55 protein-coding genes (1 of these 55 running past the window's edge) are annotated in these 57,671 nt (G+C 56.1%); 24 read left to right on the top strand and 31 right to left on the bottom strand.

From position 1 onward, the window contains the following. The 3 genes in view from flgK to BLU89_RS17460 are tightly spaced (at most 2 nt apart) and all read left to right on the top strand, a layout consistent with a single transcriptional unit that may run on beyond the window. Positions 1–1,390, top strand: partial view of a flagellar hook-associated protein FlgK gene (flgK, locus tag BLU89_RS17470; RefSeq protein ID WP_074738418.1) — the 3' portion only. It extends 62 nt beyond the left edge of the window; the window shows 1,390 of its 1,452 coding nt (coding positions 63–1,452); the start codon falls outside the window, past its left edge; its stop codon occupies positions 1,388–1,390. A gap of 2 nt (positions 1,391–1,392) precedes the next feature. After that, the gene (locus BLU89_RS17465; RefSeq protein ID WP_074738416.1) at positions 1,393–2,400 is read left to right on the top strand and encodes a flagellin; all 1,008 of its coding nucleotides are present in this window, start codon (positions 1,393–1,395) and stop codon (positions 2,398–2,400) included. After that, on the top strand, positions 2,397–3,491 hold the full coding sequence (locus BLU89_RS17460; protein ID WP_074738414.1) for a flagellar basal body P-ring protein FlgI: 1,095 nt from the start codon (positions 2,397–2,399) through the stop codon (positions 3,489–3,491). Before BLU89_RS17465 ends, BLU89_RS17460 begins: the two co-directional genes overlap by 4 nt. Before the next feature lie 46 nt (positions 3,492–3,537). On the opposite strand, the gene BLU89_RS17455 is transcribed toward BLU89_RS17460, so the two are convergent. From BLU89_RS17455 to BLU89_RS17375, 14 genes are all read right to left on the bottom strand, one after another. After that, positions 3,538–4,182 carry a DUF1523 family protein gene (locus BLU89_RS17455; protein WP_074738412.1) on the bottom strand — a complete coding sequence of 215 codons (645 nt, stop codon included), beginning with the start codon at positions 4,180–4,182 and terminating at the stop codon, positions 3,538–3,540. 10 nt (positions 4,183–4,192) lie between these two features. Continuing rightward, positions 4,193–4,459, bottom strand: coding sequence for a hypothetical protein (locus BLU89_RS17450; RefSeq protein ID WP_074738410.1), 267 nt, complete (start codon positions 4,457–4,459; stop codon positions 4,193–4,195). Position 4,460: 1 nt separating this feature from the next. Beyond that, on the bottom strand, positions 4,461–5,798 hold the full coding sequence (locus BLU89_RS17445; protein WP_074738408.1) for a DUF6638 family protein: 1,338 nt from the start codon (positions 5,796–5,798) through the stop codon (positions 4,461–4,463). After that, on the bottom strand, positions 5,795–6,142 hold the full coding sequence (locus BLU89_RS17440) for a hypothetical protein (RefSeq protein WP_074738406.1): 348 nt from the start codon (positions 6,140–6,142) through the stop codon (positions 5,795–5,797). The genes BLU89_RS17445 and BLU89_RS17440 overlap by 4 nt, the downstream gene beginning before the upstream one ends. Then, positions 6,139–8,085, bottom strand: a complete 1,947-nt coding sequence (locus BLU89_RS17435) for an AAA family ATPase (RefSeq protein ID WP_074738404.1) — start codon at positions 8,083–8,085, stop codon at positions 6,139–6,141. Before BLU89_RS17435 ends, BLU89_RS17440 begins: the two co-directional genes overlap by 4 nt. A gap of 327 nt (positions 8,086–8,412) precedes the next feature. Further along, positions 8,413–9,531 (bottom strand): hypothetical protein, encoded by a 1,119-nt coding sequence (locus BLU89_RS17425; protein WP_074738400.1) that lies wholly within the window; start codon positions 9,529–9,531, stop codon positions 8,413–8,415. Positions 9,532–10,034: 503 nt separating this feature from the next. Beyond that, positions 10,035–11,114: a coiled-coil domain-containing protein gene (locus BLU89_RS17410; protein ID WP_074738394.1), complete on the bottom strand. Its 1,080-nt coding sequence runs from the start codon at positions 11,112–11,114 to the stop codon at positions 10,035–10,037. 202 nt (positions 11,115–11,316) lie between these two features. After that, positions 11,317–11,748: a hypothetical protein gene (locus BLU89_RS17405; RefSeq protein WP_143030603.1), complete on the bottom strand. Its 432-nt coding sequence runs from the start codon at positions 11,746–11,748 to the stop codon at positions 11,317–11,319. Between the two features lie 219 nt (positions 11,749–11,967). Then, positions 11,968–12,435: an Hsp20 family protein gene (locus BLU89_RS17400; RefSeq protein ID WP_074738390.1), complete on the bottom strand. Its 468-nt coding sequence runs from the start codon at positions 12,433–12,435 to the stop codon at positions 11,968–11,970. 123 nt (positions 12,436–12,558) lie between these two features. Beyond that, positions 12,559–13,377, bottom strand: coding sequence for a trypsin-like serine peptidase (locus BLU89_RS17395; protein WP_074738388.1), 819 nt, complete (start codon positions 13,375–13,377; stop codon positions 12,559–12,561). Then, entirely contained in the window at positions 13,374–14,159 is a 786-nt protein-coding gene (locus tag BLU89_RS17390) for a trypsin-like serine peptidase (protein WP_074738386.1), read from the bottom strand. Before BLU89_RS17390 ends, BLU89_RS17395 begins: the two co-directional genes overlap by 4 nt. Positions 14,160–14,275: 116 nt before the next feature. After that, the gene (glcF, locus tag BLU89_RS17385) at positions 14,276–15,589 is read right to left on the bottom strand and encodes a glycolate oxidase subunit GlcF (protein WP_074738384.1); all 1,314 of its coding nucleotides are present in this window, start codon (positions 15,587–15,589) and stop codon (positions 14,276–14,278) included. Between the two features lie 3 nt (positions 15,590–15,592). Then, complete coding sequence (locus BLU89_RS17380; RefSeq protein ID WP_074738382.1) at positions 15,593–16,687, bottom strand: FAD-binding protein; 1,095 nt, start codon at positions 16,685–16,687, stop codon at positions 15,593–15,595. 49 nt (positions 16,688–16,736) lie between these two features. After that, positions 16,737–18,176 (bottom strand): FAD-linked oxidase C-terminal domain-containing protein, encoded by a 1,440-nt coding sequence (locus BLU89_RS17375; protein WP_074738380.1) that lies wholly within the window; start codon positions 18,174–18,176, stop codon positions 16,737–16,739. Positions 18,177–18,311: 135 nt separating this feature from the next. Between BLU89_RS17375 and BLU89_RS17370 the strand changes: the two genes are divergently transcribed. Then, entirely contained in the window at positions 18,312–18,659 is a 348-nt protein-coding gene (locus tag BLU89_RS17370; RefSeq protein ID WP_074738378.1) for a hypothetical protein, read from the top strand. Between the two features lie 3 nt (positions 18,660–18,662). Here BLU89_RS17370 and BLU89_RS17365 read toward each other — a convergent pair whose 3' ends face one another. From BLU89_RS17365 to BLU89_RS17350, 4 genes are all read right to left on the bottom strand, one after another. Beyond that, the gene (locus BLU89_RS17365) at positions 18,663–19,148 is read right to left on the bottom strand and encodes a flavodoxin family protein (protein WP_074738375.1); all 486 of its coding nucleotides are present in this window, start codon (positions 19,146–19,148) and stop codon (positions 18,663–18,665) included. Position 19,149: 1 nt separating this feature from the next. Continuing rightward, positions 19,150–19,620, bottom strand: coding sequence for a 23S rRNA (pseudouridine(1915)-N(3))-methyltransferase RlmH (rlmH, locus tag BLU89_RS17360; RefSeq protein ID WP_074738373.1), 471 nt, complete (start codon positions 19,618–19,620; stop codon positions 19,150–19,152). A 44-nt stretch (positions 19,621–19,664) separates the two neighbouring features. Then, positions 19,665–20,024: a ribosome silencing factor gene (gene rsfS / locus BLU89_RS17355; RefSeq protein WP_074738371.1), complete on the bottom strand. Its 360-nt coding sequence runs from the start codon at positions 20,022–20,024 to the stop codon at positions 19,665–19,667. A gap of 164 nt (positions 20,025–20,188) precedes the next feature. Further along, complete coding sequence (locus tag BLU89_RS17350) at positions 20,189–21,550, bottom strand: mechanosensitive ion channel family protein (RefSeq protein ID WP_245709782.1); 1,362 nt, start codon at positions 21,548–21,550, stop codon at positions 20,189–20,191. A gap of 103 nt (positions 21,551–21,653) precedes the next feature. Between BLU89_RS17350 and BLU89_RS17345 the strand changes: the two genes are divergently transcribed. The 6 genes from BLU89_RS17345 (at position 21,654) to BLU89_RS17320 (ending at position 26,608) form a co-directional block, all read left to right on the top strand. Beyond that, positions 21,654–21,749: an isopropylmalate isomerase gene (locus BLU89_RS17345; RefSeq protein ID WP_245709781.1), complete on the top strand. Its 96-nt coding sequence runs from the start codon at positions 21,654–21,656 to the stop codon at positions 21,747–21,749. A gap of 43 nt (positions 21,750–21,792) precedes the next feature. Then, positions 21,793–23,196, top strand: coding sequence for a 3-isopropylmalate dehydratase large subunit (leuC, locus tag BLU89_RS17340; protein WP_074738365.1), 1,404 nt, complete (start codon positions 21,793–21,795; stop codon positions 23,194–23,196). 38 nt (positions 23,197–23,234) lie between these two features. Further along, on the top strand, positions 23,235–23,780 hold the full coding sequence (locus BLU89_RS17335; RefSeq protein WP_074738363.1) for an HdeD family acid-resistance protein: 546 nt from the start codon (positions 23,235–23,237) through the stop codon (positions 23,778–23,780). A gap of 42 nt (positions 23,781–23,822) precedes the next feature. Continuing rightward, positions 23,823–24,428, top strand: a complete 606-nt coding sequence (gene leuD, locus BLU89_RS17330; RefSeq protein ID WP_074738362.1) for a 3-isopropylmalate dehydratase small subunit — start codon at positions 23,823–23,825, stop codon at positions 24,426–24,428. A 330-nt stretch (positions 24,429–24,758) separates the two neighbouring features. Next, positions 24,759–25,589, top strand: a complete 831-nt coding sequence (locus BLU89_RS17325) for a hypothetical protein (protein ID WP_074738533.1) — start codon at positions 24,759–24,761, stop codon at positions 25,587–25,589. Further along, positions 25,586–26,608, top strand: a complete 1,023-nt coding sequence (locus tag BLU89_RS17320; RefSeq protein ID WP_074738360.1) for an endonuclease/exonuclease/phosphatase family protein — start codon at positions 25,586–25,588, stop codon at positions 26,606–26,608. Before BLU89_RS17325 ends, BLU89_RS17320 begins: the two co-directional genes overlap by 4 nt. 22 nt (positions 26,609–26,630) lie before the next feature. Here BLU89_RS17320 and BLU89_RS17315 read toward each other — a convergent pair whose 3' ends face one another. Next, complete coding sequence (locus BLU89_RS17315) at positions 26,631–27,536, bottom strand: sugar nucleotide-binding protein (RefSeq protein WP_074738358.1); 906 nt, start codon at positions 27,534–27,536, stop codon at positions 26,631–26,633. 82 nt (positions 27,537–27,618) lie between these two features. Here BLU89_RS17315 and BLU89_RS17310 point away from each other — a divergent pair, with 82 nt between their 5' ends. After that, on the top strand, positions 27,619–28,512 hold the full coding sequence (locus BLU89_RS17310; RefSeq protein WP_074738356.1) for a LysR family transcriptional regulator: 894 nt from the start codon (positions 27,619–27,621) through the stop codon (positions 28,510–28,512). A 494-nt stretch (positions 28,513–29,006) separates the two neighbouring features. Further along, positions 29,007–30,110, top strand: coding sequence for a 3-isopropylmalate dehydrogenase (gene leuB / locus BLU89_RS17305; protein ID WP_074738354.1), 1,104 nt, complete (start codon positions 29,007–29,009; stop codon positions 30,108–30,110). A 57-nt stretch (positions 30,111–30,167) separates the two neighbouring features. Here leuB and BLU89_RS17300 read toward each other — a convergent pair whose 3' ends face one another. Continuing rightward, complete coding sequence (locus BLU89_RS17300; RefSeq protein ID WP_074738352.1) at positions 30,168–32,354, bottom strand: transglycosylase domain-containing protein; 2,187 nt, start codon at positions 32,352–32,354, stop codon at positions 30,168–30,170. A gap of 257 nt (positions 32,355–32,611) precedes the next feature. Here BLU89_RS17300 and BLU89_RS17295 point away from each other — a divergent pair, with 257 nt between their 5' ends. Both BLU89_RS17295 and BLU89_RS17290 read left to right on the top strand, forming a co-directional pair. Beyond that, positions 32,612–32,950 carry a P-II family nitrogen regulator gene (locus BLU89_RS17295; protein ID WP_074738531.1) on the top strand — a complete coding sequence of 113 codons (339 nt, stop codon included), beginning with the start codon at positions 32,612–32,614 and terminating at the stop codon, positions 32,948–32,950. Between the two features lie 32 nt (positions 32,951–32,982). After that, positions 32,983–34,305 (top strand): ammonium transporter, encoded by a 1,323-nt coding sequence (locus BLU89_RS17290; RefSeq protein WP_074738350.1) that lies wholly within the window; start codon positions 32,983–32,985, stop codon positions 34,303–34,305. Positions 34,306–34,376: 71 nt separating this feature from the next. On the opposite strand, the gene BLU89_RS17285 is transcribed toward BLU89_RS17290, so the two are convergent. The 4 genes from BLU89_RS17285 to BLU89_RS17270 form a co-directional block, all read right to left on the bottom strand. Next, on the bottom strand, positions 34,377–35,561 hold the full coding sequence (locus tag BLU89_RS17285; RefSeq protein ID WP_074738348.1) for an amino acid aminotransferase: 1,185 nt from the start codon (positions 35,559–35,561) through the stop codon (positions 34,377–34,379). After that, positions 35,561–36,415, bottom strand: coding sequence for a 3-mercaptopyruvate sulfurtransferase (gene sseA / locus BLU89_RS17280; RefSeq protein WP_074738346.1), 855 nt, complete (start codon positions 36,413–36,415; stop codon positions 35,561–35,563). The genes BLU89_RS17285 and sseA overlap by 1 nt, the downstream gene beginning before the upstream one ends. Before the next feature lie 69 nt (positions 36,416–36,484). Beyond that, the gene (locus BLU89_RS17275; protein WP_074738344.1) at positions 36,485–36,757 is read right to left on the bottom strand and encodes a CBU_0592 family membrane protein; all 273 of its coding nucleotides are present in this window, start codon (positions 36,755–36,757) and stop codon (positions 36,485–36,487) included. A 24-nt stretch (positions 36,758–36,781) separates the two neighbouring features. Then, entirely contained in the window at positions 36,782–37,336 is a 555-nt protein-coding gene (locus BLU89_RS17270; protein WP_074738529.1) for a helix-turn-helix domain-containing protein, read from the bottom strand. 106 nt (positions 37,337–37,442) lie between these two features. On the opposite strand from BLU89_RS17270, the gene ilvD reads away from it, so the two are divergent. Continuing rightward, positions 37,443–39,275, top strand: coding sequence for a dihydroxy-acid dehydratase (gene ilvD / locus BLU89_RS17265; RefSeq protein ID WP_074738342.1), 1,833 nt, complete (start codon positions 37,443–37,445; stop codon positions 39,273–39,275). A gap of 164 nt (positions 39,276–39,439) precedes the next feature. Here the strand turns inward: ilvD and BLU89_RS17260 are convergent, their stop codons facing one another. After that, on the bottom strand, positions 39,440–40,258 hold the full coding sequence (locus tag BLU89_RS17260) for a sulfotransferase family protein (RefSeq protein WP_074738340.1): 819 nt from the start codon (positions 40,256–40,258) through the stop codon (positions 39,440–39,442). A 143-nt stretch (positions 40,259–40,401) separates the two neighbouring features. Between BLU89_RS17260 and BLU89_RS17255 the strand changes: the two genes are divergently transcribed. After that, positions 40,402–41,979 (top strand): DUF5928 domain-containing protein, encoded by a 1,578-nt coding sequence (locus tag BLU89_RS17255; RefSeq protein ID WP_074738338.1) that lies wholly within the window; start codon positions 40,402–40,404, stop codon positions 41,977–41,979. Positions 41,980–42,015: 36 nt separating this feature from the next. On the opposite strand, the gene amaB is transcribed toward BLU89_RS17255, so the two are convergent. The 5 genes from amaB to BLU89_RS17230 all read right to left on the bottom strand — a co-directional run bounded on the left by amaB (position 42,016) and on the right by BLU89_RS17230 (position 46,362). Then, positions 42,016–43,527, bottom strand: coding sequence for an L-piperidine-6-carboxylate dehydrogenase (gene amaB / locus BLU89_RS17250; protein ID WP_074738336.1), 1,512 nt, complete (start codon positions 43,525–43,527; stop codon positions 42,016–42,018). Positions 43,528–43,530: 3 nt separating this feature from the next. Continuing rightward, entirely contained in the window at positions 43,531–44,637 is a 1,107-nt protein-coding gene (locus BLU89_RS17245) for a saccharopine dehydrogenase family protein (protein ID WP_074738334.1), read from the bottom strand. A 180-nt stretch (positions 44,638–44,817) separates the two neighbouring features. Next, positions 44,818–45,108: a hypothetical protein gene (locus tag BLU89_RS17240; protein ID WP_074738332.1), complete on the bottom strand. Its 291-nt coding sequence runs from the start codon at positions 45,106–45,108 to the stop codon at positions 44,818–44,820. A 65-nt stretch (positions 45,109–45,173) separates the two neighbouring features. Then, positions 45,174–45,851, bottom strand: coding sequence for an imm11 family protein (locus BLU89_RS17235; protein ID WP_074738330.1), 678 nt, complete (start codon positions 45,849–45,851; stop codon positions 45,174–45,176). A gap of 85 nt (positions 45,852–45,936) precedes the next feature. Next, complete coding sequence (locus tag BLU89_RS17230) at positions 45,937–46,362, bottom strand: toxin-activating lysine-acyltransferase (protein WP_281241188.1); 426 nt, start codon at positions 46,360–46,362, stop codon at positions 45,937–45,939. Positions 46,363–46,868: 506 nt separating this feature from the next. On the opposite strand from BLU89_RS17230, the gene BLU89_RS17225 reads away from it, so the two are divergent. From BLU89_RS17225 to BLU89_RS17205, 4 genes are all read left to right on the top strand, one after another. Further along, entirely contained in the window at positions 46,869–48,791 is a 1,923-nt protein-coding gene (locus BLU89_RS17225; RefSeq protein ID WP_074738328.1) for a DUF3604 domain-containing protein, read from the top strand. 159 nt (positions 48,792–48,950) lie between these two features. Then, positions 48,951–49,781, top strand: coding sequence for a peptidyl-prolyl cis-trans isomerase (locus tag BLU89_RS17220; protein ID WP_074738326.1), 831 nt, complete (start codon positions 48,951–48,953; stop codon positions 49,779–49,781). After that, the gene (locus tag BLU89_RS17215) at positions 49,778–50,767 is read left to right on the top strand and encodes a HupE/UreJ family protein (RefSeq protein ID WP_074738324.1); all 990 of its coding nucleotides are present in this window, start codon (positions 49,778–49,780) and stop codon (positions 50,765–50,767) included. The genes BLU89_RS17220 and BLU89_RS17215 overlap by 4 nt, the downstream gene beginning before the upstream one ends. Positions 50,768–52,066: 1,299 nt before the next feature. Continuing rightward, entirely contained in the window at positions 52,067–52,255 is a 189-nt protein-coding gene (locus BLU89_RS17205; protein ID WP_074738322.1) for a hypothetical protein, read from the top strand. 267 nt (positions 52,256–52,522) lie between these two features. On the opposite strand, the gene BLU89_RS21355 is transcribed toward BLU89_RS17205, so the two are convergent. Then, a complete protein-coding gene (locus BLU89_RS21355) occupies positions 52,523–53,086 on the bottom strand; it encodes a hypothetical protein (RefSeq protein WP_143030602.1) in 564 nt (187 codons plus the stop codon). Between the two features lie 31 nt (positions 53,087–53,117). Here BLU89_RS21355 and BLU89_RS21350 point away from each other — a divergent pair, with 31 nt between their 5' ends. From BLU89_RS21350 to BLU89_RS17185, 4 genes are all read left to right on the top strand, one after another. Next, entirely contained in the window at positions 53,118–53,696 is a 579-nt protein-coding gene (locus BLU89_RS21350) for a hypothetical protein (RefSeq protein WP_143030601.1), read from the top strand. A gap of 108 nt (positions 53,697–53,804) precedes the next feature. Next, complete coding sequence (locus tag BLU89_RS21590; protein WP_176797720.1) at positions 53,805–54,416, top strand: PepSY domain-containing protein; 612 nt, start codon at positions 53,805–53,807, stop codon at positions 54,414–54,416. A 38-nt stretch (positions 54,417–54,454) separates the two neighbouring features. Beyond that, a complete protein-coding gene (locus BLU89_RS17190) occupies positions 54,455–55,114 on the top strand; it encodes a response regulator transcription factor (RefSeq protein WP_074738318.1) in 660 nt (219 codons plus the stop codon). Next, positions 55,114–56,442: a sensor histidine kinase gene (locus BLU89_RS17185; RefSeq protein ID WP_074738316.1), complete on the top strand. Its 1,329-nt coding sequence runs from the start codon at positions 55,114–55,116 to the stop codon at positions 56,440–56,442. Before BLU89_RS17190 ends, BLU89_RS17185 begins: the two co-directional genes overlap by 1 nt. Positions 56,443–57,671 lie beyond the last annotated feature (1,229 nt).

Here is a 57,671-nt window from a genome sequence, read left to right as displayed (position 1 = left end):
AGCGGTAGTATCGGGAAACATCGCGAATGCGCTGACCCCTGGCTATGCCCGCAGATCGCTAGAACTGGCGACCAGCCCGGTTTCTGGTAATGGCGTCCGTGTCGTCGGCATTACACGGCATCAAGATCCGGTGCTGATCGCAAACCGCAGAGCAACCGATGCAGATCTGGCTGCAGCCAAAACCTTGGCGCAGTTTCATTCAGGCTTTGAAAAGCTGGTCGGAACGGCCAATGATGCCACTTCGATCTCTGCCAGGCTGGCCCAGTTTGAAAGCCGCCTGATTACCGCAGCCAGCCTGCCAGGTTCCGCCCAGCGGCTGGATCAGGTGCTCCACGCAGGCAGCGAGTTGAGCACCGCGCTCAATAACGCCTCCGAGGGGGTGCGACAAATGCGTTCCGACGCAGATCGCACGATAGGAAAGCAGGTCGATACGCTGAACCAAACCCTGAAAGATATCGAAAAACTGAACGCCCGTATTCCCGCAATCCGCAATTCGGGTGGGGATATCGGCGCGCTTCTCGACCAACGGCAGATATTGATCGATCAGGTCAATGAACTGGTGCCGGTCAACGCGATTGCACGCGATAATGATCAGGTCTCGCTCTATTCCGATGGTGGACTGATCTTGCTGGAGGGAACCGCCGCCGCGTTCTCATTCACGACCACCGGCGATACCATGCCGCATATGACAGTGGACAACGGCCTGCTGTCCGGGCTCGAACTCAACGGCCACACCGTCCGGGTCAGCGGAGACTTTGCCCAGATCAGAAGCGGCGCGCTGATGGCACAGTTCGCGAACCGCGATGAACTGGCCGTCGAGGCGCAGGCCGATCTGGATGCGGTCGCCCGCGACCTGATCGAGCGGTTTGAGACTGCGGGGTTGGACCCGACAACCGCCGCCACTGATCCAGGTTTGTTCACCGATGACGGCAACCGCTTTGATCCCGCCGCGCAAACCGGCCTCGCGTCACGCATTGCGCTGAACGCTGTGGTTGATCCGGATACGGGTGGTGAAAGCTGGAAATTGCGTGCAGGCCTCGGCGCTCTGACGCCCGGCGCTCCGGGTGATGCGAGCCAATTGCAGGCTTTCAGCGCGGTTCTGACCGCTTCCCGCCCCACTCCCGCAATTAGGTTCGGAACAGGGTCCATGCGCGCGGCCGAGATCGCCGAAGCGTTGTCGTCAAAGGCCGGAGCAAACGCACATGCTGCGGACCAACGCAGCAGTTTTGCCGCGAATGCTCAGTTGGAGATGCAAAAAATCGTCGCTGAACACGGCGTTGACAGCGACACTGAACTGCAACGCCTGATGCAGATCGAGCAGGCCTACGCCGCAAATGCCCGCATCGTCGCCGTCGTCGACGAGCTGATGGACACTCTGCTGAGGTTATGAACATGACATTGAATTCAATAGGTGATCTGGCGCGCGGCCTGACCTTGCGGTCACGCAGCACCGAGATCAAGTCACAGATCGAGACCCTGTCCTACGAGATGTCCACAGGCCAAGTGCAGGATATCTCAGGCCGTTTAGGGGGCGATTACTCGCATCTGCTGGATCTGGATCGCAGTATCGAGCGGTTGGACGCCTTTTCCATCGCCACCGCGGAGGCGCGCCTGTTCACCGACGCAATGCAGCTAAGCCTGACAACCTTCGGCGATTCAGTGGCTGAATTGTCGGCGTCGCTGCTGTCGTTTGAGACCGCCAATCAGACCGTGACGCACGAACAGGCCTCGGTTCAGGCACGAAATGAGCTCGATACAATGATATCGGCACTCAACACCCGGACAGGCGGGCGGAGCCTGTATTCTGGCACCTCAACCGATATCTCGCCGCTTGCGTCTGCAGAAACTCTGCTAAGCGCGCTGCAGGCTGAGTTGACCGGCCTGACCACTGCGACTGATATTAGACAGGCCGCAGAGGATTGGTTCAACGACCCCACTGGTTTTGATGCGGTCATATATCACGGCAATGCAACGGCCCTGGCGCCGATGCAGGTTTCCGAGAATGAACGGATCAATCTTCCAATCACCGCAACTGATCCCACGCTGAAGGCCGCAATGCGCGATGCCGCCGTTGCGGCGCTCGCGTCGGATGATGCGCTGAACTGGGCGCCGGTGTTGCGGACCGCATTGTTCACAGAACTCGGTGTCGACCTGGCGAATGCACAGGACGCAACGGTCAATCTGCGGGCCGAGGTCGGCGCAGCTGAGGCGCGCGTTGAGCACGCTGCCACGCGCAATGCCGCCGCAAAAACGAGTGCCGAGCACGCCCGCAATGAATTGATAGCCGCAGATCCATACGAGACCGCAGCGCGGCTGCAAACCATCCAGTTTCAGCTGGAGAGCCTGTATTCCGTGACCGTTCGCAATGCCAACCTATCGCTGGTGAATTTCCTGAGATGAAGATACTCGCGTTCCTTCTGATTATCTTACCCTGCATCGCCAATGCAGGTGCTATTCGCCTAAAAGATCTGGTGGATTTCGACGGTGTGCGCGGCAACGATCTGGTCGGCTATGGCCTTGTGGTCGGTTTGAATGGTACTGGCGACGGCCTCCGCAACTCTCCCTTCACCGAAGAGATCATGTCCAACATACTTGAGCGGTTGGGAGTAAACGTGAATGGCGAAGATTTTCGCCCCAAGAACGTGGCCGCTGTGTTGGTCACCGCCAGCCTGCCACCCTTTGCACGTGTCGGTGGACAAATTGATGTGACGGTGTCTGCCATCGGCGATTCCAAGGGTCTGCTGGGGGGGACACTGATTATGACTCCGCTGAATGCGGCGGATGGTCAGATCTATGCCGTGGCGCAAGGTACGGTGCTTGCCGGTGGTACAGCAGTCGGAGGTGACGCGGCATCAGTCACGCGAGGGGTCCCGACATCAGGCGTCATCCCAGCCGGGGCACGGGTCGAACGTGAGATTGATTTTGAACTCTCGACATTGACACTGCTCAGACTGGCGTTGCGCGAGCCCGATTTCACCACTGCGGGGCGTATCGAAGCGGCGATCAACACTGAATTCAATCGCGCCGTTGCAATCATGCGCGATTCCGGCACGGTCGAGCTGAATATCGCCGCAACCCGAACGGCGTCTACCGCCCATGCCATCGGCCGGATTGAAAACATTCTGGTCGAACCCGAAAGCAAGGCCCGCGTCGTTGTGGATCAAAGGTCCGGCACTATCGTCATGGGTAAGGATGTCAGAATTTCGCGCGTGGCGGTATCGCAGGGCAATTTAACTCTTACGGTCGAGGAAGCCCCTATTGCAGTTCAACCCAATCCGTTTGCCCGGGGCGAAACTGTGGTTGTTCCGCGCACATTCGCTGGAATCGAGGAAGAAGAAGGAACCGGGCTAGCAGAAATCCCCGAAGCAACCACTCTTTCCGAGGTGGTCGCCGGATTGAACGCCTTGGGCGTATCGCCACGCGACATGATCGATATCCTGAAAACCATCAAGGCCGCCGGAGCGCTTCACGCAGAGTTCATCGTCAGATGAGCGGTCAAGCGAATGCGCTTTGCTACGAACTACGCCGATATCTGACTTACTTGGATTTCCAACTATCCAGCCAGCGGCGTAAACCCTTGCGTTTTTCATCAATCGCGTCACCTGCAGCGTAAAGTCCATCTTCCATGTTCTCCAGAACAGGATCGATTTTCTTTTGCCGGAATCGACGCCACCTAACCCAGATTGCCCACACAAAGGCTGCAAACAGCGTCAGGAAGATGATGTTGAACCAGGGTATGATGCGAACATCAGGCCCTTCGACATGCCGGATGAAAATCGCATTGGGAAAGATCGACATGAACTCGTTGCGCCAACCGTAATGTGTTACGACCACCCAATCGGGATTTTCTTTGGTCGACTTTGCATCGTTGGCCTCGGTGTAAAGGTTCGCAGTGTCGAATTTGAAGTAGGGCGGCCAGCCCCAACCGGTGTCTTCGTTGCGATAGACAATGGGCTTACCGTTGGTGCGCACAGCTTGAATGAACTGCACATCTCGGTTTGATAGACTGGTGGATTGGTCCTCCGGCTCGGACCAGAAAATCCGCGTCCAATCGTTAAGATCCTGACGTTCTTCGTAGGTGTTGACGATCCGCACAACATCGTGCTGCGGCAGGGAATATTGCAGGATCACGGCAATCGTGCCCCAGAAGATGATAATGAATGCCCATTTCACATAGGCCATGCCGTAACCCTCACATGTAATTCACGATATAGATCAGCGCGCCAATCGCCACCCATGGCACGATATAGACACCCAGGATCAGTTTGCGCCGGAACGAGTTGTCATACACATGCAACCCGCGTTCAACAAAGGCTTCTTTGTTGCCCTTTTTGCCTTTCTCGTCCCACCACGTCTCAAGCTTGCGTCGACGCATCCCACGCGAATAGTAGGACAGCGCAAAATAGGCGACCGTCTGGGCGACCAGCAGGATCAGAAACAGGCGCATAGCTCCGAACATCCTAATTCCTCCCGACCACACCCCATGGGCCAACGCGCGAGATCACCGCATCACTGACCCGGTCCTCCCCGCTCATATCCGGCTCATGCCCGAACAACGCAGCGCGCGAACCGGCCTTGTCCACCTGATACTCGCGCGCGAGGAAGTCGGCAACATAGGCTTTCTTGCTTTCAGGCCATTTGGCGTAGGTGCTGTAGAACAGCTCCTTGTGACAGATGAACAGCTGACGTGGGTCCAGCGGGGCCAGCTCGGCCAGCAGCATGTTCACCAGATCGCGGTTTGGCGTGTTCGCCGCACGCAGCGTATAGAAATACGCCGCATGGTCCGAGGTGATGCGGGGCCAGCGCCCACCATCCGTCGCCCAGCGCAACAGTTGTGCAAGCCCATGATAGGCCTCGGGCAGGCGGTCCGAGTGGTTTCGCGCAAGCCGCCGCATGTCGCTGCGGTCCAGTCCTGTCAGATCTACATCTGCATCTGCGGCGGCGGCAACGGTCAGAAAATCCATCTTCTGCTGCAGGATCGCGGCGGCATCCACGCCGCGTGCTTTGACGATGGGTTCAACCAGATCGTTATAGTCGAGGAATTTGGCAATCTGGTTCCGCTGTGACGGTTCAAAGGCGTATTTGATCGGCAGGTTGTCAGGCTTATCGCCCATGCAGATTGCCGCCGGGTGATCCAGATCAGGAAACAGATACAGCCCCCCGAAATGTGCCGTCCAGAAATTGCGCTGCTCGAACGCGGTATGGCGCAGGTGCACGGGGTTGCGGGTGACGTCTCCGGTTTCCTTGGCCGTCTCGATCATCTTGGCGATCAACACGTCGTCGAACCAGGCATCCTCTTCCGTTTTGAACTGCTCGACCATGCCTGCCAATTGCTGGGCCTTGAGCAAGGTGCCACCTGCGGTGTCAGCCTCAATCTCGATCTTCTGGATGTTGAACAGATCGCGGGGCGTGGTGAGTTTGATGACCGAGTTCACCAATTCTCCGGCCACCGCATCGGTGGCGGTCAGGGCGAACAACTGCGCCTCGTTCACCTCGATGAATTCGCGCAGGATATCGCGCGAGGTCGAGAATTTGACGTTCAGCAACGGTGCGCGTTTCTGCTCGGTCGTCAGCAGGATGAACTGCCGGTTGACCCCATTGGGGTTGAGGTAGAGCTCATCCTCCAGCTCAATCCCCACCTCTGGCGAATAGCCCGAGATATCGACATGAAAATCCATCAGCGCCGTGGTCTTGCCCGCCAGATGCTGCAACGCGCGGTTATACCGCTCGACCAGAGCCGGGCTGGAGATGTGGACAAGGTTGCCAAACATCAGGCCTTTTTCGATGAGGCGGATCATGCTGACTCACCGCTATTTCGTTGCAGTTTTATGGCCCAGTAAATTCCGAACCAAATAGGTGCCGACATGGCAACCCAAACATGCTCAACCCATGGAAAAGCTCCGATAAAGAAACGGAAATCCACTTGGGTCCAAAACCAATTGAAGCCGAAGTACCAAGGTAACAACCCAGTGAAAACGCCAATAGCGACGCTCAGGAAACTCCAAAGCAAAACTGTTGGAGGTGTGTACTCTCCTAGTTCAACGGGCAACACGAGACCGAGCAGGAGCTTCGTCAAAAAGCAACCTGACATAATGCCGAGAATTAACATCAACGGAAATGTTGCCATTACCAACGCTGTCATGGGTTTGCCCCCTGATCCTTCCCCTCCAAATACCGCCGCTTGGCCTCTTCCATCCGGCCCATCTGGCGGATGGCGTTTTCGATGGCGACCTCGTCACTCTTGTCGGCATAGCGGAATTCGCTGTCGGCGTAGCGGTTGATCTCTTGCATAACCATCTCGACCGTGATCGGCTGACGCAGGTCCTCGATCATGGCCTTCTTGATGTCGTAGTCGCGGAACAGGAACAGGTCGGGTTTTTCCATCCATTCGTCGGGCAGCTCAAAGTCCATCGCGCGGACCTTGACCGCGTCGGTGATGTTCTTGATCGCGCGGCCGGTAAAGCGCTCATCCGCCTGCTGGATCGCCTTCAGATACGCCCCCATCTTGGCAATCGTATCCATCTGACCGATCTGACCCTGAATCCGTTCATAGACTTGCAATAGAGCCTCTTCATGGGGGCGGGAATGGCTTTCGAAACTGGCGGCGACGGCCTTTTTGATTTCCTGCGCGGCATAGGCTTCGTGTTCGCCCAACGGGATGTCGTGGTTGCGGCCCATCAGCAGGTGCAGGATGTCGATATAATCCTCACGCGTTTGCGGCCCGTCCACCAGGAACCGCGCGCCCGCCCGTTGACGCAGGGCGTCGTCCACATTTTCAGGGTAGTTCGAGAACATGCCAAAGGTGCAGTTGCCCCGCACGACGGTGTTGGCGCCCGCAAAGCTCTCCATCAGTACAGCGGTGATTTCCAGCTGACCGGCTGACGATTGCCGGTCGCCGCGTTTGCCGGCCAATTGGTCAATATCGTCGATGGTACCGAAGCCGATGACCGAGGGGTCGATGATCGTGTGGATAAACGCCTTGGCGTTTTGGCCGGATTTGCCCTGATAACTGTCGATATTGTCGGTGCTGAGGTTCTGATAGCGGAACGGATAGCCTGCGTTCTGGCAATAGTCGTTGATCAGCCCGGCCATCATCTGGATCAGAGTGGTCTTGCCGGTGCCCGGTTTGCCATCGCCCATGAAGGTAAAGATGAACCCGCCGAGCTCAGCAAACGGGTTCAGGCGGCGGTCGAAGTCATAGGCCATCACCATCTTGGCCAGCTTCATCGCCTGATATTTGGCGATATGGTTGCCGACCACCTCGTTCGGTTTCTTGAACGTCATGGTCAGGGTTGTGGATTTGGCCTTCGAGGCCGGTTCGAACCCCCGGATCGTCAGGTCATCAGCCTCAATATGCCAGGCAGCGTTCTGGAACGGGGCCAGATGGCCTGCAGACTGGGCGCGCAGGGCGGCCTTGTCCATCAGTTGTTCGGCATAGGCGCTGGTGGCCGCGATCAGGTGGGCATCGTCGGGGGCGTGCTTGGCCAGTGTCTGGTCCAGCTCCCACAATGCTCCGTGCAGGGCGAGTTGGCCGTTATCAGTCAGGACCTCTTCGATCTCGCCGATATCGACGGTGGTCTCGCCCAGATGTGAGGACATCAGATAGGCCAGCGCATTACCAAAGGTATGCGACGTGATCAGAGCCTCGGCGGTCAGCAGTTCCGAAAACTCGGTCTTGCGCGCGGCTGGCAGATCGCCCGCAAGGTTCGCACGTTTCAGGTCTGCCAGCGGGGTCTGTTCCGCATAAGACTCGGCGACGGCCAGTGCGATGGCTATGGCACGGCGGATTGCCTGTTGCGTAGTGGCCTGAGGCGGCGAAACCAGCGCATCCCCATCATCCGACGCCTCGATCCGTTCAACCAGATGTATCCCATCGGCCCGTACGGTCCGGCGTGTCACCAGCCCCGGGGTGGTGGACCGGAACCGCCGTCCGGTCGAAACACCCGGTGAGCGTTCAATGGCGGACTCAACTGCCTTTGCGATCCGAGGCGCATGCTCGAATCCATTCAGCAAGGCGGTCGCCGCCGGGTAATGTTTGCGAATATCGTCTTCGCGCAATTCCATCTGATCTGACGTTAAACTCATGATTCACCAATATGCATAGCTAGAGAAAGTGCTGTTCGAAATTACTCCGGCATCATCAATGCTGATGCAGCCCAAATAGAATCCACCAAGATACGCCGGGGGCATCTGGTAACATTCTTGGCTTTCAGACGCCTCAATCCCGGCTCTGTATCGTAAGGCTTCGCCGTCCATTTGATCGATTCCTCGCTTGGCCATCTTTTCCCTAAACTCTATAACAGAGGTTCCGATCTGACTCTGCCGCTCGAACCAATCTCGTTTTGCTGGGAAGTCGACCCCACAGGATGCGAGTGTCATTGACAGAAAGATAAGCAATGCGTTCCTTATCATCTAATACCTCAACACCTGCCCAGCTTTGCTGACCACAAATTTGCGCACATCGGTAAATCCCGGCGGGTTGCGTTCGGCCAGAACCTGAAAAGGACGCTGGGGCAGGATGATCGAGCGCTGCGTGCGGGTGGCCCCGGTCTCGGCCCCCTGCCCACCGAATGGGTCCAACGCAAAGACCTCGCGCTCAACGGTAGAAAACCATCCGGCGCGTTCTTCGATCACCTCTTCGCTTTCCAGTTCCTCGGTTGTCCATGCCAGCGCCCAGTCCTGACCTTGCGGAGATTGCGCGTCCTCCAGCACCTGCCTCAGAGGGCCGGATTGCTCGGTATAGGCCGAGGAGTACATGGGCCCCACATGGATACGACGCATGTGTTTTGGGTGCAGGTCGTCGAAATCCTGATCGAAGCCCTTGGCGATGGTGACCAATTTCAGCCCGCCCAGAGACTGCGCCATCAGATGGGCCTGCACCTCGGGCCAGCGGCGTTGGTCTTTCGGCAGGGCGGTTTTGCCACTATCCTCGAGCTGCATCAGGTAGATGACCGGCAGGTTGATCTGGCTGTCATAGACCGCCCAGTGGATCATGAACTTGCGCCGCTCTCCCTTATTGCCGATCCAGTGACATTCGGGATCGTTGCGGGCCCAGAACAGCTGACCTTTCAGCAATTCCTCGTAATAGAGCCTTTGGGACAGCGCGAATTGCAGCTTGGTGGGGATTGCCTGATCCCCAATGATCGTCCGCACCATGTCGGTTTTCAGGTCGTCTTCCGTGGGCATATTCGCCAGATGTACCTGCGCCTGCTGCGCGTCGTTGGCCATGGTCAGCAATTCGGCCGCCACGGGAAACCCGCTGTCGCGCTTGTCCATGGCGAGGCTGCCAAAAAAACGCCCCGTATCGCGCCCGACCAGCAGGTATTTCATAGACAGCGCGCGGAAGGTGTAGAGCAGCCCCGAGAGGTAGCGCGACACGATCCGCACCTCCTGCTTGCTGATCGCGCCCTCTGCCTCCATCGTCGCGGCCACGCGCAGGAGGTGGACAGTGATCACCTCGAATTTGCGGAAATAGCGGCGCGAGGCGAAAGTGTCGGTCAAGCCGACATGGTCTTGGGTGGGGTCAGTCATCCTCGGCGACTTCTTCAGTTATTACCTTTTTGGTATTTTTAACAATGAGATACAAATTGACTAGGCTACCAACGCAGACCGCCGCGTATATCCCAACATAGCTAGCTGTTGATTCCGGCCAAATCCAAATTAGGCCGAGCACAAACAATGTTGCCACGACCATTTGGTAGATCCATTCAGGCACTGATCTCGGTCGGCCAATTAGTCTGAAATCAGAAATTTTCATTTACGGTTCCCAAGCTGATCAAAAAGCCACGGACGATGTTTCTTTTCGATTTTCTGCATTTCTTCTTTGAGCATCCCCATCGAGTACAGAAGGGCGCAAAAGCTACCGAGACCGACAGCTAGGTTCACCAACAGGAACAAGAATTTGTACTCACCCAAAAATCTATGGGATACGAAGAATATAACTAGCATGGCCGCTACAAGGCACCCGCACATCGCAAGCAATTTTAGCAGTAGAATAAGTACATCTTTTGCCACGTCGAAACCCGCCGTATGGTTCACCCCCCATACAAGTTCTTATCATGCTTCTCGACAATCGAGGCAAAGCGACGTGCAAAGCGTTCGTCCGCCTTGGCCTTTTTCTCCAGCACGTCGCGGGCAAAGACCATGTGATCCTCATGCGCCTCAAGCATGTCGGCCATTTTCTGGTTGGTAGCGGTGCCGATGGCGGCCATGGCGGTTTGCGCCTCTTGATCCGTCTGCACGCCGATCTCGTTGATGCGGTGGGCCACGTCCTGCTGCTGCGCGGTTTTCAGCGATTTGGTCAGGGCATCATACAGCACCACACGCTGTTGCGTGTCTGTCTGCAGCTTGTTGATCAGCACCATCTGCGTCGCCGCCTGGTTTTGCAGTGAATCGACCCAGGTCTTGCCCTTTTCGATATAGCGTTCCAGCGTTTGCGACTTGGCCAGCTTGACCTGCTCTTCCTGAACCTTGGCGTTGTATTGCTTGTTCAGTTCGGCCAGTTCGGTTTCCAGCTGGGTGCGCGCGGCGGCGTCCTGTTCGACGCTGATCTTGTTCTCCAGCGTGATAATCGTCGGGTCCATGCCCTGAATCTCGGCGCGTAACGCCTCCAGCTCGGCCACGGTGGCCTCGCGGTCGTCCAGAGTGCCGCTCAGGTTGTCCTCGACCTTCACGCGCTGTTCTTCCAGCACGGATAGCTGACCCTCCAGCAGTTTCACGATCACATCCGACTTGGCGATCAGGTCCTGCAGCTTATCGTCGATATTGGCGGTGCGCATCCGCTCTTGCCGCATCGATTCGGATTTGCCCTTGGAAAAGATGCCAACAAAGCTCTCCCACCCGGATTTCGAGCGCATTTCGTCGAAATCCTTGGAAAACGCGCTGGTGACGTCATCAAGCCCCATGATCAACTCGGCGATATTGGCGTTCATCACCTCGGTATGGGCGTGCACGTCTTCCAGCGTAGCATTCTCGATGTCGATATCCGCCTCAGCCGTACCAATCTTGGCACGCGCAGCCTCAATCCGCGAAGTCAGCCCTTCGATCTGCGATTGGCTTTCGCGCACCTTGGTCTGAGTTTCCTGAATCAAAGCTTCGAATTGCTGGTTCGACATCTGTCCTATTCCTTTTTTTCTTATCTGCCCAATAACATAGGGAATGTTACACCAATTTACATCCCCTCGAGCACCAAAATCTCGCAAAGCTTCGCAAACTCAGGCGCGAAAAGAAAGGCGTGGCAAGCTCATGTTGAACGGAAAACGACATGCGCGTCACCCACGCAACGCATGGGGCAATTCAGTGATGCAAACTCAACGGTCAGTAGTTTGAGTACCGGAAGTTAACCACCGCATCATTCTGGATTGCGCAATGCGCCTTGATGTGGCTGCGCACATCATTGCTGTCTTTCGAACGCGCGACTTCCAGATCGATAAGATCGATGCCATCAGAGTTCGTCGTGTACGAAAGTGTCCGCTCGAAATCGACGGCATAGTAACCCTGATTGCTCATGGCGGCGTGGGTCCGATGCATACACAGTCCGATTGCATTCTCTTCGGGGGAAACATGCGGATGTTTATGATACTTTGATCCGTGTTTGTGATGGTGTTTGGCGATTGATGCCCCCAACACCCCCAACGCAACCCCTGCAACAAGCGCCCCGGCATCATCGGCGCGGGTCGGCGTCGTGGTCAGTGTGGTCAATGCAACGGCGGCGCAGATTGTCGCTGCGAAAACAGGTTTCATTCGCATCGGCTTCATCTCCCTCTCAGCGCGGTGTACATTGTGCTGTTCCGCGACATGTTCCGAGAAAGACTAGCCCGACATCCTCGACCAGTGCCAGTTTTTTGTGTGTATCTGCAGCCTGCCATCTTAAGGGCGCGGCTCAAAAAACTTCGCCCCGCGCCTGGAGGAACGCGGGGCGTTTGGTGCGACAATCCAGTAAAGATTGTCGCTAAGTGATCAAAGGGCTCAGTTCACGGCTTTTGCGTCAACCACATCCTTTTCGATGGCCTTGCTAGATGAAATCTCGATCCGGCGCGGTTTCAGTGCTTCTGGCACTTCGCGCTTCAGGTCGATGTTCAGCATCCCGTTCTCATGGCTTGCGCCTGTGATGCGAACGTGGTCTGCCAGCGCAAAACGGCGCTCGAACGCGCGGGTGGCGATACCACGGTGCAGATAGCTGCGATCCATTTCTTCCGAGGCTTTCTTGCCTGACACGATCAAAGCATTTTCTTTCACCTCAACCGAGAGATCGGCCTCGGAAAATCCGGCAACAGCGACCGAGATGCGATAGGTATCCGCATCGGTTTTTTCGATGTTGTACGGGGGATAGCTGGGTTGAGCGACGTCATTGGTCAGAACCCTGTCCATCATGTCTGCGATCTGGTCAAAGCCGATAGTGGCGCGGTGAAGCGGTGCAAAATCAAAAGTACGCATGTCGTGATCCTCATCATTGAGCGATTTACGAGATTGCCCTCCGGTATGGACGGGCGGTTATGTGTACCGAACCCCAGCTTTGGCGATCCGGTATATCTCAGATGGGAAGTGACATAATCGGGTTCAAGACCCCCCCGCGCTGATGAACTTTGCACCCGAGCTGGACTTGTCAGACCCCGGCTGCAAGCGGCGGATTGTGGCTGTTGGCCGGGGCGCTTCCCGACGCATGATAGCCTTTAGCTCAGAGACTATTTCGCTTAACTCCATGCCATATCCGATCTTGCGTCGCCCGTCCGAAGCCCCGGCGGAAACCACCGACAATATCTGCCAGCGGGGACCTTTCTTGGCAAGAATCGCTGATCCGGAAGATCCGAATGTGACATCGCAATCAAAGCTGATCAGCCCCTGCCCGCGCCGTAGAATCTGGCAAGAACGCTGCCGCTGGATCGCCTCGGCCCGGCCCCGCCCGTAGGACGCAACGCTGATTTCGCTGTCGCTGATGCGCCCACTGTACAGAGCAAATGGGTTGGCGATCGAGTAGGGAATTGGCTCGTCCAGCCGCATCAGAGCCACATCAACACGGACGCGCGGCGCCGAAACCGGGGCATTGGCAACAAAATCCGGATGGCTTGCGATCTGGGTGATTTTCCGCTCGGCCAACGCCTCTCCGTCACTCAGCCCGGCGCGAAAGGTTACTTCTCCGGGGGTATAAGGCTTGCCGGTGGCCTTATCCAATGCACAATGCGCCGCTGTCAGAACAATGTCTTTTGCAATCAAAGTGCCCGTACAAAACCCCTGGTCGCCGATATCCAGGCGCCCGACGGCCTCCCATCCCCATAGATCATCCCGATCTGTCAGGCGACGCTTGCCGCTGTTTTGGGCCTGTGTTGCAGTTGCAAGAACGGAAAAGATCAAAACAATGCTAAGTAGAAAATGGGTCATGGCTTGATGAATTTTGCTCCAAGATGTTTCGTATTGTTGTCCAGCGAGGCGTTCATGCCCCTTCCTTGTGACAGTTCGGCCTGCAGCAACTCCAACGATTGATCCAACGCGGCGCCCAACGCGACGCGGTTCCCTCGCATTTCGGCCTTGGCCGCAACGACAGACACGATGCGCGGCCGCTCACCTTCAAATGAAAATACCGGTGCACCGGACGCCCCGAAATCCACGTTGCACGACATTATCAGTATACCCGCCTGTCGCCCGATGACCGAGCAAACCTCTTGCAGCGACGGCGCTTCGGCACGGTCGTGAGCATATGAGACCACACCCACATCCTCGCCCCGGGCGGGTCGGCGCCCGGTTTCAAAAGGAATAACCGAGGTGTTGCGGATCGGCTGCCACAGCTCGATCAAAGCAATGTCGTGACGCACCCGCGTTGCAGACACACCGCCATCATATTGATAGTCCGGATGCACCACGGTTCGACGCGCCGGCCTATAGGCTGAGGCATGTCCAAGGCGCCATCCGGCCAGAAACTCGATCCTTGCCGGATCAATCCGCTGTTTCGTGGCTTTGTCATACAGGCAATGGGCCGCTGTCAGGACCAACGTGGGTGAAATCAGAGAACCGGTACAAAATCCGGTTCCATCAATGTCCAGCCGTCCGACAGCCATCCACTCGCGTCCGGCATCGGTGGTTTCCAGGCGTTCCAACCCAGTATCCTGTGCCAGCCCTGCCAATGGCAGCACGCTGAAGACAAAAGCCGTGATCCAGTTGCGCACGCGGGTCTCCGGTCATGAGGTCCGACCAATGTTCATATGCTCGTGGTGCGGCAAAAATAGGGCAATTGCCAACCGAAGAGATTTCCGTCTGTTCCAGCGCGCGCTTGTCAATCGCGCTAACGCAGGCGGGGAACCTTGCACCCATCATCCCGCAGGGCGCGCGGCTCGGGTCCGCCGGTGGCCCAGTCCAGCAGTTCAACCGTATGCACAATGGGCGTGTCAGTGCCTGATCCGATCTGCATCATGCATCCTATGTTTCCCGCCGCAATGACATCAGGATTTCGGGCCTCAAGTGTGCGCAGCTTGCGATGTTTCAACTGGCGTGAAATCTCGGGCTGCATCAGGTTGTAGGTCCCGGCGCTACCACAGCACAAATGGCTATCAGCAGGCTCTAACACGGTGAATCCAGCAGTTTTCAGCAGATTCTTTGGATGGGATGTAACCTTTTGACCATGCTGAAGCGAACAAGCCGCGTGATAGGCGACAACCAGTTCTTTCTTATCACCGGCCGGAACCTCTAATTGCACTAACAACTCAGTGATATCCATGGCCAAGGTAGACACACGCGCAGCATCCGTGGCCAGCGCGTCATTGCGGAACAGATGTCCGTAGTCCTTGATCGTGGTCCCGCAACCCGACGTGTTGATCACGATCGCATCCAGGCCATCGCCATCCATTTCGCGCACCCAGGCGCGGATATTGGCCGCAGCAGAGGCATGGCTCTCGCGCGTTTTACCCATATGATGGGTCAAAGCGCCACAACAGCCCGCGCCCTCGGCGACCACGACTTCGCACCCCAATCGGGTCAGAAGTCGAATCGTAGCGTCGTTGATATCGGTGTTCAGGGCCTTTTGCGCACAACCCGTCATCAGCGCGACGCGCTTCTTACGTGCGCCCTTTGGCGCAAAGCTCTGCGGATCGTCGTTGCGACTGACCGGCGGTATATTTCTGGGTGCCATCTCCAGCATCGCCTTCAACCGGGCATCCGGCATCAGAGATCGAAAGGGCCGACCCAGGCGGCCCCCAATCAGTGCCCAGCGAAAGCGCATGGGATAAGGCAGGATTCTGGCGAGTATCCAACGTAGTGCACGATCAGAGAACGGGCGTTTATAGTTCGCCTCGATGTATTCACGCGCGTGATCGACCAGATGCATATAGTGCACGCCTGACGGGCAGGTGGTCATGCAAGCGAGGCAGGACAGGCAGCGGTCAATATGCCTGACGGTCTTTTCGTCCGGCACCCGTTCGTTCTCCAACATGTCCTTGATCAGGTAAATGCGCCCGCGCGGACTGTCCAGTTCATCACCCAGCACCTGATATGTCGGGCAGGTTGCAGTGCAAAACCCGCAATGAACGCAATTCCGCAGGATCTCATTAGATCGCTGAACGGCCGGGTCCAGCAGTTGCTTTTCGGTAAATGTCGTCTGCATCGTCTATCTCATGAGCCCTTGATTGAACACACAGCGTGGATCAAACTTTTGTCGGATTCCCCTTGTTAGAGCCTCTACTGTCGCATCCTCGGGATGAAAGCGACCCAAGTCCTCCAGGGTTCGGGCATCTGCACGCACAAGCGTCGCATGACCTTCGAAACGACCCAACCGCACAGGCAGATCGGTGCCGCCGGGCACCAACGCCCAGATCAACCCGCCGCCCCAATCATACAGAACCCGATCAGCGTTGATGCGCGCGGCAATATCTGGGGCATCGCCGGGTTTGACCGACAATCGCCAGACATCCCCGTCAAGGTCTTCGAATCCGCGGACATCGCGCAAATCGTCCCATAGCGCGGCCGAGCCCGCACTTTCGACGCTCTCACCGCCGAGGATTTCGCGCAATCGATCAAGCCTGTACGCAACCGAGTCGGAAAACCCTTCGAGCCGCAACAAGGCCTGTCCGTTTGTCGGGTCATATGCCGCCCCACTCACTTCGTACGGAGACTTCAACGCCGCCGACATCACCGACACCGCCGTCCGCACATCGTCCACACTCACTGTCAGGCTCATTTGGACTTCAGGCATGGGCAAAACCTTGAGAGAGACCTCAGACAACACCCCCAGCGTGCCCCAAGACCCAGCCAGCAATTTGACCAGATCGTAGCCGGTGACATTTTTCATCACCCGCCCACCATTCTTGATCACCTGCCCCTGCCCGTCGACATAGCGCACACCCATCAGAAAATCTCTGCACGCTCCGGCCTGTATCCTGCGCGGACCGGATATGTTGGCAGCTACAACACCGCCGATCGTCGGTTCACCTGTTGTGCCAAGCAGGCGGCGATGATCCATCGGTTCAAACGCCAGTTGCTGACCCTCGGTCTGCAGCGCTGCCTCGATCTCGGCCAAAGGCGTTCCGGTGCGGGCGACCAGCGTCAAGGCACCGGGTTCATACAGGGTAATTCCGCTCAACCCTGCAGTTGTCAGCACCGGGTCAGTGCCGCCGATCCCACGCGTACCGCCGCCCACAACGTGCACCGGACCGTTCAACCCAGCTACGAGTTCAGCAAGTTCAGCTTCGGTTTCAGGTCTCATGGCGCTTCATCTTTTCCTAAATTTCCGCGGATCGAGGGGGCAAAGCCTTTTACTCAACCGCTATCCTGCGCGCAGCTGACGCCCTCAGTGGAAACACCTTGGCCGGGTTCAACAGCCAATCCGGGTCAAACACATCTTTCAACGCCATCTGTGCCTCAAGGTCCTGAGGCGCATATTGATGGGCCATCAGATCCCGCTTTTCGATGCCAACCCCATGCTCACCGGTCAAACAGCCACCCACATCAACGCAGAGCTTCAAGATGTCCGCCCCGAAGGCCTCACATTTCTCAAGATCACCGGGTGTGTTGGCGTCAAACAGGATAAGAGGGTGCATGTTTCCGTCACCGGCATGGAAAACGTTACCTACGGGTAGGCCGTATTCCTTGCTCAGTTCCCCGATCCGGCGCAGCACCAAAGGCAGAGAGGAGACCGGGATGGTGCCATCCAGGCACATGTAATCGTTGATCTGGCCCATCGCACCAAAGGCCGATTTCCGCCCCAACCAGATACGCGCGCTTTCGTCCGCCGTTTGGCTTTCGCGCAGCTCAACCGGATTGTGGCGCTTGGCGATCTCTATAATCTTCGACAACTGACTGTCGATCTCAGTCTCTGACCCTTCGACTTCGACAATCAGCAAAGCCTCGCAATCAGGGTATCCTGCTTTGGCAAAATTCTCGCAGGCCCGGATACAAAGGCGATCCATGAACTCGATCGCGACGGGCAAGATGCCCGATTTGATAATGTCAGAGACACACTGACCCGCCACTTCATTGTCATCGAATCCCATCAGGACCGGCCGTGCCCCTTCTGGTTTGCGCAGAATTCGAAGGGTCGCCTCGGTCACCACGCCCAACTGCCCTTCGGACCCGCAGATGACGCCAAGCAGGTCCAATCCGCCGGCATCCAAATAGGCACCCCCGATTTCGGCCACGCTGCCATCCATCATGACCATGATCACACCCATCAGGTTGTTGGTGGTCACCCCATATTTCAGGCAATGCGCACCGCCCGAATTCATTGCGATATTACCCGCAATCGCGCAGGCCAACTGGGAAGAGGGATCAGGCGCATAGAAGAAGTCCTGCTCCTCTACCGCGCCGGTTACACTCAGATTGGTTCGGCCGGTTTGTACCCTGATAAACCGGTTGTCATAGTCAACCTCGAGCACCTCATTCATCCGGGCAACCCCCAGGATCACGCAATCTGCCGTCGGTAAAGCACCACCCGCCAGCGACGTACCCGAGCCTCGTGGCACCACCGGCACCCCTTCAGCGTGACAGATGCGCAATACGTCCGAGACCTGTTGCGTGGTCGATGGCAACACCGCAAGCATGGGCGGGCATTTGTAGGCCGTCAGCGCATCACATTCATAAGCACGGGTTTCGGCCTCATCATGGATGACAGCTTCTGGTGGCAAAACCTGCTGCAACTGTGCCACCAGCGCCCGCTTGCGCGCCAGAACATCCGGATTTGGCTGCGGCATTTCCATCGCTGATCCTCCATTTGGTAAAATAATATTACCAATTTACCAAGATGGCAAGCGCCCGTGCTACACCAACGTACATTCCTCACGAAACACACAGACGTGATGACAGCACAGCACTCACCGTTTTAGGGTCAGGCCATGCGATATCTGATTCTCTGCGCCCTTCTGGCCAGCCCCGCTTTTGCCGACACTCCAGTGATCGAACAGGTCGTTGCCCGTTCAAGCGGTGACACCTGGCAATTCGATGTGACGATCCGTCATCCGGATACCGGGTGGGACCACTACGCCGACGGGTGGCGAGTGCTGGATATGCAGGGAAACGAGCTGGGTATGCGCGTATTGCATCACCCACATGAAAATGAGCAACCATTCACCAGATCGCTGAGCGGTGTCACCGTCCCCGAAGGCCTGACGCAGGTGCAGATACAGGCCCGGTGCAGTGTCGACGGCTGGAATGATAGCACCGCGGTGGTCGATCTGAACTGACGTTCAGAATACACCCAGCGCAAGCCCTGCAGCCAGAACGGCGCCGACCTCCCGACACATGCCCAACTGATCTGCGGGAATGGTTTTTTCAGCCATTATCGCCTCAGGCGTTTGCGCATGGGTGCAGATGATCAAAGGCGGCTGCACCTCTTTCAGTCGCCAGCCCGTGGCAATGCGCGCGATCTGGCGCGCGGCGTTTTCCCCGTCTGATCCAGCGCAGATCATCTGCGCATAGGGTCGGCCTTCGATACCGCCCAGCACGGGATAGTAGCTGCGGTCAAAAAATTCTTTCATCAGGCCTGAAATCGCGGCCAGATTCTCGGGAGCGCAAAAGATATAACCGTCAGCCGCCAGCAAATCCTCGGGCCCGGCCCGATCAGCGGTTTTCAGGATCGTATGAGCTTCGTCTCGCGCGGCGTCTGCTGCAGCCTCGGCCATTTGCCGGGTGCCGCCGGTGCGCGAATGATAAACGATCAGTAGCTGCGCCATGTCAGACCCGGTGATAGGGACCGCCCGACAGGATGGTTGCGGCCCGGTAGAGTTGTTCGCCCAGCATCACACGAACCAGCATATGGGGCCAGACCATCGAGCCGAATGAAATGGAAAAATCCGCCTCGGCCCGCAGATTAGGGTCTATTCCGTCAGCCCCACCTATGACCAGCGCCAGATCCTGTCGGCCTGCATCACGCCAATTGCCCAGTTTCTTAGCGAAGTCAGGTGACGACATGACTCGCCCGCGCTCATCCAACGTGCAGATCACCGCGCCCTTGGGCAGCGCCTTGCGCAGCAGAGTGGCCTCGGCGCCCATCCCTGCGTTTTTCTTATCCTCAACCTCGATCACTCGCGCAGGACCAAGGCCCAGCGCACGGCCGGTTCGGTCGAAACGGGTTAAGTAATCGTCAAGCAGGGATTTCTCCGGTCCGGCGCGCAATCGCCCGACCGCAACGATGCTGATACGCATGTCTCTCTCGCCTCCGGCCTTTCAATACTGGCCGGGATAGCGCCTCAGTTCGCCGAGGCGCTGCCGCCCTGAGGCAGCCACATCTTTTCCAGCTGGTAGAATTCACGCACTTCGGGGCGGAAGATATGGACGATCACATCGCCCGTATCGATCAACACCCAGTCGCCGGCATCCTTGCCTTCGACCTTCGATGTGAAACCGAATTCCTGCTTGATGCGATCCATCAGCTTTTCCGCCATGGCCGAGACCTGACGAGTCGATCGACCCGAGGCAATGACCATGTGATCCGCGACGGACGATTTGCCCTGCAGGTTGATCTGCACGACGTCTTCGGCCTTGTCATCGGAAAGTGAGGAAAGGATACGCTCAAGCAGCTTGTCGCTGATTGACTGAGAGTGGGCCATTACACTGGCCCCATCTTCGGCGGGCAAACCCGCCTGTGTATGTAGAGACAGGACATAGTCCTCCTTTGCTGCGCGCCGCAAAACCCCGGCGCAGGGGTACTAATAAGGTAACAAGGGGATTGCAACATTTCAATGAAGGCGCGCAGAGGCCAGTGCACATCGCGTCACTCTTTAGCGAGTTGTTGCCCGTCTGCGCCGTGCGATTCGTTGCCAAGAACGCGAACTTCGCGCTGCGGGAAGGGGATCGAGATGCCCTCGGCCTTGAAGGCATCCCACAGCGCCAGAAAAACATTGCCCCGGATATTGGTCAGACCCTTGTTCGGATCGCTGATCCAGAACCGCAGCACATAGTCCACGCTGCTGTCTCCAAACCCGGTGATGTGACAGACGGGCTCGTGTTTGCCACCGCTCAGCACGCGCCCAACGGTTTTAACGGATCGGATAGCCGTTGCGCGCACATGATGCGGGTCGTCACCATAGCTGGTACCGAAATCCAGGTCGAGCCTTACGAAACGGTCGGAATGTGACCAGTTCACCACCTGATTGGTAATCAGGTCTTCGTTCGGAATCAGGTATTCTCGCCCATCTCGGGTGACGACCGAGACATAGCGTGCGCCCAGCGCATTGATCCAACCAAACGTATCCCCCAGCGAGATCACATCACCCGGCTTGATCGATCGGTCCATCAAAATGATGATGCCCGAAATCAGGTTCGAGACCACCTTTTGCAACCCAAACCCGATCCCAACGCCGATCGCACCGGACAACAGGGCAATCCCCGTCAGATCAAACCCAAGCGTGCGGATTGCCGCCATGAAAACCGCGCCATAAAGCAGGACCTGAATGCCCTTGGCCAACAACACCTGCATCGAGGGCGTAATATCCGCGTTGCCCTTTAGACCCCGCTCGGCTGTGCGCGTCCCGATCCGCGCCAGTGTCAACAAAACACCAATCAGGAGGACGGCCTTGATGATCCCAAGGACCGATATATGAAGGTCACCGATGGTAATCGCTACGCCATCGAGAAATTCCGCCACATCGTCCGTCAGCCCCAAAGCAATCAATGTTGCGTAGATCCACATCGACCATTTAAAAATTTGCCGCAATGTTCGGTTGCGGACCAATCGTGACACAAGCGCGATGGCCAGCCATGCCACGGCCAAGGTCGCTATGACCCCGATGATGTAACTGTGAGAGGGCCACGTCGTGTTCTGCATCACCCAATAGAGCGACCAGGACATGAGCACAAAATACACAAGCGTCAGGCGCCGCATGAGTTGGATCAGGAGGCGCAGACGCCATTTCGGCCATCCGGTGCGCGCGCGGGCCCATGAATCCCAGCGATTTTGGGTCAGGAATTTCAGCAGGAATGCCAGCGTCCACAAAAACAGGATGATGACCAGTTGATACTGTCTCCAGCCCGGTGTGACGATCAATTCGATCAGATTCTCAAATTGTGCTGAAAAGGCCGCCGCCATATTGCCGTAAAGCTCGGACAGCGATTCTGGTAGCAAATCCTGATTCATGACCATCAGCTTGACCATCCGCAAGATAGGATGCAAGCCCGCAGCCCGATTGAACCTTGATTGCCATCAAACCCCGTTATATCTGGTGCGCATGAGACTCAAAGTGGCCCAAATCCAGAATCTGGAAGACCGTGCGCGTTTGCGTGAACGGTTCTATGGGGCCGCCCGCACGGTTCTGGCCCGCCTATCTGCGGCCTAAGCCATTTCGCCAGCTATTTCTCATTACATACGGGAGAGGACAGATGTCCCCCAAAACACTCTATGACAAGATCTGGGATGCCCATGTCGCGCACGAAGCCGATGATGGCACCTGCCTGCTTTATATCGACAGGCATCTGGTTCACGAAGTGACCAGCCCGCAAGCCTTTGAAGGGCTGCGCATGGCAGGCCGTCCGGTGCGCGCGCCAGAAAAGACCATCGCCGTTCCGGACCACAATGTTCCGACCACGCCGGATCGTGTGAACGGAATCGAAAACCCGGAATCGCGCATTCAGGTTGAAGCGCTGGACAAGAACGCCAAGGATTTCGGCATTCACTACTACCCGGTGAATGATGTCCGTCAGGGCATCGTGCACATTGTAGGCCCGGAACAGGGTTGGACCCTGCCCGGTATGACCGTTGTTTGCGGTGACAGCCACACTGCGACTCATGGCGCATTCGGCGCGCTGGCCCACGGCATCGGCACGTCCGAGGTTGAACACGTTCTGGCCACGCAGACGCTGATCCAGAAAAAATCCAAGAACATGAAGGTGGAAATCACCGGCAAACTTCAGCCGGGCGTGACCGCCAAGGATATCACTCTGGCCGTGATCGGTGAGACTGGAACCGCCGGCGGCACCGGCTATGTCATCGAGTATTGCGGCGAAGCGATCCGCGATCTGTCGATGGAAGGTCGCATGACCGTCTGCAACATGGCGATCGAAGGCGGCGCGCGCGCGGGCCTGATCGCGCCGGATGAGACCACCTATGAATATGTAAAAGGTCGCCCGCACGCACCCAAGGGTGCCCAATGGGAAGCGGCTCTGAACTGGTGGAAAACGCTTTATACTGACGACGACGCGCATTTCGACAAGGTCATCACCCTGCGCGGTGAAGACATCGCACCCGTCGTGACCTGGGGCACCAGCCCCGAGGACGTGCTGCCGATCACCGCAACCGTTCCTAACCCGGAAGATTTTGAAGGTGGTAAAGTCGACGCGGCCCGCCGATCCATCGAGTACATGGGTCTGGAAGCCGGTCAGAAGCTGAGCGACGTTGAAATCGACACCGTGTTCATCGGATCGTGCACCAACGGCCGTATCGAGGACCTGCGCGCAGCCGCCAAGATCCTGAAAGGCAAGAAAATCAAGGACGGGATGCGTGCCATGGTCGTGCCCGGTTCGGGTCTGGTGCGTGCACAGGCCGAAGAAGAAGGTCTGGCCGATATCTTCAAGGAAGCCGGATTTGAATGGCGTCTGGCGGGATGTTCTATGTGTCTGGCGATGAACCCCGATCAGTTGCAACCGGGCGAACGTTGTGCCGCGACCTCGAACCGCAACTTTGAAGGGCGTCAGGGCCGGGGCGGGCGCACCCATCTGCTGAGCCCCGCGATGGCGGCTGCGGCAGCGATCACGGGACGGCTTACAGACGTCCGTGAATTGATGTAAGAGTCTCTCATATCTAAATATTTGATGGAGAGACAAACATGAGTGATTGGGTCAAATGGCTGCTGCTGGGACTGCTGTCCATAGCGTTCGGCGTATTCGTGCTGGGTGCACCTGTGGTTGCATCGGTTGCCGTGACCGTCGTCACCGGCGTTCTACTGCTGATCGCAGGCGGCTTGCAGGTGGTCGGCGGCTTTACCGTTGAGGGCACCGGCAACAAAATCCTGTCGCTCATCATGGGTGTGGTTATGCTGTTCCTGGGCTGGTCCTTTCTGGATCACCCGCTTCAGGGCACGCTGACATTGGCGACTGTGGTGCTGATCCTGTTCATGGCAGGCGGCATCGCACGGATCATCCTGTCGTTCCAGATGAAGGGAACACAGTTTTTCTGGCCCACGCTGATCTCGGGCATCTTGTCGATCCTGCTGGCCGGTATCATCTGGTCCTATGCGGCATCGGAATCCGCAGCTCTGCTGAGCTTGCTGGGTATCCTGCTGGGCATCGAGATGCTGTTCAATGGGTTCGGATTGGTCTTCATGGCGTTCTTCGTCAAGAACGCACCCAACGACGAAACGAAACAAGCTTAAACGCGGGACATGGGCGCGGCCCACTCTCGCAGGAGTGTAGACATGGAAAAGTTCGACAAAGTCCACGGGGTGGCCGCCCCGATGCCATTGATCAATATCGATACCGATATGATCATTCCCAAAGTTCACCTGAAAACCATCAAACGGTCCGGCCTTGGCGTCGTGCTGTTTGATGAGATGCGTTTTCACGAACATGGCGGAGAGAACGAGGATTTCGTCCTGAACAAACCCGCCTATCGCAACACCGAGATTCTGGTGGCGGGTGACAATTTCGGCTGTGGCTCATCGCGCGAACACGCGCCCTGGGCAATCAAGGATTTCGGCATCAAGGTCGTGATCTCGACCAGCTTTGCCGACATCTTCTTTAATAACTGCTTCAAGAACGGCATCCTGCCCATCGTGGTCGAAGAAGAGCATCACGCGATTCTGATGGATGATGCGCACAAGGGCGAAAACGCCCGCATGACCGTTCACCTTGAAGATCAGCAGGTCACCACTTCGGATGGGATTGTCATCGAGTTCGACATCGACCCGCACCGCAAGCACTGCCTGTTGAACGGTCTGGACGATATCGGCCTGACCATGGAAAAAGACCACCACATCGACAAATTCGAGAATCACGCCAGCCAGGCCCGCCCCTGGGTATGATTCTGGGGACGAATCTGTTGATACTCAACTTAACGGGGTCGCCAGCGCGACCCCGTTCGCATTCTTGGGGTTGAGTTTTCAGAATCCACAATATCTAGGTATCATTTTGAGATACACGTCGGATTTGCGTCGGAAATGATGCAATCCCGCACCAGTTGCGCCATCATTTTGCCCGAAATTGCGTGTTTTCTGCACACTGGCTTGAGCGAAATACCGCTTATCGGCAATGTTGGCTCCCATGAGGTAGCCGCCAATGAACGAGCGGTGAGCACAAGTTGGACGATAAGTCGGCACAGAATCGACTACTCCGGTTTGGAAAGGGTTCGGATTGTGATTGCACGCACAACGGGGGCGGCGATACGTGGATTGTTGGTAGCACTGATGGTGCTAACCCCTGCGTTGTACCTGCCTACATCGACGTCGAACGGGACTGAGATTGTCGTCTTTCTGGCGATCCTTGCGTTTATCCTGACTTTCTCTGAATACAACTCAGCCTTTCCCAGCTTTATCGAATTCCGTGATGCTCCGCCGGTGAACCGGCTGCGTTTTGTCGGCCTTATGTCGATGGTCACGTTCCTGACCCTGATCTGCAAAAACGCCTATGCCCCCTCAGACCTGACAGCTGTGTTCTACTCGATTGGCCTGATGGTCTCGAGCGTGGTGGACTTCCCATATTCCCCCGTTCGGCTTGTGGTTCTGATGCTTCCTGGCGATGCCAGCCAGCCTTTGGTTGAGCTTGTGCGAATTTCCGCCAGCATCGCCTATCTTGCAGCGTTGGTCACCATCGCCAGCTTTGCCTATGCGGTAAAACTTCGGGGGTGGCCCACGGGGAATGGCGCGTTCAACGTCTGGACCAATCTGCCGCTGTTTGACCCGACCAAGGGCGGTGATGTTGTAACACGTCTGCAACGCGACGGACGGCTGAACATCGCAATCGGGGCCTTGCTGCCATTCCTGATCCCCGCTGCAATCAAACTGACGGCTGAATTTATTACGCCGATAGCGCTCAGTGATCCTCAAACCCTGATCTGGACGCTTTGCGCATGGGCCTTCCTGCCCGCCAGCATGATCATGCGCGGCATGGCGACGCTGCGCATTGCCGGCCTGATTGTGGAAAAACGCCGTTCCTACTCTACCGCCGAGACAACCCAGATCGCATGATCCGCGTCCTGATCCTGTTATTGCTGCCCTTCGCGGCACAGGCAGAGACGTTACGCGTTGCAAATTTCAACACCGAACTAAGCCGCAAGGGTCCCGGCATTTTGCTGCGTGACATCCAGCGCGCTGATCCGCAGGTTAACGCAGTGATCGAGGTGATGGCGGCAACCCGCCCCGACATCATAGCCCTTCAGGGACTCGATTGGGATCTCGACGGGCTTGCCCTTGCAGCCTTGGCAGAGGCGCTGAATGACCGAGGCCTGAACTATCCGCACAGCTTCACAGCGCAGCCCAATTCGGGGGTCGAAACGGGTCTGGATCTGGATGGGGACGGCAAGACCGGTGGCCCCGGTGACGCGCAGGGCTGGGGGCGGTTCACGGGTCAGAACGGGCTGGCGGTTTTGTCCCGCTATCCGATCGAGACCGACAAAGTGCAGTCCTTTTCCGAAATGCTGTGGCAAGATCTGCCGGGGGCGACCCTCCCAACCGTGAAAAGGGAACCCTTCCCGTCTGGGCAGGCCCAGTCCGTCCAAAGACTGTCTTCGACCGCGCATTGGATCATACCGATTGACGCCCCGGGTGGCCGTATCGATCTGATGACCTTTCACGCCAGCCCTCCGGTCTTTGATGGACCCGAGGATCGGAACGGGTTGCGTAACAGGGATGAGATTCGGTTTTGGTCGCTGCTTCTGAATGGTGACCTCGGCCCTTTCTCTTCGCACCGTTTCATCATCGCCGGCGATGCGAATCTGGACCCGCACAGGGGGGAAGGCCACAAACCTGCAATCAGGAACCTTATTGCCAACCCATTGATCCAGGACCCGATGCCTGTGGACCCCGCCGGGTCGGCCTCAACCGTGGCGTGGAAGGGCGTTGGTGAGATGCGAGTGGATTACGTATTGCCCTCAGCCGATTGGCGCGTACTGGATGCAGGCATCTATTGGCCCGAAACCGAAGCCCGCGACGTTGCTGAAACAGCAAGCCGTCACCGGCTTGTATGGGTCGATCTGTACGACGATTAGCGACGTGCCAACCAGCAAGCATTCATGATTGCAGAGCTGCGCCGCATTGTTCCCGTGTTTCTGATTCCGCTGGCTTGGTAATTGCGTTTCTCAGCGCTTCACTCAAATCGGTCTGCGCAAATCCAGGCAGTAGCTCGTCAAAGAAGCCATCGTCCAGCCGATGCGGTGTCTCCCACAGATACCGCATCTCAAGCAGATGAGAAGCCAAGCGCCAGAACGGGCGGGCGATGTGCAGCGGCCACCACGCCATTTGCTTAATCTCGACGTGCTGCCCGGTAACTTGCGACAACATTCGAGCCATTTCAGCCCCAGTCACTGTATACCCGGCAAAGGGTACATCGCAGAAACGCGGCAGGTCGTTACGCATCTCAGCCAGCGCCACGGCTGCGCGGGTTAAATCGGGCAAATAGGCCCAGGCATGAGGGGTCTCGGGGTTGCCCGGGTAGACAAGACGGCCGCGCCGCAAATATTTGATCATGACCTGATCGAACCAATTGCCGGACTCCGTAGTATCGATGAAATCACCTGCGCGCAGAATAATAGTCCGCACGGATGAGGCACGATAGGCCTCTTCCATTTCGATCCGTACGCGGCCCAGCGGATTGCGCGCCAGATGGGGCGTTTCACCCGACCATGGCCCGGGCGTATCTGCGCCGAAGACATAAACATTCCCCGGCACAATGACGGTCAGATCGCGGTGGGATGCGGCCGCGATCACCTGACGATGCAGGTCAGGGACATGCTGCGCCCAGTCAGGATAAGGCGGGTTCCAGGCGTTTACGATGACGTCTACCCCACGGGTCGCCACGCGCAAATCTTCACTGCGGCGATCAAACCTGTGCACGGCCCAGCCCGCATCAGTGAAAGCCTGAGCGGCATTGCGGCCAAAGCGGCCCGTCGCTCCGAGAATAAGTACAGTCTGTTGCATCAGCCCTCCGTTCGGGCCCAACCTATTCATTCAGTGGTATTTGGAAATTGCCAAAAAACGCAGATCATGTATTCGTTTTTGAATGGCGCATCCTCTACAACTGTCCGACTGGTCCTTGATTCAAAGCTTTCTGGCTGTCGCAGAAACCGGTTCTCTGTCCGCCGCGGCCAAGCAACTGGGGCGCAGCCAACCGACACTCGGGCGGCAGGTGCACGCGCTGGAGGACGAGCTGGGCGTATCCCTGTTTGATCGCCACGCACGAGGATTGACGCTCAGCGAGGTGGGGCGACAGGTGCTGCCGATGGCTCAACAGATGTACGGCGCCGTCAATGCACTGGGTCTGACTGCTGCTGGGCAAATCCAACAGCTGGAAGGATCAGTCAGAATCACGGCGTCGGTCTTTGTTTCACACCATTTATTACCACCGATAATTGCCGCAATTCGTCAGGCAGAACCGGCCATTCAACTTGATCTGGTTGCCTCGGATGCCAGCGAAAACCTGCTGTTCCGCGAGGCCGATATCGCCGTGCGCATGTATCGCCCCGATCAGGTCGATATCATCGCCAAGCACATCGGAGAAGTTCCGCTGTGTTTCTGCGCAGCCCGATCCTATCTGGATCGCGCCGGACGACCGACAAGCCCAGCAGAACTGATGCAGCACGACCTGGTGGGATTTGATACCAACGAAGATATCATCGCCGCGATGCGCAACAAAGGTTGGCCTGCCAGCCGCGATAGCTTTGCCACGCGGTGCGACAACCAGACGGCTTATTGGGAGCTGATCCGGGCGGGTTGCGGGGTGGGATTCAGCCAGCTCAGCATCGTGCAGGCTGATCCAAATGTTGAGGTGCTGGAAATCGATGTCGAAATACCGGTTCTTCCGGTCTGGCTGGCCGCTCCTCAGGCGATGCGACAGACCCCGCGCATTCGCCGGGTCTGGGATTTGCTGGCTGAAGGGCTGAAGGCCAGGTTGTAATACGGCCCATAGCGCACCAGTTTGGGTTCCCCGGGCGAGATAGATACTGGCCACAGAAAACTTCAGGCCGTCGACAATGTTTGACATGGCACCTTGCGCAAATGGCGTTGTCTGCCGCCAGATGTATTGGAGGATTTGATTGGATTTGATTGGATTTGATTTACAAATGCCCCGGCTCCGCAAACAACATGGCCTTAGCGCTGCCATCGCGGACAACCGAGATATTCTGCCCTCACTCAACTGGTGAATGCTGATCGGACGACGCCGAGTGCGATACTGAATCACCAGCTTTCCGTTTTCACCTGAATGCTCTCGCGCTGCAGGTGTCACGTCCAAGATCAAAGGTGCCACGACCCACAGTTTCGATTTTCAGCGAAACAGCCGGAATTCCGGGTGTCAGCCTGTGTTTTCCTCGTGATTTGGCGGGTACGTCTCATTGACCCGATGCGCTGCAAACGCTAGGGCCTGTGCGACAAAACGCAAGGAGACTGTCGATGTCCAACCCCTCGCTCCTCATCCTGCCCGGAGACGGAATTGGCCCGGAAGTTATGGCCGAAGTGCGCAAAATCATCGATTGGTTCGGCACCAATCGCGGCCTTCAATTTGACGTGAGCGAGGATCTGGTCGGCGGCGCTGCGTATGACATCCATGGCAAGCCGCTATCGGATGAGACCATGGCCAAGGCGCAAGAGGTTGACGCGGTGCTGTTGGGTGCTGTTGGCGGCCCCAAATACGACGATCTGGACTTCAGCCTGAAGCCCGAGCGGGGGTTGCTGCGTCTGCGCAAGGAAATGGATCTGTATTCGAATTTACGCCCCGCACAGTGTTTTGACGCGCTGGCTGATTTCTCATCACTGAAGAAAGACATCGTGGCCGGTCTGGATATCATGATCGTGCGTGAGCTGACATCGGGAGTTTATTTCGGCGAGCCGCGCGGCATTTTCGAAGAAGGTAATGAGCGTGTGGGCATCAACACCCAGCGTTACACAGAATCCGAAATCGAACGGGCCGCGCGTTCGGCGTTCGAACTGGCGATGCGTCGGAACAAAAAACTGTGCTCGATGGAAAAAGCCAACGTAATGGAATCGGGCATCCTGTGGCGCGAAGTCGTAACCCGCGTTGGTGCGGAATACCCCGAGGTCGAGTTGTCCCACATGTATGCTGACAACGGTGCGATGCAGCTGGTGCGCGCACCCAAGCAGTTTGACGTGATCGTCACCGACAACCTGTTTGGCGATGTTCTGTCCGATTGCGCTGCGATGCTGACCGGTTCACTGGGTATGCTGCCTTCGGCCTCACTGGGTGCCCCGATGGCCAATGGCCGTCCCAAGGCGATGTACGAACCCGTACATGGTTCGGCCCCCGACATTACCGGTCAGGGCAAAGCCAATCCAATTGCCTGTATCCTCAGCTTTGCCATGGCCCTGCGCTACAGCTTCGATCAGGGCGACGAAGCGGGTCGGCTGGAAGCGGCGATCGAAAAGGTTCTGGCCGACGGCGTTCGCACGGCCGATCTGTTGGCCGACGAAGGTGTTGAACCGGTATCGACCAGCGAAATGGGCGATGCGATCCTGGCGGCGCTGGACGAAAGCGTCTAATCGCGCGATCTCTCAGACAACAAAGGCGGTGCCCAGCGCACCGCCTTTTTTTGTTTGTCAGTTTCCAAAGATGTTGTTCAGCAGATTGTTGATCGCCTTGTCCAACCCGGTCTCTTTCTTACGGCGCTGTTGCTGCGGCTGAGCGGTTCTGACCGGAGGGTCCGGCGCCAGCATTGGCAGCGGTGTGGGCGTCATTCCTTCGGTAACGCGCAGCATGGTCTCTTTCCAGATCTCCGCCGGCAATCCACCGCCTGTCACACCTGACAACGGTGTATTGTCGTCGTAACCCATCCAGATGCCCGTCACGTAATCCGCCGTGAATCCAATAAACCACGCATCCCGCGCGGCCTGTGTCGTGCCGGTTTTACCAGCCACTTGCCAGCCCGGCAGCTTTGCACGCCCGCCTGTACCTTCCGAAACCACACGCTCCATCATCCAGGTCAGTTGTTTGGCAGCCTTGTCGTTGATCACCCGCTCACCGATGCCGGTCGTCGTGACCATGACAGGATCGGACTCACCCAGAAGTTTCAGCTCGGTCAGGCCGTAAGGCTCTACCGCCGAGCCACCGTTCAGGATACCCGCATAGGCACCTGTCATCTCGATCAGTGTGCTTTCCGATGCACCCAGCGCCAGCGCGAGTCCCTCGGCCAGATCACTTGAAAGGCCAAAGCCACTGGCAACCGTGCGGACATTATCCAGACCCGAAATATCGGCCACCTTGACCGCCGGGATGTTCAATGAGTTCTTCAGGGCATCCGCCAAGGTCACCCGGCCATAGAATTTATGGGTGTAGTTCTTCGGACACCACTGACCCGAGCCTGCGATATCCCAACATGTTGGCTCATCCATCACCGTATCCAGCGGCGAGTACCCCAGCTCCAACGCTGTCGCATATACAAAAGGCTTGAACGACGAACCCGTCTGACGCAGAGCCTGCGTAGCCCGGTTGAACGCGCCCGACACACGGGTCTTGCGCCCGCCGACCATACCGCGCACCGCGCCATCGGCGGACATCACGACAATGGCAGCCTGCGCTTTGGAACCTTCGCGCACTTTTTCTTGGAAAATGAATTTCAGCGCCTCTTCCGCCGAGGTCTGGATGCGTTGATCCAGCGTGGTCCGGATCACAACGTCCTCTGTCGTGTTGCGGGTAAAGAACTCGGGCCCGCTCGCCATGACCCAATCCGCGAAATAGCCACCAGCGCGGGCGGCAGCTGCCTCGGACAACTGGGCCGGACGGCTACGCGCCTCGCTGGCCTGTGCACCGGTCAGATAACCCTGGTCCTCCATCAACCCGACGACCAGCCGCGCGCGATCTTGCGATCGCTGCAAATTGTTTGTCGGTGCATAGCGGGAGGGGGCCACCAGAAGGCCAGCCAACATCGCGGCCTCGGCCGGGGAAACTTCGGCCGCCGAAATCCCGAAATAGCGCTGGCTGGCGGCTTCGAACCCGCGCGCACCCGCGCCCAGAAAAGCACGGTTCAAATAGATCGTCAGAACCTCATCCTTGGAGTATTTCACCTCCATCGCGATGGCATACACGGCCTCTTTCGCCTTGCGCCATAACGAACCTTGACGGCAATCGGCCTCATAAGCGGCCTCTGACTCCCATGCGGTGGGATCATAAGGCACACCAAGGCACAGCAGCTTTGCTGTTTGCTGCGTGATCGTCGACCCGCCATGCCCCGACAGCGGCCCGCGCCCTTCGCTCAGATTGATGCGCACCGCACTCGCCACACCGCGCGGGCTGACGCCAAAATGGCGGTAAAACCGTTTATCCTCGGTCGCGATCACTGCGTTTTTCAGGTGCGGCGAAACCGTATCCGCCGTGATCACACCTCCGAACTGATCCCCGCGCCAGGCAAAGACCTTGCCATTACGATCCAGCAAGGTCACAGACCCCTTGGCCCGCCCATCCAGCAACGCATCCACATCCGGCAGAGAGGTGTAGACGACGCCTACGGCCAGCGCCAAAAGCAGCCCGGCAACCGCGCCAACCCGCCATGTGATCCCCCAGAGCAAACGCCAAAGCCAGCGGAACAACCGGCGGAAGATGCCACCGCCCTTACCGCCGGAACTGCGGCGTGTTTTCTTGCGCGCCGTCTTGCGCGGCACGGTTTTACGAGGCGTCGATTTCTTACCTGCGGGCTTCGTAGACCGCTTGGTCGCCGCGGGCTTTCGGCCTTTGGACGGGTATCTTTTATCCGCGACCAGCCGCGGTTTGCGGCGCTTGGACTCAGTCATGCTCAAACTCTGCCCGGTTATGCTTTTGGGGCACCATACCCCGCCGGAACGGTCATGTAGAGGTGTGAAATTCCGGTATTTCCCCTCTCCATCTCGCCTATATTTTCACCAGACCACATATTTTGTGCAGAAATTGTGCAAATTTGCCAAATTTCTACCCACTCACACCCCCTGAAAGCGTTCCCTCAGAACCTCAGTCGCGCATCTTTCTGCAGGTGCAAAATACCGGCCTGCCCGGCGCAGTAGAGGGGAAAGACGTGAAACTGATCATTGCGACAATCAAACCATTCAAGCTGGAAGAGGTGCGCGAGGCCCTGACCGACGCCGGTGTGCGCGGCATGATGGTGACCGAGATTAAGGGCTTCGGCTCGCAATCGGGTCACACCGAGATTTATCGCGGGGCCGAATACACCGTGAATTTCGTACCAAAGATCAAGTTGGAAATCGTGGTGCCTGCCACGATGGCCGACCAGATCATGGAAACCATCACCACCACCGCCAAAACCGGCAAGATCGGTGACGGCAAGATTTTTGTCCTTGATGTCGAACAAGCCATGCGCGTGCGGACCGGGGAAACCAACGAAGACGCGCTGTAAGCGCCCTTCTTCAATCCATTCGAGGACTGACAATGAACCTGATGAAATTTCTTATCCCCGCCGCCGCGATTGTCGCGCTGCCACAGATGGGCCTTGCGCAAGAGGCCGCCACGGGCGAAGCCGCGCTGCACACCCAATACATCTTCACCACGCTGCTGTTCCTTATGGCTGGCTTTTTGGTTTTCTTCATGGCCGCCGGCTTTGCCATGCTCGAAGGCGGTCTGGTGCGGTCCAAGAACGTCGCCATGCAGATGATCAAAAACGTGGCGTTGTTTTCTTTCGCCGCGATCATGTACTGGCTGATCGGGTTCAACCTGATGTATCCCGGCGATGGCTGGACCGTCACCGGCTGGCTGGGTCCGTTCTTCTCGACGACAACACTGGATCCGGTGGGCGTCGCTCCGGCAGATGCTGCACTGGACTATGCCTCGATCGGATCGGACTTTTTCTTCCAACTGGTCTTTGTTGCGGCCACCGCCTCGATTGTATCCGGCGCCGTGGCTGAGCGGATCAAACTGTGGCCATTCCTGATTTTCGTGATCGTGCTTACGGGCATTCTTTATCCGATTTCCGGTTCATGGAAATGGGGCGGAGGCTGGCTGGATGCGCGCGGATTCTCGGATTTCGCAGGATCGACAATTGTGCATTCGGTCGGTGGATGGGCGGCGTTGGCTGGCGCCATCATCCTTGGCCCGCGGATCGGCAAGTACAAAGATGGCAGAGTTCACCCGATGCCCGGCTCCAACCTGGCACTGGCGACTTTAGGTACGTTCATCCTGTGGTTGGGCTGGTTCGGCTTCAATGGTGGTTCACAATTGGCGATGGGCACAGTAGGGAACGTCTCGGACGTGTCGCGCATTTTTGCCAACACCAACATGGCCGCAGCATCGGGCGCGGTTGCCGCCCTGATCATGACACAGCTTCTGTACAGAAAGCCCGATCTGACTATGGTGCTGAATGGCGCGCTGGCTGGTCTAGTATCGATCACCGCAGAACCGCTGGCCCCAACCCTGTTCGGCGCTTTGTGGATTGGCGCCGTTGGCGGCATCATTGTGGTATTCGCGGTGCCGATGCTGGACAAGTTCAGGATTGATGATGTTGTCGGCGCAATTCCGGTGCACTTGTTTTGCGGAATCTGGGGCACCATCGCCGTTGTCTTTTATGGCGAGGCAAACCTGGGCACCCAACTGTTGGGTATCATCGCATACGGCCTGTTCACCTTTGTGGGTGCCGCGATCCTTTGGACCACTCTGCGGGCCACTGTCGGTATTCGCGTCAGCGAAGAAGACGAGATTAACGGTCTTGATATGGCTGAACTGGGTATGGAGGCCTACCCGGAATTCTCTAAGGGTTAAGACTTGTCACCGCCCAACAAAAAACCCGGACGCTTGCGTCCGGGTTTTCATATCAAAGTGGACGTCGACGTTTAGACACCTACGTTGATAATCGCCTCGGCCAGGATCGGCACGGTCGTCGCATTCAATCCGGCGATGTTCAGGCGGCTGTCCCCAACCATATAGATGCCATGATCGACCCGCAGCTTTTCGACCAGCTCAGGCGCAGCGCCCAAACGTGAGAACATGCCCCGATGCTGAGCGACAAAGCCAAAGCGGTCCGAGCCGCTGAAGCGCTGCAACTCGTCGGCCAATTGCTGACGCAGGCCCAGCATGGACAGGCGGACCTCTTCCAATTCAGCCGTCCAATCGGCGCGCAGGGCATCATCATTCAAGATCGTCGTCACCACCCGCGCACCATGATCTGGTGGAAAGGAATAGTTTTGGCGGTTCAGAAATGCCAGCGTGGACTGGTTCAGCGCGGTTTGCGCCGCATCATCGCTGATCGCCATCAACAGACCGGTACGTTCACGATAGACGCCGAAGTTCTTTGAGCACGACGCCGCGATCAGGCACCGTTTGACGGATGAGGCCACCAGACGGGTCGCCTGCGCGTCTTCTTCCAGCCCGTCGCCAAAGCCCTGATAGGCAATATCGATCATTGCGACCAGGCCAAGCTCATTAATGATGTTCACGACTTCCTGCCACTGCACCATGTTCAGGTTCGCACCGGTTGGGTTGTGGCAGCAACCGTGCAGCAGAACCACATCGCCCGCCTTGGCGGTTTTTAGGTCTACGATCATGCCGTCGAAATCGACACCACGTGTTTCACCGTCGAAATAGCGGTAGGGGACCGTCTCGATTCCCAGATAATTCAGGATCGACAGGTGGTTCGGCCATGTCGGGTTCGACACGAACACGCGCGCCGAGGGGTTGGCCATACGGATCATCTCGAACGCCTGACGGCAAGCGCCGGTACCGCCCGGGGTAGCCACGGCAGCGATATTGCCGCGTGGAACCGCTTTTCCAAGGATCAGACCTATCATTGCATCAGCATAGGCCGGATCCCCGGCCAAACCGGTGTACGCCTTGCTTTCCTGCTCTTCCAGAATGCGTTTCTCGGCGGCTTTCACGGCGCGCATGACCGGCGTGATACCCTCGGCGTTTTTGTAAACACCAACACCCAGGTCGATCTTCTGATCGCGCGGATCTTCGCGGTACATCTGCATCAGCGCCAGAATCTTGTCGGCGGGCTGCGGTTTGAGGTTTTCGAACATCAGTTCTCTCCGGTTGCGACGGGCAGGGTCGGGAAGGCGCCCCATTCAGCCCAGGAGCCGTCATAAAGCGAGTGGTCTTTCTTGCCCATACGCTCAAGCGCAAGGCTGAGGATCGCGGCGGTCACACCCGATCCGCACGACGTGATCGCGGGTTTTGCCAAATCCACCCCGGCAGCCTCGAAAACGGCGCGGCAGTCTTCGGGCGATTTCATCGTGTTGTTCTTGTTCAAAAGGGACCCAAAAGGAATATTGCGCGAGCCGGGAATGTGGCCCGAACGCAAACCCTCGCGCGGTTCAGCCTCGCCCCCGGCAAAGCGTGCCGCAGAACGCGCATCGATAATCTCGTGATCTGCAAGCTTGGCGGCAGCAGACACCTGTGTGACATCGCGGACAAGATGATTTTGAACCCGAACTGTCATGTGACGGTCGCGGATCACGGGCGGCAAGTCTTCAACCGGGTGACCCTCGGCCTGCCACTTGGGAAAGCCTCCGTCCAGCACCGCAATATTCTCTTGCCCCATCAAGCGAAACAGCCACCACACCCGGGCTGCCGACATCAGGCCAGCGCCATCGTAAACCACGACCTGATGCCCGTCGCCCACACCCATTGCCCGCAGGCGAGACATGAATTTTTCCACCGGAGGCGCCATATGCGGCAAATCCGAACGATGATCGGAAATTTCATCGATATCAAAGAACCGGGCGCCTGGGATATGGGCTGCGTCGTATTCGGCCTTCGCGTCACGATTTTGCTGGGGCAAATACCAGGATCCGTCCAGAATCCGCAGATCCGGGTCCTTGATATGTGCGGCCAGCCATTCAGTGGATACGAGGGTTTTTGGATCGTCCTGCATCAAAGCCTCCCCTGAGCGCGTTGAAAATTCCCTATACGCGGCGCGTTTCAGGTTCAAGGCTGGATACAGCTATTCCGGCGCCCGGCGCAGCCTGAAATGCTGAATAATCCCGATTACGCTGATGATGATCCAGAACCCTTCGATCAGCATCGACGCCAGATTGAAGTTATGCAGCAGCGAATAAACGATCAGGATCGAGCCCAGCAGGTTGAGCACGGGAAAGGTCAGATCCTCGGAATTCATCATCCGCATCTGAGTGGCGAAATAAGCTGCGACCACGATCAGCGCCCCGATCGACCCGATGGCGTCAACAAAAGTCAGACTGGTCAGAAATGCCTCCATGAAAAACGTCCTTAAGTGTTGGAGTTATCCCGCCGATACCAACTCGGCCGGTTGCAAATAGTGATGCATGTTCAGAAAGGCCGCGCCTTGTGTTCCTGCGCGGTAGCCATGGGGCAGGTCTGCTGGAAACCGCAGACCCTCACCCGCTTGCAACGACACCCACTCGCCGTCACGCAAAACATCAAGTGCACCGTTCAGCACAAAAACCTCTTCGGTCACACCGGTCACGTGGGCAGGGGATTCGTGAATTTGGTTTGCCGCAAGTTCGACATGAAAGGTCTCTGCCCCCAGAACCGGATCAAATGGAAAGACTATTTTGACCTGAATACTGCCCGGGAAGGTCACTGTGCGAAACACGCCGGGTTCGCGCATGTCCGACGTGCCAATCAGCGCGCTGAGCGGCACCTGAAATCCTTTGGCGATCTTCCAGAGCGTTGCAATGGTCGGGCTTGATTCGCCGCGCTCGATCTGCCCCAGCATGGCTTTGCTGACGCCAGTTAGCTCGGCCACCTTGGACAGGCTCAGCCCAGAGACCGCCCGCACATCCTTTAGTTTCAGCGTGATTTCGTCCGATTCCATATCCGCGCCCAGCGATTTGTCTTGTACGTTATAACGCACATGTGCTACGTGCGCTATAACGCACGCACCCCGCATATCGCAACCGGGGCAAAAGGGAAACAGCATCATGCCAATGTACCGATCCAGAACCTCTACCCATGGCCGCAACATGGCCGGAGCCCGCGGCCTATGGCGCGCAACAGGTATGGGCGACGATGATTTCGGCAAACCGATCATCGCCATCGTCAACTCTTTCACCCAGTTCGTTCCGGGCCACGTACACCTGAAGGATCTGGGCCAGATGGTCGCGCGTGAGGTTGAGGCTGCGGGTGGTGTCGCGAAAGAGTTCAACACCATCGCGGTGGATGACGGCATCGCCATGGGTCACGACGGGATGCTCTATTCCCTACCCTCGCGTGAGATCATCGCGGATTCGGTCGAATACATGGTCAACGCCCATTGCGCCGATGCGATGGTCTGTATTTCCAACTGCGATAAGATCACCCCCGGTATGCTGATGGCCGCCATGCGCCTGAACATCCCTGCGATCTTTGTTTCAGGTGGACCTATGGAAGCGGGCAAAATCGACATCGCCGATCTGGACGCCAAGAAGATCGACCTTGTGGATGCGATGGTCGCTGCTGCTGACGACAAGTTCACTGACGAACAGGTCCAGCATATCGAAGAAAACGCCTGCCCCACCTGCGGGTCGTGCTCGGGCATGTTCACCGCGAACTCGATGAACTGTCTGGCCGAAGCGCTGGGTTTAGCCCTGCCGGGCAATGGTTCGACATTGGCTACCCACGCGGACCGCAAAGAGCTGTTCCTGGAGGCCGGTCGCCGGATCGTCGAAATTACCAAGCGGCACTATGATCTGGACGAAAAGGGCTTTCTGCCGCGCGAAATCGCAACCTTCGATGCGTTTGAAAACGCAATGAGCCTTGATATCGCCATGGGCGGATCAACTAACACGGTACTGCACCTGCTGGCCATCGCGCACGAGGGCGAGGTTGATTTCACCATGACCGACATGGATCGCCTCAGCCGTCAGGTGCCCTGCCTGTGCAAGGTCGCGCCCAACATCGAGAATGTGCATATGGAAGACGTCCACCGCGCTGGTGGCATATTCTCGATTCTGGGTGAGCTCAGCCGCGCCGGTTTGCTGCATGAAAATTGCCATACGGTACATTCGGGCACGATGGGCGAAGCGATTGCCAACTGGGATGTTAAGATCGCCAACAACCCGAAGGCGCAGGATCTGTTCAAGGCCGCACCTGGTGGCGTGCGCACTACGCAGGCCTTCAGCCAGTCGAACCGATACAAGGAACTGGATACCGACCGCGAAGGTGGCGTGATCCGCTCGAAAGAGCACGCATTCAGTCAGGATGGCGGTCTGGCGGTGCTGTTCGGCAACATCGCCCGCGACGGTTGCATCGTGAAAACTGCCGGTGTCGACGAGAACATCCTGAAATTCTCCGGCTCGGCCTATGTCTGCGAAAGTCAGGATCAGGCCGTCAGCGACATCCTGACCGGCAAAGTTAAGGAAGGCGACGTGGTCGTCATCCGGTACGAGGGTCCTCGCGGTGGGCCCGGGATGCAAGAGATGCTGTACCCGACTTCGTATCTGAAATCCAAAGGACTGGGCAAAGCCTGCGCCTTGCTGACCGACGGGCGGTTCTCGGGCGGGACGTCAGGTTTGTCGATCGGCCATGTTTCACCAGAAGCCGCTGAAGGCGGTGAGATCGGTCTGGTGCAAACCGGCGACAAGATCGAGATCGACATCCCCAACCGCACCATTCACCTCGCAGTGTCCGACGAAGATCTCGCGGCCCGGCGCGAGGTACAGGATGAAAAAGGCTGGCTGCCCGCCAACCCACGCAAACGCAAAGTTTCAACCGCACTTAAGGCATATGCCAAACTTGCGACGAGTGCCGCAAAGGGCGCAGTGCGTCAGGTGTAATTCAAACTATGGGGAGGTGCTCCCGCGTCCGCTGCGAGCCACCGGCTTCGCCGATACCCCTTGCGAACTTGGGCCCGGCGCCGCGCAAAGCGCGGCGCCGGGCCCAACCTGAGGAGACGTCTCGTCAGAGCCGTTGACGACGGGCGGGAGCCTTCGGACGGACCTTAATCGCCCAATTTAGCGTGAATTTCGTCCAGATCGATCTCACCTGTTGGCATCTTGTTCGCCGGATTCTCGAAATCGTATCTAAAAAGCTCAAAATCCTGTTTGTAGATTTCATAGACCAGATGCATCGACAGATCGTCGAAATAGTCCTCGACAGGATGTGCTCGTTTGGGGCCATGACCTTCGGATTCGTTAAAGCGCGGGATCTCGGACAGGGTTACGGGATGCTCTGTTTCCAAACTACTCAGAACGCCCTGCATTCCGTCATTGAACTTTTCGGTCCAGAAAATCCGATCATACCGACCGCCATTTGCGATCAGCGTCGAGACGTGCCCTGACATCGCCGACCAATGAATATCGGGGTCCATCGGGCGTCGCCACCGGATCGTATCGCGCGCAAATAGCAGAAAGCGACGGAAACTGGCGATCTGGTCGAATTCACCCTTTCCGTCTTCGCCACCCACTTCGATGCCATAGTTATAGATCAGAGTCGGCACCAGATTGCCGCGATAGCGTTTGCCGTTACGCTGAATGCCGCAGACCTTGTCAAAAAACGAACTGAGAATCCGGGTATAGGGATTACGCACACAGGTGAAGGTATACGACCCGTGTGTCTTCACATTTCTGGCGATCGGATCCTGGCTGGCGTAAAAGGCCCACTTGTGCATTCCGTCTTTGGCGTCGTGAATATCGCCATCAAAAAACCGACCATGATCCGAGAAATACATGATCTGCCCGATCGTCGAACAGGCGCATTTCGGCACCACACGGTAGACCATGCTTTGACTTTCGGTCATCCATGTTCCGGGAAAACCCATCTTCTGCGCCTCCTCCGCCGGTTAGGTCTCGGACTGATCCCTCGGCTTATGACGCCAAAAAACCAAAAAAATTCTGTTTATTCAATCGCTCATCCTCAGTATCACGGTTGCAAACGGGCAGAAACGGATTTTACAAAGAGCTGATGGCAAAGATTGCCTATATTTTGCTGTGTCACAAAGACCCTGATGCAATCATTGCGCAGGCCGGACAGTTGACGGCTGCCGGCGACTGCATGGCAATTCATTTTGACGCCCGTGCCAGCGACGCGGATTATGCCCAGATACGCAATGCCCTGAAGGGCAACCAGAACGTCATTTTTTCGAAGAAGCGCATCAAATGCGGATGGGGTGAATGGTCATTGATTCAGGCCACGCTTCACGCGCTGCAGGCCGCAGTGGATCAGTTCCCACGTGCCACCCACTTTTACATGTTGTCCGGCGATTGCATGGCCATCAAAACCGCCGAATATGTGCATAGCTTCCTCGACGAACACGACCTGGATTACATCGAGAGCCACGACTTTTTCGAGAGCAACTGGATCAAGACCGGAATGAAAGAAGACCGGCTGATCTATCGCCACTATTTCAATGAACGTAATCAACCGCGCTTGTTTTATGCCGCTTACGAGGTGCAAAAGCGTTTCGGCCTGACCCGCGAGGTTCCGGCCGACCTGCAGGTCATGATCGGCAGCCAATGGTGGTGCCTGCGCCGCCGTACCATCGAAATGATCCTGAGTTTCCTGCGCAATCGCCGCGATGTGGTCCGGTTCTTCTCGACGACCTGGATTCCGGATGAGACGTTCTTTCAAACCCTTGTCCGTCACCTGATCCCGCAGCAGGAGATCGATAACCGTACGCTGACATTCCTGATGTTTTCCGACTACGGTATGCCGGTCACCTTTTACAATGATCACTATGACTTGCTGTTGGGGCAGAACTATCTGTTCGCTCGCAAGATCAGCCCCGAGGCGCATGAGCTGAAAGACCGACTGGGTCAGCTCTATGCCAGCGAAGGGGTTTCATTCCACATCTCGGACGAAGGGCGCAACCTGTATCACTTCCTTGCCGGGCGCGGGCGGGTCGGGCGGCGATACGCGCAGCGGTTCTGGGAGATCGGCAATTCGCTGGGCCCCGAACGCGAGTTGTTTCTGCTGGTCTGCAAGAAATGGCATGTCGCCAAGCGGCTTGTTGATCAGATCGCCTCGGAAACGACCATTCCCTGCATCGAGTACATTTATGATGAACAGGAAACGCCGCTGCCCGATCTTGGCGGCATCGAGACGACTCTGACCAAGCGATCCCGCCACCGGCGTGCTGTCGCCCGCATGTTGTATGATCATTTTCAAAGCAACAAGCTGGTGCTTTGCCTTGATCCGGCCAATCTGGACGTCATTCGCGATTTCTGCACCGATCAGGCCCGAACGCGTATTCTGGAAATTGAGTGCGCTTACTCGGATGACTACCTGACCGGCCATGCCCATCGTGTCGGGTTGGCAGGTCAGAACAGTTCTGACGAAGCGATTGCCCGATTATTGCCGACCCTGCGCAATGCGCTGGCCTACGAATCCGAGTTGATCCGGGGCATACGGAACGATTCGCTATTCCATCTGCGCGAGACGGCAGACCGTGCCGAGAACGAGGCGGTCATTGCAGAATTTTTGGGTGTCAGCACAGATCAGGCCAAAGCCATCATGCAACTGGAATACCTGTTCGCAGATTGAAACCCGGCGACGCGAAACGTCACCGGGTCTGGGTGGTCAGATGTCGAACTTGACGCCCTGTGCCAATGGCAGTTCAGCCGAATAGTTCACCGTATTGGTCTGGCGGCGCATATAAGCCTTCCACGCGTCCGAGCCACTTTCGCGCCCGCCCCCGGTTTCCTTCTCACCGCCGAACGCACCGCCGATCTCGGCACCCGAGGGGCCAATGTTGACGTTGGCAATGCCGCAATCGGATCCGGCGGCGGTCAGGAACTGCTCGGCTTCGCGCATGTTCAGAGTGAATACACACGAGGACAGACCCTGCGGCACATCGTTCTGGATCTCGATTGCCTCAGCAAAATCGTCATAACCCATGACATACAAGATCGGAGCAAAGGTTTCGGTCTTAACGGTCGCTGTCTGGCCGGGCATCTCGACAATTGCGGGCTCCATATATACGCCGCCCGGCACGCCTTTGGTTACACGATTGCCACCGAACACGGTGCCGCCTTCGGCTTCAGCGGCCCTGAGCGCTGCGGCCATCGCATTGCCAGATGCCTCATCGACCAGCGGCCCAACCAGAGTGTCCTCGGCCAGCGGATCACCAATTGGTAGGCCGGAATAGGCTTTCTTGAGGCGCGCAACCAGTTCAGCTTGGATCGAATTATGCACAATCAGACGGCGCAGCGTGGTGCACCGTTGACCTGCTGTCCCAACGGCCGAGAACACAATTGCCCGCACCGCCATTTCCAAATCCGCTGAAGGGCCAATAATCATCGCATTATTGCCACCCAATTCCAGAATGCATTTACCGAAACGCTGTGCCACGACCGGTGCAACGGCGCGGCCCATTCTTGTAGAACCCGTGGCCGAGACCACTGGCACGTCTTCGCTGGCGACCAAAGCCTCACCCAGCGCAGTCCCACCAATCAGTGTCTGCAGCAAATCATCAGGCGCATCCCCAAACCGGGCCAGGGCGCGCTCGAAGATCTTTTGGCACGCCATCGCGGTCAGAGGGGTCTTCTCGGATGGTTTCCAGATCACCGGATCACCGCACACCAGTGCCAATGCGGTATTCCACGACCACACGGCCACCGGGAAATTAAAGGCCGTAATCACCCCCACCGGCCCAGCAGGATGCCATGTCTCCATCATCCTGTGCCCCGGTCGCTCGGAGGCTATCGTCAGACCATAAAGCTGACGCGATAGGCCCACCGCAAAGTCGCAGATATCGATCATCTCCTGCACTTCGCCCAGACCTTCCGAGGTGATTTTGCCGGCCTCCCAACTGACCAGTGCACCCAGATCATCTTTGGCAGCGCGCAGTTCCTCACCCAGCAGGCGGATCAGTTCGCCGCGATGCGGCGCAGGCACGACGCGCCAGGCTTTGAACGCCGCCTTCGAACGTGCAAAGATGGCCTCCATCTCGGACACGGGCGTCTCATGCACCTCGGCCAGTAGTCCTCCATCGATCGGCGAGGTCACCCGCAATGTTCCACCAGTCAGCTCAGCTGCACTCAGGTTCAAATTTGCAAATGTCGATTCAGCAGTCATCGCAACGTCTTTCATATCTCAGGCCGCCTTGTTCTGTTCGGTGACATCGCCAGCACGATAGAGCTGGCCAAATTCGGTGTTCAGGAAATCAGCAAGCTTCACCTGCTCTTGCCTGACAAAGCCTCTCGAAGGCAAAACACCCGTCCGCATCAGATCGACAACACCCAGCACACCGGCTGCGGTGGTGATCTGAATCGCGCTCCATACCTGCCCATCGATGGTGCGGGCAAAGGATTTGTTGATCAGGGATTTCTCGCGCAGCGTACCATCAACTATGCCCTTAGCGGTACAGTAGACCAATACAACATCCTGATCGGTGCGCGGCAATGCGGTCTCAAAAATCTCTTTCAGCAGATCCCGCCGTTGTCCGAGTCCAAGATCATTCAGCAGCAGGCGCAGAATATCCCGGTGGCCTGGATATCGGATCGAACGATACGATACCGCCCGCACCTTGCCATCAAGCGTTTCGGGCAGTGTGCCTAGCCCTCCCGATGTGTTGAAGCATTCGTACTCAACACCATCATGTCCGATCAGTTCATAATCTTCGAGCGGCGCAGTCTTCACCCGCTCGCCATTCACGATGGCATCGCACGGGTTACAATATTCATTGATCAACCCATCCGTTGACCAGGTCAGATTGTATTTCAATGCGTTGGTCGGATAGAGCGGCAGCGCCCCCACCCGCATATGCAGGCTGTCGATATCATCGAATTCCGCAGCCAATGCCGCGCCTGCGATCCCGACAAATCCGGGCGCCAAACCACATTGCGGCATGAACGCTGTTTCGCTGTTCTGCGCCAGTTCGCGTACGGCGTTGGTTGCGGCGACATCCTCGGTCAGGTCAAAGTAATGCGCCCCGGCAGCTTTGGCCGCGTTCGCAATCGCCGGTGTCAGAAAGAAAGGAGCGGCGGAGATCACCGCGTCGAACCCTGCAAGACCCCGTTCCAGATCCTCGCTGTCGCGGGCATCAATCTGTCGGGTAGAGATCCCGCGTTTCTTAAACGCAGATAGCGCCGCAAGGTCATGATCGGCAACCGTAACCGAATAATGAGCCGAGGTTTTTAGCAAGGCAGCGATCATCTGACCAATCTTCCCTGCACCGACTACGCAGATATTCCAACTCAATGCTGGCCTCCATACTTTATTTCTTTGAAGTATGGCGAACGGTCTGTCCTGAGCGCAGGCACCTTATTGACGAAATCACCCATTGCTATGACGTTTTGACAAGATCGCCGTCCTTTTGTCGCCGCAATGGTTGGGAAGCTAATTCTCGGCAGAACATACTTAGCCTCGCGAGTTGCGAGGCTAAGTGGCTATTGCGGGAGTAGGATTTGAGCGGTCCACTTCATCAGGAAAGTCTGTTTTGAAGTCCCTCAACAAGTCCTTCAAGGTATCGTTGAGCCAGACGTGACTTTTGTCGTGAACGAGCTTGTTTAACTGCAATGCCACCGCCGGGCTGTCACCTGTTACAACGAAATTGTAAGCGCCATTGACCGAATATCCAGGAAGATATTTTGCAAACAAATCACCCGTTTCTGACCCCGCTTTCAGAATTTCGCGTGGAACCAGATCGTGCCCCTGAAGTGAAGTTGTCATCTCAAATCTCTTTCAACGAAAAAACGGCGGTGCGTTTGTTCAAGCCAGTCTGGTTGATGCGGCTTTCACACTTCCTTCAACTGATAAAATGGTGGCGTTTTCAAACCCGCCTCGTCAATGGCAGCCTTCAGCCTGTCCGACACATAGAAACTGAACCCTGAAATGCCGGTCTCGGGCGTGACAAGACCCCGCCAGATATGATGATCCCCGACCACATTGCGCGACAAAGCAATTCCATGTGCATGGTTTTCCTTGGGGCGCATCATTTTTATTATCCGGCCGGATTTTTTCCAACAACTGGGATCGCTTTTCTCTTTGTCGAATGGATCAAGCTGACTCAGGACCCGGAGCATAAAGTACTCCGTGGGATAAGCCTCTCCCGAAGGCAGGATAACCTCAATGGGCCAGACCTGATGACGTCCGGGATCCAACGCCTCGGTAAGCTTGAGAAGTGGTGCCGAAACCGCGATCGCATATCCAAGATCAATAATATCCCCGAGCGATTTATATGGCTTCGCAAGAGAATACCGCTTAGGCAACAGATCCTCAGCAATAGGCTCAATACCGCGATGCATGTTCCGAATCAGGTCACTCCTGAATTGAGTGAAGAACTCCTGCCCGGCCTCTCCCTTGGCAGATAGTTCCTGAAAGCGCGCTTCCAGATAGTCGTCATAAAAGCCAAGAAACTCGCCATCTGGGAAGAACTTTCCGTAGGTTGATGGTGTACCAAATCCGTAGGCCATGCTGCGTCTCCACAATCGTCTTTTCTATTCAGGTTCAACTGACAAAAGGCATTGCTTTCATCCACGCCGGATCCCAGTCATCCTCTCAGTGAGCTGCTCCCTGCGACGCGCCTATCTTTTTTAGCGTTTCCTTATCCACTAAGCGCCCGATCACAGGATGCAACCGCAAGTCCCCATTCTTCGCAACTTGTTTGAAATTCGCCAACACGCGCATTGTCGTCTTCTGATCAGGCTCAATCACATCCAAAAGCCAATTGAACTCACCGCTGACCCAATCCTCAGGCTTCAAACGCAACGGCCAGACACCGACCTTGATCTGCTCGCGGATTTTCTTATCCACCTGTTCCGACACACTCGCCCATATGGCCATGCCAGCGACGTCATTAGCTCGATCCTCATTGGCTTCATAAGCCATCGCAATCCGATCCCGGATCAGTGGATCCAACACCAGATGCTGCAGATCAGCAATGGATTGATGCCGATAGCGAGGTAGAACCATAAATGCCATCACCACCTTGCCAAAGCTCTACGTTACGTAGGACGCCTACGTATACGACGCGCTACCTAGGGATTTTCTCCCTACCCGGGGTATACTCGGGGCCGGGTATACCCCGGGTAGGAAAAACTACAGCCCAAGCCGATATCTCGAATGACGGTTCTGAGCCTAAAATGATCCATGCTGCGATAGCCAAGAAGGTCATCTAAGCGCAGCTTTGCCGACTTTGCAAAAGTGCATACATGGCTCACGATGGACATTCACCAACTCAAACAATGCTGAGTCGCAATTTCTCCAAAGCTTCCGTTCTCGATGTTGTGCCCAACAATCGAGGCTATGACTTATCGGGTCATTGTAAGACCAGCTTCGTCAGCCAAACTCCTACTTGCACCAGCGTGACAAAGCCGAGATCTGAATAGTCCCGCAAATAGAAAATTGATGTTATATAGAGAAATAGGAATATTAATTCTTGAGATGTAAGCCATCGGCAGCACCGGGCGATCTTGAATTGGGAGGTCAATATGCTTCGAACTTTTGTTTATTCTATCTCACTGGGGCTGGCATCATCGACTGTCTTTGCCGACGCTGTTCCCAGCGAAGAAGCGGCGGCGGGCTTATTTCCAGATCAACCGTATTCTCCATATGCCGAGCGCACTTTCCCTGAGCGCCCGCTGTGGGGGGACTCGCATCTTCACACCGGGCTTTCGCTGGACGCGGGTGCTTTCGGGAACACTCTGCTACCTGACGAAGCTTGGCGCTTTGCAAAAGGTGAACAGGTCATTTCATCCACGGGACAACCGGTAAGACTTGCGCGGCCTCTGGATTGGATGGTTCTCACGGACCACACTGACCTAATGGGATTTGCCCCGGATCTTCAGGTTGGCAAGCCGGGCATTCTTGCTGATCCAAAAGGTTTGGAATGGTATACGGGTTACAAAGCAGGCGGCGAAGAGGCCGGAAAAGCGGCATTCGATATCATTACCAACTTCTCGCAAATGACCCTGCCGGAAATCCTTTTGGAGTCTTACAGTCCGGGTGCCGACGCTTTTGCTTTTACATGGGAGCAAATCGTTCTGGCCGCAGAAGAACATAACGACCCCGGCAATTTCACCGCGTTCATCGGGTTCGAGTGGACCTCTGTACCCAAGGGTTTCAATCTGCATCGAAACGTTATGCTGCGTGATGGACCGATCAGGGCGCTTCAGATGGTGCCTCCGGTCACGCAACCACCCTTTGGCGATACCGACCCAAAGGCGCTCTATGCATGGCTGGAAGACTATCAAGAAAAAACGGGCGGTCGGGCGGTAGCTTTTGCCCATAACGGCAACCTTTCGAACGGATGGATGTTCCCAACCGAAGACACCTATCACGGTGGCAAGGTAGACGAGGAATATGTGGCCGCGCGCGCGAAATGGGAGCCCCATTACGAAGTCACTCAGATCAAAGGCGACGGCGAAGCGCACCCCTTCCTGAGCCCCGGTGATGAATTCGCGGATTACGAAAACTGGGACGTCGGCAATCTCGATATAACCGAGCTGAAAACAGATGACATGCTGGCTGGCGAATACGCCCGAGAAGCTTTGAAGCGCGGTTTGTTGTTGGAAGAAAAGTTCGGCGTTAACCCATATAAGTTCGGAATGGGCGGTGCGACCGATAGCCATACGTCTCTGGCAACCGCCGAAGAGGACAACTTCTTTGGAAAATCCGTCAGTGTTGAACCTTCAGCCACGAGGATAAAGCATCCTTTCATCGCCAATGACCTTGGCGAAATTCCCGGCGATCTTCTTGTCGCGTCGGGATACACGGCAGTTTGGGCAACCGATAACACACGCGCTGCAATCTTCGATGCGTTCAAGCGACGCGAAACCTATGCAACCACCGGACCTCGGATCGGCCTGCGGTTCTTTGGCGGTTGGGATTTCAGTGACGCGGATGTTGAAACTCGCTTCCTTGCTGATGTGGGCTACACCAAAGGTGTTCCAATGGGTTCGGATCTGCGACCTCGCGAAGGTGAAGGTGCGCCCGCATTCCTGATCGCTGCACTACGCGACCCGGTTGGTGCCAATCTAGATCGCGTGCAGGTGGTAAAGGGATGGCTGGATTCTGAAGGTGCCTTGCAGGAAAAGGTTTACGATGTGGCGTGGTCGGACAACCGTGCTGCTGACCAAAACGGCAAGATTCCTGCGGTTGGAAACACAGTAGATGTTGAAACCGCCAGTTGGACCAACACAATTGGAACTGCCGAACTTGTAACCGTTTGGTCTGATCCTGAATTCGATCCAGATGCACGCGCATTTTATTACGTACGTGCGATCGAAATTCCAACACCGCGTTGGATTCTTTACGATAAACTGAGATTTGGCGCCGAATTGCCCGAAGACGCGGTGCTCACACATCAGGAACGCGCGTACTCTTCCCCGATTTGGTACACACCGGCAGAGTAACACTGCCGATCACGGCGTTGGCAACCGAGGTAGAAGCCTTACCTCGGCACATTCACCTGACGATTGATTTGTGCGTCGCGTTGGTTTTCTTGCAATGCTCAATCGACTGATGTCAGCATCGATACGTAAAACCGGAGCGCGTTTCATGCAGGAGCCTTCATGCGAATATTGAAAGAACCCCTGTTCCATTTCTTCCTGATTGGAGCAGCTATTTTCATTTGGTTCCAAATCGTTGCGCCAAATAATGAGACTGTCGAAGATTTCGGGACGATAACAATCGACGAAAACGATATCGCGCTTTTGTCTGATCAGTTTGAAGCACGGTGGAAACGGCGCCCAAACGATGCCGAGCTGCAAGCTTTGGCCGATGCAACAATTCGGGAAGAGGTTCTGGTCAGAGAAGCAAGAAAGCTTGGCCTTGATCGCGGAGACTCCGTGATCCGGTCTCGTCTCAGTCAAAAAATGGATTTTCTGACCGAAGCGATCGCCACGTCTGTTGTTCCGGAAGACGAAGATTTAGAAGCCTTTTTGCAAAACAACTCGGAGCGCTATGCGACGCCCTACAAGCTGGCCTTCATTCAGGTCTTTATTGGTGAGGAGCCAAGCAAAGCTGAAGTTGAGAGGGTATTGGCCTCCCTGCGTGCCGGGGATGAGGTTTCCGACCTGGGCGGCTCGACACTGCTGCCTGCATCTATGCCTTTGACCGCGACCAGAGTGATAGACTCGGTCTTTGGATCAGGCTTTTCCAAGGGTCTTACAACATTGGATAAAGGTCAGTGGGCCGGCCCGATCCAGTCTGGTTACGGGGTCCATCTGGTTCAGATACAGGCCATCGAACCTAGTCAAATACCGCCATTGTCAGAAATTTACGATGCCGTGCTGCGAGATTGGCGTCGCACGATGAGTGAAGATTTGGCGCAAGTGCAATATGAAATCCTTGCTGACAACTATGAGATCAATGTGCCCGATCTCTTGGGTCAAACCAAATGAAAGCTGCATTTGGCCTACTGTTCGCGTTGCTGATTGCGTGGGTCGCGGGAAATGCCTCGGCGCATGCGCTTGATCCGGGATACTTGGAAATTCGCCAAATCACATCGAACACCTGGAGCGTTCATTGGCGGAAACCCGATGTGAATGGTCAACCGATGGCAATTGATGTGATGGCGCCGGATGGTTGCACCCCGACGCGCGGCCCTACCCCGATCTCCGATGGCAGAGCATGGATGTCTTCCTGGGTTGTCGAGTGCAGCGCAGATATTGCGGGTCTACCCATCAAGATTGAAGGTCTGGAGGTTCAAAAGAACGACGTATTGGTCCGTGTACAGTCCCTGCAGGCTGAGCCCACGACGCTTCGGTTCACACCAGAGACAGCCGTTCAGAACATACCTTCTGAACAGACCACATGGTCTGTTTTCACCGCGTATTTCCAGTTGGGTTTTGAACACATACTGGAAGGTTGGGATCATCTACTGTTTGTCTTCGCGTTGTTTATTCTGGTCCGTGATCCGTGGAGGCTGGTGGGCGCAGTCACAGCATTTACCCTGGCCCATTCAATAACACTGGCACTGGCCACACTGGGATTTCTGAATGTCCCTGGTCCGCCGGTCGAGGCCATCATTGCGCTTTCTATCGTTTTTCTGGCGATGGAGATTGTTAAGGGCGGCGATGGGCGTTTCCGGCTTTCGAAACAGAAACCTTGGATAGTTTGTTTCGGGTTTGGGCTTTTACATGGCCTTGGTTTTGCAGGCGCTTTGGCAGATATCGGACTACCCTCAAACGATATTCCAGCGGCCTTGCTTGCCTTCAACCTAGGCGTCGAGGCCGGCCAGTTGAGTTTTGTCGCAGCATTGGCGCTTCTTGTCGCGATCTGGCGATTGATGGCACGTCCAGTTAGCCAAAGGGCGACTGTGATTACTGCCTATGGCATCGGGTCGCTATCGATGTACTGGCTCATAGAACGCATAAGTGGGTTCTGAAGCGCTTTGCCTCGGTGTCGTTTGAGGTGGTAGACCGGCTCAAAGGGCAACTCGATTGCAAAGCACGCAATTCGACAGGGTGCAACCGCGCAGAATGCGCCTGCGCACAAAAGCCCACTTCGTCGCATGACCAACGTTTGATTGCCTGGCCAACCATAGTTGCTTCCTGTCCAATCTGCGGATCGGGCATGTCCGCGTTTGGTTGCGAGCGGTCATTGAAACCAAACAGGTGAAGGGCAGATTTGTCCACATCGCAATCTTCTTTTGCACCGGCGGACTGTAGAGCGTTGATTGCTTGGTCGAACCACAATTGAGGTATGCGTGATCACTGAGCAAAGGCGGCGGGCGTTCAACTTCTGGCGGGAGGCCGACGTCCGTCCTAAGGTAATCCGGCAACTCCTTTGGCCCACGTTGGACGAGCCGCTCTCCGCCGGGTCGATGGGCCAGAATAGAGATTAGCCGCAGCAGGAGGCCACGTGACCGCCATGGCGTCGCTGCGATGCCTCAAGTCGGCTATGATCCCATACTTTTGACCGCCGCAATCCATCCGAATGGCCGCAAACAGAGCTTCAAGTCAGTAAACGATAACATCTCTCAATTCAGAATATCGGCGATTGCCCCTATCAAGTTCAGCACTTCATGCGGTTCACAGTTTAATTCGTAAACGTAGTCTCCGGCTCGCACGTAATATCCATTGCGCCGTAATCCCCAACGGCTGGGATCATCTATGCGGACATACCCATCATAGAGGTAGTCGCCACGTCGATATTTCTTAACCTACCCAGGCGATACACAGGGTACGGCCTTTTTGGCCAAGCCTGGCGGACAATGTCCGAATTTGGATTTCACATGAATCGGCGCAGTAGCGTCAATTCCACTAACTTGCTCTATTCTGGCTCCACAAGCTGTGATTTGCGCTTGCAGTTGGCGCGCCTTGTACAGTCAAGGCCAACGCCAAAACTCCAACAGTGTTTGTCATTTCCGGCGCCTTCTTTACCTAGATATGATCTTGAGCGGGTCTGGGCGAGTTCATCAGCGAAGTGTCGCTTTCCAATGCGGTAGATCGCTCGTGAACTGAAACCGTGTGCTGAGAGTGTCATCACCTAACCCAACTAAAGCACCAATACAGCATGCTCTTCGTCCACATCGTCGCCCATTTACTCTTTTGTCTTTATTTCGCGAACAACATTAACAGAACATGAACAATGTATTCTCAGAGTGTTCAAACAAACTGAGGCATAATGATAGGGTTGGATCGAACGAGTGGTATGTCGTTTGATCACTGACAAGGGGAAAAGCATGATAAAGCCTGCCTTTGTGACTGAAGAGTCCAGCACATCAGCTGTGATGCAAACCTCCGGCAAAATTGCTGTGGAACGTTTGTCAACCACGACCAAATCGAGCAGCAGTCGCTTCCCTCCTATCGAAAATGCACTAACAGAGATCGTCAACAACAAGCGACTTTTTGAGGCACAAAAAAACGTCTGAAGGCAGTTCAGCAGACCCCCAAACAATTCCCGATATTCGTCCTAAATTTCGGAATTGAAAACTGAATCCCGCTCCTGCTTGGGGCGGGATTTCTTTTTTGTGCACCATCATGAACAAAGGCGTTACCTATGATACATTGCCTTACCCGAAAAGATGCGGGCCAGCCGCTTCCCATCCCTGTGAAGCATTTGACTGGCCCGGCTTTCAGTACTTCCGTGAGTGGTCAGCACTGGGGATTAATCGGTCTGAAGAATTTTGGATCTGCAGTTACAAACCCAGAAGTGATTTGACTTCCTCTTCAACTGCGTCGGTGACGGGTTTGTTGGCAGCGGCTTCCAGTGCTTCGCGCTCGGTCAAATCCTGCTCTTCAACCAAATCAACAAGGTCCTGCACTTCTTCAGTCGCTTCTTCGTATTCGACGGCAGCCTGCCGTTCATCGTCCAGATCCTCTGCCTCTTCAACCGAATTGTCTAAATCCGCGCGTGCTTCTTCCAGTTGTTCTTCGATCTCAGGGTCCGTTCCACCGGCGTCTTCCAACTCCTGTTCAAGCTCGTCGACGCGTTCCTGATTGGTCTGTACATCATCCAATGCGGTTTGCAGGTCTTCCTCGATCTCGGGGACCGTCCGCTCGGGTGGCTCCAATCCAGTGAGTTCTTCCAATTGTTCCGCAAGTTCTGCACGCAATGGCTCTCCGGCCAAAACGGTATCACGATAGTTGCCAATTCGACCAACACGAGAATTTGGCGACGCATTGGCCAAAGCGGTAGCGCTTGCATTTGCAGAGTTTAGAGCTCCTAACTCGGACGGGTGAGCACCAAGAAGTGCGGCCATCCTGTTGCCCTTTGTCCGAACGGCAGGGCGAATGGATTCCTCAACAATCACGGTTTTTGAGGGTTTCTTGTGTGTTCTTGGTTTTTGCTTGCCATCATTTGTTGTTGCACCCTTCTTCGAAGTCTTGGCTGCCCGGGTTTTGCCTTTTCCACTAAAGATGTCCTTCAAAGAAAAACGACCGCCTTTTCCTGAAGCAGAACGCGAAGATTTTGATTTCGAGTTTCCGGCTTTAGACTTTCCCGCTTTTCGCCCACCGCGGCTTTTGTCTGCGCCCTTTTTCCCGCCCTTATTGCCGGCAGAACTATTGTCACCACTGCTTCCCTTGGCACCTTTCCCGCCGCCGTTCCCCTTATCGCCGCCGTTTCCATTTCCTCCACCATTACCTTTGCCTCCGCCATTCCCCTTACCTTCCTTGGCAAAGGCAACGTCCGGAGCAGCGATGGTGGCGACAATGGCTGCTGATCCCAGCAACGCGATTACCACGGTAGATGCTTTTAGCAGACTCAAACTGGTAGTTTTCATGTCAACCTCTTCGGTGGAATTCAGCGGGCATCAGTTTTTTGAACCAACTCGCTGTGTTCAATCGTTTCAATTCGCACGAATCTCTTAGGCGTGTTGCCATTTAACTTGAGGGCGCTTGAACGCAGGGCTAACTGATTGTTCATCATCGGTTCATGTCGAGCCGCGTAACCTCCAGCCGGGAAATACGAGGCTTTACATGCGTGCGAAGATGATCTTGGTGGTTGCAAGCTTGCTTGTTGCGTTGCCTATTGGGGAAGCAGCCGCGCAGACTCGTGAGCTCAAGCAAGGTGAACTACGCAAGGCGACCCTGTCTGGTGGCACAATTCGTCTCAAACGGGTTATCAAGGGTGTCGAGAAAAACTATGGGGGAACCCCGGTCGATGCGCGCGCGTTTCAGGCTGATCAGATTTACTATCGCATTCTTGTTAAAAAACCTGATGGAAAAATTGTCAGTGTAATTGTGAATGCACAGACGGGCACTGTCGTTTCCAATCGATCCAGTGTTGGTCGTCAAATATCGAAAGCTGCCCGTTCGAACCCCACAGCAGCCAATAACAATCGAAATGCCAACAGTAATCGTGGTGTCGCTGCGAGCCGTGGCAATAACGGAAACAACGGCAACGCAGGTGGAAATGGCAACGGCGGCGGAAATAGCGGTGGCAACGGCAATGGTAACGGCGGTGGAAATGGTGGTGGAAACGGCGGTGGTAATAGCGGTGGCAACGGCGGTGGGAATGGTGGCGGAAACAGCGGTGGAAATGGTGGCGGCAATTCTGGAGGGAACGGCAAAGGCAACGGTAAAAAATAGGGCTTAATCCAAAACCGTTGTGGCTGTAGTTTCTAAATATGAGAGTACTTCTGGCCGAAGACGAGCCGCAGCTATGCGAGCAAATTAAGAAACTTCTAAGTACAGAAGGTCGCGTGGTAGATGTGGCCAATAATGGAACGGACGCCCAACACCTGGGTGCGACTGAACCTTACGATATGATCATCCTCGACATTGGTTTGCCAGAACGCGACGGTATTTCCGTCCTGCGCGAATGGCGCAGTGCAGGCGTTAAGACGCCAGTATTGATCCTGACAGCCCGCGATGGGTGGAGCGAACGTGTAGATGGTCTTGATGCGGGCGCAGATGATTACATGACCAAACCCTTTCACATGCCGGAATTGGCCGCACGTGTCCGCGCCATCCTGCGCAGGCAGAGTGGCCAGTTAAATCCGGTGATCGAAATGGGTGAAGTCGCGCTCGATACGCGTAACGGGCGGGTCAGTGTGGGAGGAATCCCCGTTGATCTGACCGCACAGGAGATCGCTGTCCTAACATACCTTGCCCACAACATGGGACGCATGGTGTCGCGCACCGAGTTGTCAGAGCACATCTATGAATACGACGGTGACAGAGACTCGAACACCATCGCCGTTTTTGTCACCCGGCTGCGCAAGAAACTGGGCTCTGACCTCATTACAACGGTCAGGGGGCGCGGCTATATGATCGATACGGCCTGATGCTATCGCTGCGCCAACGCGCTTTGCTTGGTGGCCTCGCAACAGGTGCGCTTTCCGTCGGCGTCGGAACGTTGGTTGTATTTTCATACATCAACACCCGCGTCCTGGAGCAGTTCGACGAGACGCTGCGTGACAGGCACACGCAACTCGTTGTCGGATTGAGCGCGACCACTGACGACCCCGAGGCTCTGCGTGATCTCATGTTCGACCCAGCCTACAGAACGCCGTACTCAGGCAGGTATTGGCAAGTGACGGATGGCAGAGGAGCCACATTTACGTCTGCCTCACTCTTTGACGAAACAATTTCCGAACCTGCACGTGTGAGGGAAGAGGCAATCGTCTGGAACACCACTGGCCCGGATAATGAGGCGGTTCGCAGCGTCTATCAGAAAATCACGTTCGAAGACGGAACCGAATGGGGCGTAACGGTCGCAGAAAGCAGGCGAGAGCTGATCAGCGAACGCAGGACCGCACAGAACAACCTGCTTCCGGTTTTTGGTTTGGTCGGCTTGATCGGAGTTGTCGGTTCACTGTTGTTGATGTCAGCAATTATTGTCCCCCTCAGAAAACTGCGCGCAGATGTGGCGCATCGCTGGGACAAGGGAGATGATCTGATCCCGGAAGATTACCCAGAAGAGGTTTCGCCGCTTGTTGAGGATCTCAATCAATTGCTGCACAGAAACCGTGAAATTGTGTCTGGTTCCCGACGGCAAGCGGCTGATTTGGCACATGCGCTGAAAACGCCGACAACGATACTTAGAAACGAACTGGCCACTTTGTCGGACGCGGGTGTAGATACTGGATCTGTAGATGACGCATTGAATAGGATAGATGCCCAACTCAAGCGGTCTCTTGGGCGCATGCGTGCGTCAAATTCCGCTGAACTTACGCACTCGCGAACTGATCTTTCAAATTCGGTTGCCAGACTGTCCAGACTGTTTTCGGTCATGGCAGAGCGCGAGGGAAAATCGCTGACGACAGAATGCGAGGCTGGGCTTCAAGCCCGAATGGACACTCAGGACGTTGAAGAAGTGATTGGAAACCTCCTCGACAACGCGCTCAAGTGGTGTCGAACTACAGCACACATCGCTGCAAAACGCGTTGACGGCGGCATTGAGATTTGTATTGAGGATGACGGACCTGGAATTCCGGAAGACGCACGTGAAGGAGTGCTTCGATCCGGAGGTCGACTGGATACCTCTGTCAGCGGCACCGGTTTGGGTTTGGCCATCTGTATTGATCTGATGAACGCTTACGGCGGCAAACTGAAATTGGAGAAATCAGCGGATCTTGGCGGCTTGGCCTGCCGCATACTTATATCAAACTAAGAATGGCCGCATCTGGTTATAAATGGTCGTTGATAGCAAGCAATCGAAAGGTGGCTAAGTCCCGCGATCTGTGAGTTCGAGCTGCTTCAGATTTTGCACGCGCGGCGAATGTCGGCAATGTGGGCTGCAAACGCAGCATCTTGACCCATTGGCCAACGGCAGGAATGGGCCGTCCTCGAAGGTGGTCTTGGGATCTGACCGAGTAGATGCTGCGCCGCCTCCGAGTTCCAGAGAGAGCCCAGACTGTGAATTCGAGCTTCATGCTGTGTGCGTTCGCAGCGAGGAAATTTCCGCAACAGCGTCGGTTTTCTCATCGCATCGCAGCAGAATCTGGTGCCATTCTGAAACCGTGAATTCATACAACGCGGACAAAGTGACACTTGTTTGTTGCTGCGCCTAGTCGGTTTGAATGAAACTTGTGCGGATTGGAATTGAAGCAAAGTGATCTTCGGATTGAAACCTTGAGGGCAGATTGGGACTCGCCGTTCGCCTCACAGGCTATTTACCTGAGACTTACAGCTTCATTCGATACACTAAAATTGGCGATTCCATAGCCACCGTTCGGACAAAACGCCGCGAAAGCGGGTGCAAAGCCCAAAGCAGCCGATACAAGGGTGTAAAAAATTGATCCCCAGGCTTGAAAACTCCAAAAGCGACGTAGTGATGCTCTTCGAGAGTCTGAAAGGCCATCGCTTGAGTTAAATGGACCAAAAATAAAATCGGCGGCAGCCTTGGCAGGCAGCCGCCGATATGCGTGCTGTAGGATTAAACAGAGGGTTCCGTTACCTCATCCATGCCGACGTTGAAGTAACCTGCGATTGAAAATCGCGGGTGTCCAACCGGGCGACAATATCACCTTTTTTTACAAACCCTGCGGCGCGGATCGGTAAGAACTCGATGTAACCTCCGACACGGAATGAAACATCCACCTCTTTGGAAGGCAGCACGATGGCTGGGTAAGTGTATGATCTCGCCGCGCCATTTTTTTCGACGACGGCCACCTTAACCGGCTTTGCAACTGGCGACCCTACAGACGGTGACTGCGGGTAGGTTTTCTTTTGGGGAGAGATTCGGGGTCACTGAAAGTTCTATTGTTTGCGGTGTAGCGTAGCACCGTTGTAGCACCGGGTGCTATGGCCCGAATGCAAAAAGCCTCGCGTTATGCGAGGCTAAGTGTTTTATATCTGGCCGATAATTTTGGTTGCGGGAGTAGGATTTGAACCTACGAC

Origin of the sequence: Ruegeria halocynthiae (assembly GCF_900106805.1) — a bacterium.
Classification (GTDB): domain Bacteria; phylum Pseudomonadota; class Alphaproteobacteria; order Rhodobacterales; family Rhodobacteraceae; genus Ruegeria; species Ruegeria halocynthiae.
This window is presented reverse-complemented; position numbering and strand designations above follow the sequence as displayed.

Excerpts from the sequence above, each read along its gene's own strand:
- BLU89_RS17465 (WP_074738416.1), top strand. The coding sequence starts at position 1,393 with ATGACATTGAATTCAATAGGTGATCTGGCGCGCGGCCTGACCTTGCGG.
- BLU89_RS17460 (WP_074738414.1), top strand. The coding sequence starts at position 2,397 with ATGAAGATACTCGCGTTCCTTCTGATTATCTTACCCTGCATCGCCAAT.
- BLU89_RS17455 (WP_074738412.1), bottom strand. The coding sequence starts at position 4,182 with ATGGCCTATGTGAAATGGGCATTCATTATCATCTTCTGGGGCACGATT.
- BLU89_RS17450 (WP_074738410.1), bottom strand. The coding sequence starts at position 4,459 with ATGTTCGGAGCTATGCGCCTGTTTCTGATCCTGCTGGTCGCCCAGACG.
- BLU89_RS17445 (WP_074738408.1), bottom strand. The coding sequence starts at position 5,798 with ATGATCCGCCTCATCGAAAAAGGCCTGATGTTTGGCAACCTTGTCCAC.
- BLU89_RS17440 (WP_074738406.1), bottom strand. The coding sequence starts at position 6,142 with ATGACAGCGTTGGTAATGGCAACATTTCCGTTGATGTTAATTCTCGGC.
- BLU89_RS17435 (WP_074738404.1), bottom strand. The coding sequence starts at position 8,085 with ATGAGTTTAACGTCAGATCAGATGGAATTGCGCGAAGACGATATTCGC.
- BLU89_RS17425 (WP_074738400.1), bottom strand. The coding sequence starts at position 9,531 with ATGACTGACCCCACCCAAGACCATGTCGGCTTGACCGACACTTTCGCC.
- BLU89_RS17410 (WP_074738394.1), bottom strand. The coding sequence starts at position 11,114 with ATGTCGAACCAGCAATTCGAAGCTTTGATTCAGGAAACTCAGACCAAG.
- BLU89_RS17405 (WP_143030603.1), bottom strand. The coding sequence starts at position 11,748 with ATGCGAATGAAACCTGTTTTCGCAGCGACAATCTGCGCCGCCGTTGCA.
- BLU89_RS17400 (WP_074738390.1), bottom strand. The coding sequence starts at position 12,435 with ATGCGTACTTTTGATTTTGCACCGCTTCACCGCGCCACTATCGGCTTT.
- BLU89_RS17395 (WP_074738388.1), bottom strand. The coding sequence starts at position 13,377 with ATGACCCATTTTCTACTTAGCATTGTTTTGATCTTTTCCGTTCTTGCA.
- glcF (WP_074738384.1), bottom strand. The coding sequence starts at position 15,589 with ATGCAGACGACATTTACCGAAAAGCAACTGCTGGACCCGGCCGTTCAG.
- BLU89_RS17380 (WP_074738382.1), bottom strand. The coding sequence starts at position 16,687 with ATGAGACCTGAAACCGAAGCTGAACTTGCTGAACTCGTAGCTGGGTTG.
- BLU89_RS17375 (WP_074738380.1), bottom strand. The coding sequence starts at position 18,176 with ATGGAAATGCCGCAGCCAAATCCGGATGTTCTGGCGCGCAAGCGGGCG.
- BLU89_RS17370 (WP_074738378.1), top strand. The coding sequence starts at position 18,312 with ATGCGATATCTGATTCTCTGCGCCCTTCTGGCCAGCCCCGCTTTTGCC.
- BLU89_RS17365 (WP_074738375.1), bottom strand. The coding sequence starts at position 19,148 with ATGGCGCAGCTACTGATCGTTTATCATTCGCGCACCGGCGGCACCCGG.
- rlmH (WP_074738373.1), bottom strand. The coding sequence starts at position 19,620 with ATGCGTATCAGCATCGTTGCGGTCGGGCGATTGCGCGCCGGACCGGAG.
- rsfS (WP_074738371.1), bottom strand. The coding sequence starts at position 20,024 with ATGGCCCACTCTCAGTCAATCAGCGACAAGCTGCTTGAGCGTATCCTT.
- BLU89_RS17350 (WP_245709782.1), bottom strand. The coding sequence starts at position 21,550 with ATGAATCAGGATTTGCTACCAGAATCGCTGTCCGAGCTTTACGGCAAT.
- leuC (WP_074738365.1), top strand. The coding sequence starts at position 21,793 with ATGTCCCCCAAAACACTCTATGACAAGATCTGGGATGCCCATGTCGCG.
- BLU89_RS17335 (WP_074738363.1), top strand. The coding sequence starts at position 23,235 with ATGAGTGATTGGGTCAAATGGCTGCTGCTGGGACTGCTGTCCATAGCG.
- leuD (WP_074738362.1), top strand. The coding sequence starts at position 23,823 with ATGGAAAAGTTCGACAAAGTCCACGGGGTGGCCGCCCCGATGCCATTG.
- BLU89_RS17320 (WP_074738360.1), top strand. The coding sequence starts at position 25,586 with ATGATCCGCGTCCTGATCCTGTTATTGCTGCCCTTCGCGGCACAGGCA.
- BLU89_RS17315 (WP_074738358.1), bottom strand. The coding sequence starts at position 27,536 with ATGCAACAGACTGTACTTATTCTCGGAGCGACGGGCCGCTTTGGCCGC.
- BLU89_RS17310 (WP_074738356.1), top strand. The coding sequence starts at position 27,619 with ATGGCGCATCCTCTACAACTGTCCGACTGGTCCTTGATTCAAAGCTTT.
- leuB (WP_074738354.1), top strand. The coding sequence starts at position 29,007 with ATGTCCAACCCCTCGCTCCTCATCCTGCCCGGAGACGGAATTGGCCCG.
- BLU89_RS17300 (WP_074738352.1), bottom strand. The coding sequence starts at position 32,354 with ATGACTGAGTCCAAGCGCCGCAAACCGCGGCTGGTCGCGGATAAAAGA.
- BLU89_RS17290 (WP_074738350.1), top strand. The coding sequence starts at position 32,983 with ATGAACCTGATGAAATTTCTTATCCCCGCCGCCGCGATTGTCGCGCTG.
- BLU89_RS17285 (WP_074738348.1), bottom strand. The coding sequence starts at position 35,561 with ATGTTCGAAAACCTCAAACCGCAGCCCGCCGACAAGATTCTGGCGCTG.
- sseA (WP_074738346.1), bottom strand. The coding sequence starts at position 36,415 with ATGCAGGACGATCCAAAAACCCTCGTATCCACTGAATGGCTGGCCGCA.
- BLU89_RS17275 (WP_074738344.1), bottom strand. The coding sequence starts at position 36,757 with ATGGAGGCATTTCTGACCAGTCTGACTTTTGTTGACGCCATCGGGTCG.
- BLU89_RS17270 (WP_074738529.1), bottom strand. The coding sequence starts at position 37,336 with ATGGAATCGGACGAAATCACGCTGAAACTAAAGGATGTGCGGGCGGTC.
- ilvD (WP_074738342.1), top strand. The coding sequence starts at position 37,443 with ATGCCAATGTACCGATCCAGAACCTCTACCCATGGCCGCAACATGGCC.
- BLU89_RS17260 (WP_074738340.1), bottom strand. The coding sequence starts at position 40,258 with ATGGGTTTTCCCGGAACATGGATGACCGAAAGTCAAAGCATGGTCTAC.
- BLU89_RS17255 (WP_074738338.1), top strand. The coding sequence starts at position 40,402 with ATGGCAAAGATTGCCTATATTTTGCTGTGTCACAAAGACCCTGATGCA.
- amaB (WP_074738336.1), bottom strand. The coding sequence starts at position 43,527 with ATGAAAGACGTTGCGATGACTGCTGAATCGACATTTGCAAATTTGAAC.
- BLU89_RS17240 (WP_074738332.1), bottom strand. The coding sequence starts at position 45,108 with ATGACAACTTCACTTCAGGGGCACGATCTGGTTCCACGCGAAATTCTG.
- BLU89_RS17235 (WP_074738330.1), bottom strand. The coding sequence starts at position 45,851 with ATGGCCTACGGATTTGGTACACCATCAACCTACGGAAAGTTCTTCCCA.
- BLU89_RS17225 (WP_074738328.1), top strand. The coding sequence starts at position 46,869 with ATGCTTCGAACTTTTGTTTATTCTATCTCACTGGGGCTGGCATCATCG.
- BLU89_RS17220 (WP_074738326.1), top strand. The coding sequence starts at position 48,951 with ATGCGAATATTGAAAGAACCCCTGTTCCATTTCTTCCTGATTGGAGCA.
- BLU89_RS17215 (WP_074738324.1), top strand. The coding sequence starts at position 49,778 with ATGAAAGCTGCATTTGGCCTACTGTTCGCGTTGCTGATTGCGTGGGTC.
- BLU89_RS17205 (WP_074738322.1), top strand. The coding sequence starts at position 52,067 with ATGATAAAGCCTGCCTTTGTGACTGAAGAGTCCAGCACATCAGCTGTG.
- BLU89_RS21355 (WP_143030602.1), bottom strand. The coding sequence starts at position 53,086 with ATGGCCGCACTTCTTGGTGCTCACCCGTCCGAGTTAGGAGCTCTAAAC.
- BLU89_RS21350 (WP_143030601.1), top strand. The coding sequence starts at position 53,118 with ATGGATTCCTCAACAATCACGGTTTTTGAGGGTTTCTTGTGTGTTCTT.
- BLU89_RS21590 (WP_176797720.1), top strand. The coding sequence starts at position 53,805 with ATGCGTGCGAAGATGATCTTGGTGGTTGCAAGCTTGCTTGTTGCGTTG.
- BLU89_RS17190 (WP_074738318.1), top strand. The coding sequence starts at position 54,455 with ATGAGAGTACTTCTGGCCGAAGACGAGCCGCAGCTATGCGAGCAAATT.
- BLU89_RS17185 (WP_074738316.1), top strand. The coding sequence starts at position 55,114 with ATGCTATCGCTGCGCCAACGCGCTTTGCTTGGTGGCCTCGCAACAGGT.